This window comes from Streptococcus infantis, from assembly GCF_964243025.1.
In the GTDB taxonomy this organism is placed as follows: Bacteria; Bacillota; Bacilli; order Lactobacillales; family Streptococcaceae; genus Streptococcus; species Streptococcus infantis_N.
The window spans coordinates 173,015-230,685 of the sequence record NZ_CAXTDJ010000001.1 but is presented as its reverse complement, the minus strand read 5'-3'; the positions used below and the strand labels follow the sequence as shown (position 1 = coordinate 230,685).

The 57,671-nt window shown below is 37.6% G+C and carries 58 protein-coding genes, 1 tRNA gene, 1 pseudogene and 1 riboswitch (1 of these 61 cut by a window edge); of the genes and pseudogenes, 10 read left to right on the top strand and 50 right to left on the bottom strand.

All coding sequences use genetic code 11. The annotated features are described in order from the left end of the window. Positions 1–628, bottom strand: partial view of a hypothetical protein gene (locus ACESNQ_RS01115; protein WP_373074350.1) — the 5' portion only. 389 nt of this gene lie to the left of the window's left edge; 628 of the gene's 1,017 nt are visible here — the first part of the coding sequence; it begins with the start codon at positions 626–628; its stop codon lies beyond the left edge, outside the window. 250 nt (positions 629–878) lie between these two features. On the opposite strand from ACESNQ_RS01115, the gene ACESNQ_RS01110 reads away from it, so the two are divergent. Then, complete coding sequence (locus tag ACESNQ_RS01110) at positions 879–1,898, top strand: hypothetical protein (RefSeq protein ID WP_373074348.1); 1,020 nt, start codon at positions 879–881, stop codon at positions 1,896–1,898. Between the two features lie 61 nt (positions 1,899–1,959). Here the strand turns inward: ACESNQ_RS01110 and ACESNQ_RS01105 are convergent, their stop codons facing one another. The 23 genes and pseudogenes from ACESNQ_RS01105 to ACESNQ_RS00995 form a co-directional block, all read right to left on the bottom strand. Next, positions 1,960–2,271, bottom strand: a complete 312-nt coding sequence (locus tag ACESNQ_RS01105; RefSeq protein WP_061455491.1) for a hypothetical protein — start codon at positions 2,269–2,271, stop codon at positions 1,960–1,962. A 4-nt stretch (positions 2,272–2,275) separates the two neighbouring features. Further along, the gene (locus ACESNQ_RS01100; protein WP_314944086.1) at positions 2,276–2,458 is read right to left on the bottom strand and encodes a hypothetical protein; all 183 of its coding nucleotides are present in this window, start codon (positions 2,456–2,458) and stop codon (positions 2,276–2,278) included. Positions 2,459–2,471: 13 nt separating this feature from the next. After that, positions 2,472–3,350: a DUF4300 family protein gene (locus ACESNQ_RS01095; protein ID WP_247912305.1), complete on the bottom strand. Its 879-nt coding sequence runs from the start codon at positions 3,348–3,350 to the stop codon at positions 2,472–2,474. A gap of 55 nt (positions 3,351–3,405) precedes the next feature. After that, positions 3,406–4,287: a diacylglycerol/lipid kinase family protein gene (locus tag ACESNQ_RS01090; protein ID WP_373074345.1), complete on the bottom strand. Its 882-nt coding sequence runs from the start codon at positions 4,285–4,287 to the stop codon at positions 3,406–3,408. A gap of 268 nt (positions 4,288–4,555) precedes the next feature. Continuing rightward, entirely contained in the window at positions 4,556–5,464 is a 909-nt protein-coding gene (locus ACESNQ_RS01085) for a DUF6892 domain-containing protein (RefSeq protein WP_373074343.1), read from the bottom strand. Between the two features lie 77 nt (positions 5,465–5,541). Next, on the bottom strand, positions 5,542–5,928 hold the full coding sequence (locus ACESNQ_RS01080) for a hypothetical protein (RefSeq protein ID WP_247912302.1): 387 nt from the start codon (positions 5,926–5,928) through the stop codon (positions 5,542–5,544). A gap of 258 nt (positions 5,929–6,186) precedes the next feature. After that, positions 6,187–6,429: a phosphohydrolase gene (locus tag ACESNQ_RS01075; protein ID WP_373074341.1), complete on the bottom strand. Its 243-nt coding sequence runs from the start codon at positions 6,427–6,429 to the stop codon at positions 6,187–6,189. 105 nt (positions 6,430–6,534) lie between these two features. Further along, positions 6,535–7,101: a hypothetical protein gene (locus ACESNQ_RS01070; protein WP_247912300.1), complete on the bottom strand. Its 567-nt coding sequence runs from the start codon at positions 7,099–7,101 to the stop codon at positions 6,535–6,537. Between the two features lie 46 nt (positions 7,102–7,147). Beyond that, on the bottom strand, positions 7,148–7,972 hold the full coding sequence (locus tag ACESNQ_RS01065; protein ID WP_373074339.1) for an ADP-ribosylglycohydrolase family protein: 825 nt from the start codon (positions 7,970–7,972) through the stop codon (positions 7,148–7,150). An 11-nt stretch (positions 7,973–7,983) separates the two neighbouring features. Beyond that, complete coding sequence (locus ACESNQ_RS01060) at positions 7,984–8,790, bottom strand: alpha/beta hydrolase (protein WP_373074337.1); 807 nt, start codon at positions 8,788–8,790, stop codon at positions 7,984–7,986. 262 nt (positions 8,791–9,052) lie between these two features. Beyond that, positions 9,053–9,544 (bottom strand): phosphoribosylanthranilate isomerase, encoded by a 492-nt coding sequence (locus tag ACESNQ_RS01055; RefSeq protein ID WP_225750355.1) that lies wholly within the window; start codon positions 9,542–9,544, stop codon positions 9,053–9,055. Between the two features lie 73 nt (positions 9,545–9,617). After that, a pseudogene (locus ACESNQ_RS01050) lies at positions 9,618–10,225 on the bottom strand (Type 1 glutamine amidotransferase-like domain-containing protein). A 47-nt stretch (positions 10,226–10,272) separates the two neighbouring features. Continuing rightward, on the bottom strand, positions 10,273–10,701 hold the full coding sequence (gene aac(6') / locus ACESNQ_RS01045) for an aminoglycoside 6'-N-acetyltransferase (protein WP_373074335.1): 429 nt from the start codon (positions 10,699–10,701) through the stop codon (positions 10,273–10,275). Positions 10,702–10,913: 212 nt separating this feature from the next. Next, a complete protein-coding gene (gene rlmD / locus ACESNQ_RS01040) occupies positions 10,914–12,284 on the bottom strand; it encodes a 23S rRNA (uracil(1939)-C(5))-methyltransferase RlmD (protein WP_373074333.1) in 1,371 nt (456 codons plus the stop codon). A 74-nt stretch (positions 12,285–12,358) separates the two neighbouring features. After that, on the bottom strand, positions 12,359–13,333 hold the full coding sequence (locus ACESNQ_RS01035; protein ID WP_235084109.1) for a DUF1002 domain-containing protein: 975 nt from the start codon (positions 13,331–13,333) through the stop codon (positions 12,359–12,361). 81 nt (positions 13,334–13,414) lie between these two features. Further along, on the bottom strand, positions 13,415–14,017 hold the full coding sequence (locus tag ACESNQ_RS01030; protein WP_250307165.1) for a lysozyme family protein: 603 nt from the start codon (positions 14,015–14,017) through the stop codon (positions 13,415–13,417). After that, complete coding sequence (locus ACESNQ_RS01025; RefSeq protein ID WP_373074331.1) at positions 14,017–14,991, bottom strand: nucleoid-associated protein; 975 nt, start codon at positions 14,989–14,991, stop codon at positions 14,017–14,019. Before ACESNQ_RS01025 ends, ACESNQ_RS01030 begins: the two co-directional genes overlap by 1 nt. Positions 14,992–14,997: 6 nt before the next feature. Then, entirely contained in the window at positions 14,998–16,254 is a 1,257-nt protein-coding gene (gene glyA, locus ACESNQ_RS01020; RefSeq protein ID WP_373074329.1) for a serine hydroxymethyltransferase, read from the bottom strand. Next, positions 16,251–16,697: a GNAT family N-acetyltransferase gene (locus ACESNQ_RS01015; protein WP_004252785.1), complete on the bottom strand. Its 447-nt coding sequence runs from the start codon at positions 16,695–16,697 to the stop codon at positions 16,251–16,253. Before ACESNQ_RS01015 ends, glyA begins: the two co-directional genes overlap by 4 nt. Before the next feature lies 1 nt (position 16,698). Further along, positions 16,699–17,301: an L-threonylcarbamoyladenylate synthase gene (locus tag ACESNQ_RS01010; protein ID WP_373074326.1), complete on the bottom strand. Its 603-nt coding sequence runs from the start codon at positions 17,299–17,301 to the stop codon at positions 16,699–16,701. Next, positions 17,285–18,121 (bottom strand): peptide chain release factor N(5)-glutamine methyltransferase, encoded by an 837-nt coding sequence (gene prmC / locus ACESNQ_RS01005; RefSeq protein WP_373074324.1) that lies wholly within the window; start codon positions 18,119–18,121, stop codon positions 17,285–17,287. Before prmC ends, ACESNQ_RS01010 begins: the two co-directional genes overlap by 17 nt. After that, a complete protein-coding gene (gene prfA / locus ACESNQ_RS01000) occupies positions 18,121–19,200 on the bottom strand; it encodes a peptide chain release factor 1 (protein WP_006148466.1) in 1,080 nt (359 codons plus the stop codon). The genes prmC and prfA overlap by 1 nt, the downstream gene beginning before the upstream one ends. Before the next feature lie 2 nt (positions 19,201–19,202). Beyond that, positions 19,203–19,787 (bottom strand): thymidine kinase, encoded by a 585-nt coding sequence (locus tag ACESNQ_RS00995; RefSeq protein ID WP_004252774.1) that lies wholly within the window; start codon positions 19,785–19,787, stop codon positions 19,203–19,205. Between the two features lie 122 nt (positions 19,788–19,909). On the opposite strand from ACESNQ_RS00995, the gene ACESNQ_RS00990 reads away from it, so the two are divergent. The 3 genes from ACESNQ_RS00990 (at position 19,910) to pepT (ending at position 22,826) form a co-directional block, all read left to right on the top strand. Next, positions 19,910–20,092, top strand: a complete 183-nt coding sequence (locus ACESNQ_RS00990) for a 4-oxalocrotonate tautomerase (RefSeq protein WP_001117401.1) — start codon at positions 19,910–19,912, stop codon at positions 20,090–20,092. Positions 20,093–20,206: 114 nt separating this feature from the next. Continuing rightward, positions 20,207–21,580, top strand: a complete 1,374-nt coding sequence (gene mnmE / locus ACESNQ_RS00985) for a tRNA uridine-5-carboxymethylaminomethyl(34) synthesis GTPase MnmE (RefSeq protein ID WP_373074317.1) — start codon at positions 20,207–20,209, stop codon at positions 21,578–21,580. A gap of 22 nt (positions 21,581–21,602) precedes the next feature. Then, positions 21,603–22,826 carry a peptidase T gene (gene pepT, locus ACESNQ_RS00980; protein ID WP_373074315.1) on the top strand — a complete coding sequence of 408 codons (1,224 nt, stop codon included), beginning with the start codon at positions 21,603–21,605 and terminating at the stop codon, positions 22,824–22,826. Between the two features lie 36 nt (positions 22,827–22,862). Here pepT and ACESNQ_RS00975 read toward each other — a convergent pair whose 3' ends face one another. The 12 genes from ACESNQ_RS00975 to ACESNQ_RS00920 all read right to left on the bottom strand — a co-directional run bounded on the left by ACESNQ_RS00975 (position 22,863) and on the right by ACESNQ_RS00920 (position 38,559). After that, complete coding sequence (locus ACESNQ_RS00975) at positions 22,863–26,378, bottom strand: pneumococcal-type histidine triad protein (protein ID WP_373074313.1); 3,516 nt, start codon at positions 26,376–26,378, stop codon at positions 22,863–22,865. A 7-nt stretch (positions 26,379–26,385) separates the two neighbouring features. After that, positions 26,386–27,315 carry a metal ABC transporter solute-binding protein, Zn/Mn family gene (locus tag ACESNQ_RS00970; RefSeq protein ID WP_373074311.1) on the bottom strand — a complete coding sequence of 310 codons (930 nt, stop codon included), beginning with the start codon at positions 27,313–27,315 and terminating at the stop codon, positions 26,386–26,388. A gap of 155 nt (positions 27,316–27,470) precedes the next feature. Next, positions 27,471–30,032 (bottom strand): pneumococcal-type histidine triad protein, encoded by a 2,562-nt coding sequence (locus tag ACESNQ_RS00965; RefSeq protein WP_373074309.1) that lies wholly within the window; start codon positions 30,030–30,032, stop codon positions 27,471–27,473. Between the two features lie 290 nt (positions 30,033–30,322). Next, on the bottom strand, positions 30,323–31,282 hold the full coding sequence (locus ACESNQ_RS00960; protein WP_223334338.1) for a hypothetical protein: 960 nt from the start codon (positions 31,280–31,282) through the stop codon (positions 30,323–30,325). A gap of 122 nt (positions 31,283–31,404) precedes the next feature. Then, a complete protein-coding gene (locus ACESNQ_RS00955) occupies positions 31,405–32,316 on the bottom strand; it encodes a bifunctional riboflavin kinase/FAD synthetase (protein WP_373074307.1) in 912 nt (303 codons plus the stop codon). A 54-nt stretch (positions 32,317–32,370) separates the two neighbouring features. Further along, positions 32,371–33,354 (bottom strand): dihydroorotate dehydrogenase, encoded by a 984-nt coding sequence (locus ACESNQ_RS00950; RefSeq protein ID WP_373074704.1) that lies wholly within the window; start codon positions 33,352–33,354, stop codon positions 32,371–32,373. Next, positions 33,317–34,117, bottom strand: coding sequence for a dihydroorotate dehydrogenase electron transfer subunit (locus ACESNQ_RS00945; protein ID WP_223334332.1), 801 nt, complete (start codon positions 34,115–34,117; stop codon positions 33,317–33,319). Before ACESNQ_RS00945 ends, ACESNQ_RS00950 begins: the two co-directional genes overlap by 38 nt. A 255-nt stretch (positions 34,118–34,372) precedes the next feature. After that, positions 34,373–35,062 (bottom strand): sugar phosphate nucleotidyltransferase, encoded by a 690-nt coding sequence (locus ACESNQ_RS00940; RefSeq protein WP_004252737.1) that lies wholly within the window; start codon positions 35,060–35,062, stop codon positions 34,373–34,375. A gap of 12 nt (positions 35,063–35,074) precedes the next feature. After that, entirely contained in the window at positions 35,075–35,953 is an 879-nt protein-coding gene (locus tag ACESNQ_RS00935; protein ID WP_223334330.1) for a DMT family transporter, read from the bottom strand. Further along, a complete protein-coding gene (locus ACESNQ_RS00930; protein WP_373074304.1) occupies positions 35,943–36,812 on the bottom strand; it encodes a phosphotransferase in 870 nt (289 codons plus the stop codon). The genes ACESNQ_RS00935 and ACESNQ_RS00930 overlap by 11 nt, the downstream gene beginning before the upstream one ends. A gap of 12 nt (positions 36,813–36,824) precedes the next feature. After that, positions 36,825–37,847: a ribitol-5-phosphate dehydrogenase gene (locus tag ACESNQ_RS00925; protein WP_223334326.1), complete on the bottom strand. Its 1,023-nt coding sequence runs from the start codon at positions 37,845–37,847 to the stop codon at positions 36,825–36,827. 4 nt (positions 37,848–37,851) lie between these two features. Further along, positions 37,852–38,559: an IspD/TarI family cytidylyltransferase gene (locus ACESNQ_RS00920; RefSeq protein WP_373074302.1), complete on the bottom strand. Its 708-nt coding sequence runs from the start codon at positions 38,557–38,559 to the stop codon at positions 37,852–37,854. A 320-nt stretch (positions 38,560–38,879) separates the two neighbouring features. On the opposite strand from ACESNQ_RS00920, the gene ACESNQ_RS00915 reads away from it, so the two are divergent. Then, complete coding sequence (locus tag ACESNQ_RS00915; protein WP_373074300.1) at positions 38,880–39,179, top strand: YbaB/EbfC family nucleoid-associated protein; 300 nt, start codon at positions 38,880–38,882, stop codon at positions 39,177–39,179. A gap of 46 nt (positions 39,180–39,225) precedes the next feature. Here the strand turns inward: ACESNQ_RS00915 and ACESNQ_RS00910 are convergent, their stop codons facing one another. The 8 genes from ACESNQ_RS00910 to ACESNQ_RS00875 all read right to left on the bottom strand — a co-directional run bounded on the left by ACESNQ_RS00910 (position 39,226) and on the right by ACESNQ_RS00875 (position 46,521). Next, positions 39,226–40,989, bottom strand: a complete 1,764-nt coding sequence (locus tag ACESNQ_RS00910; protein WP_373074298.1) for a glycerophosphoryl diester phosphodiesterase membrane domain-containing protein — start codon at positions 40,987–40,989, stop codon at positions 39,226–39,228. 8 nt (positions 40,990–40,997) lie between these two features. Then, positions 40,998–41,588 carry a 3'-5' exonuclease gene (locus ACESNQ_RS00905; protein ID WP_373074296.1) on the bottom strand — a complete coding sequence of 197 codons (591 nt, stop codon included), beginning with the start codon at positions 41,586–41,588 and terminating at the stop codon, positions 40,998–41,000. Positions 41,589–41,657: 69 nt separating this feature from the next. Further along, positions 41,658–42,149: a DUF536 domain-containing protein gene (locus ACESNQ_RS00900; protein WP_004252719.1), complete on the bottom strand. Its 492-nt coding sequence runs from the start codon at positions 42,147–42,149 to the stop codon at positions 41,658–41,660. A gap of 194 nt (positions 42,150–42,343) precedes the next feature. After that, positions 42,344–43,222 carry a tRNA pseudouridine(55) synthase TruB gene (gene truB, locus ACESNQ_RS00895; RefSeq protein ID WP_373074294.1) on the bottom strand — a complete coding sequence of 293 codons (879 nt, stop codon included), beginning with the start codon at positions 43,220–43,222 and terminating at the stop codon, positions 42,344–42,346. Positions 43,223–43,233: 11 nt separating this feature from the next. After that, positions 43,234–44,508 (bottom strand): DUF2130 domain-containing protein, encoded by a 1,275-nt coding sequence (locus tag ACESNQ_RS00890; RefSeq protein ID WP_373074292.1) that lies wholly within the window; start codon positions 44,506–44,508, stop codon positions 43,234–43,236. An 80-nt stretch (positions 44,509–44,588) separates the two neighbouring features. Next, positions 44,589–45,386: a formate/nitrite transporter family protein gene (locus tag ACESNQ_RS00885; RefSeq protein ID WP_195184297.1), complete on the bottom strand. Its 798-nt coding sequence runs from the start codon at positions 45,384–45,386 to the stop codon at positions 44,589–44,591. 90 nt (positions 45,387–45,476) lie between these two features. Further along, entirely contained in the window at positions 45,477–45,896 is a 420-nt protein-coding gene (locus ACESNQ_RS00880; protein ID WP_373074289.1) for a hypothetical protein, read from the bottom strand. 115 nt (positions 45,897–46,011) lie between these two features. Next, positions 46,012–46,521: a QueT transporter family protein gene (locus ACESNQ_RS00875; RefSeq protein ID WP_373074287.1), complete on the bottom strand. Its 510-nt coding sequence runs from the start codon at positions 46,519–46,521 to the stop codon at positions 46,012–46,014. Beyond that, positions 46,519–46,616: riboswitch (PreQ1 riboswitch) on the bottom strand. Its footprint overlaps the gene before it by 3 nt. 28 nt (positions 46,617–46,644) lie before the next feature. Here ACESNQ_RS00875 and ACESNQ_RS00870 point away from each other — a divergent pair. The 3 genes from ACESNQ_RS00870 to ACESNQ_RS00860 all read left to right on the top strand — a co-directional run bounded on the left by ACESNQ_RS00870 (position 46,645) and on the right by ACESNQ_RS00860 (position 47,710). After that, positions 46,645–47,079 (top strand): GtrA family protein, encoded by a 435-nt coding sequence (locus ACESNQ_RS00870; RefSeq protein WP_006148438.1) that lies wholly within the window; start codon positions 46,645–46,647, stop codon positions 47,077–47,079. Positions 47,080–47,149: 70 nt separating this feature from the next. Next, entirely contained in the window at positions 47,150–47,530 is a 381-nt protein-coding gene (mscL, locus tag ACESNQ_RS00865; protein ID WP_373074285.1) for a large conductance mechanosensitive channel protein MscL, read from the top strand. A gap of 108 nt (positions 47,531–47,638) precedes the next feature. Next, positions 47,639–47,710, top strand: a tRNA-Arg gene (locus ACESNQ_RS00860). Between the two features lie 64 nt (positions 47,711–47,774). On the opposite strand, the gene ACESNQ_RS00855 is transcribed toward ACESNQ_RS00860, so the two are convergent. Together ACESNQ_RS00855 and ACESNQ_RS00850 are read right to left on the bottom strand one after the other, a co-directional pair. Beyond that, complete coding sequence (locus ACESNQ_RS00855) at positions 47,775–49,676, bottom strand: ABC-F family ATP-binding cassette domain-containing protein (RefSeq protein ID WP_373074283.1); 1,902 nt, start codon at positions 49,674–49,676, stop codon at positions 47,775–47,777. A gap of 79 nt (positions 49,677–49,755) precedes the next feature. After that, positions 49,756–50,994 carry a DUF4352 domain-containing protein gene (locus ACESNQ_RS00850; protein ID WP_373074281.1) on the bottom strand — a complete coding sequence of 413 codons (1,239 nt, stop codon included), beginning with the start codon at positions 50,992–50,994 and terminating at the stop codon, positions 49,756–49,758. Positions 50,995–51,234: 240 nt separating this feature from the next. Between ACESNQ_RS00850 and ACESNQ_RS00845 the strand changes: the two genes are divergently transcribed. Together ACESNQ_RS00845 and ACESNQ_RS00840 are read left to right on the top strand one after the other, a co-directional pair. Then, entirely contained in the window at positions 51,235–52,953 is a 1,719-nt protein-coding gene (locus ACESNQ_RS00845; protein ID WP_373074279.1) for a phospho-sugar mutase, read from the top strand. 106 nt (positions 52,954–53,059) lie between these two features. Then, entirely contained in the window at positions 53,060–53,407 is a 348-nt protein-coding gene (locus ACESNQ_RS00840) for a DUF6568 family protein (protein ID WP_074324707.1), read from the top strand. A 34-nt stretch (positions 53,408–53,441) separates the two neighbouring features. Here the strand turns inward: ACESNQ_RS00840 and walJ are convergent, their stop codons facing one another. From walJ to mutY, 4 genes are all read right to left on the bottom strand, one after another. After that, the gene (walJ, locus tag ACESNQ_RS00835; protein WP_074324708.1) at positions 53,442–54,251 is read right to left on the bottom strand and encodes an exodeoxyribonuclease WalJ; all 810 of its coding nucleotides are present in this window, start codon (positions 54,249–54,251) and stop codon (positions 53,442–53,444) included. Position 54,252: 1 nt separating this feature from the next. Continuing rightward, positions 54,253–55,602 (bottom strand): cell wall metabolism sensor histidine kinase VicK, encoded by a 1,350-nt coding sequence (gene vicK / locus ACESNQ_RS00830; protein ID WP_373074276.1) that lies wholly within the window; start codon positions 55,600–55,602, stop codon positions 54,253–54,255. Then, a complete protein-coding gene (yycF, locus tag ACESNQ_RS00825; protein ID WP_004252689.1) occupies positions 55,595–56,299 on the bottom strand; it encodes a response regulator YycF in 705 nt (234 codons plus the stop codon). Before yycF ends, vicK begins: the two co-directional genes overlap by 8 nt. Before the next feature lie 70 nt (positions 56,300–56,369). Beyond that, positions 56,370–57,524 (bottom strand): A/G-specific adenine glycosylase, encoded by a 1,155-nt coding sequence (mutY, locus tag ACESNQ_RS00820; protein ID WP_373074274.1) that lies wholly within the window; start codon positions 57,522–57,524, stop codon positions 56,370–56,372. Between the last annotated feature and the right edge of the window lie 147 nt (positions 57,525–57,671).

Genomic DNA, 57,671 nt, shown 5'->3' with positions numbered 1-57,671 from the left:
TTAGATAAGGAGCGTAGGGAACAGCATTGCTATCAAGTCTGAAGCCTTTTTCGATAGTGACTGATTTATCTCCTGAATACTTTTGGAAATTGCCATCTGTCAGGAGGTCTTCATAGTCGCTAGCACCATCACCTTGTCTTACATAGATATCAAATCCAGCTTCCATCAGATCTCTTGCTTTGGTTTCTGCTAACGTGATTTTACTTTCATTTATTTGCAAAATTGGTGCTTGAGGTGGCAAACCAATCGTGAGATTAAACATGACTCCAACTAGAAAGACCATCAAGGTTATAAGGAGGGCAAGCAAAGACTTTCCAGTCCTTTTTCTTGCATTGAAAAGAGCCATTATAGCTGGGAGGAGGATCATTTTTGCTAAAATAGAATTCCCCACACCACCTCTATTTAAGGTCTGAAAAGCAAAGAGCCCTGCAATTGCAATCAGAGACAGGTAGACCAATATCTCTCCTAGACCCAGTTTTTCTGTTCGAGTTTGTTGATTTACAGGAGTTTCGTACAATGACTGTCCATTCTCTTTCCTCTGTTTTAGAAAGAGATAAAAGCCCAGACCGAGTAGCAGATTAAAGATTGCAAAAACTATTAAAGTACCTATAATCACCGTTCTACCCATGGCTCTCTACTCCTTTATGTTCTCTCTCAAATCTTATCTTTTTCTTTATTGTCCAATTCCCAATCAATAAAACCATTAAGAAGAAGGGGCCGCCTTCTATCAGTACAATCGGTAAAGCTTAAATGGCAATGATTCTCATCTTTTTATCTTTAAGGAAACTGCTGATATTTCTAGCTCTATTTCCCTAGAAAGTGCTATAATGGAGCTAACAAAAATGTTCTCTAGCAATTGAAAAACGGGGGAAGTAGTCATGCTCACCACTATTGTTTTAGGATTTTATACTCTTTTCTTTCTATCCTTGTGCTTTACTATCTATCTCTATATTAGACTTGTAGTTGCGGTTAAAAAAGGCAAAGACATTCCCAAATGGATTTATAAACTTGGCCATGCTATTCAAGGAAGAATTCACGTTGACTATGAAGAAATCACTGATGCTAATGCCCTTAAAGAGATTCATTGGTTCTTGCTAATCTATTTAATCGTAAATCTACTCGTATTGGCTGTCTTCTACTATCGTGGTAATAGCTTTCCTCAAGCCATTTATGAATGTTTGAAAAAACATTTTTTTATCGTAATTGTTAGTATAGTTTTAAAAAGTATTGGCAAATTTGTTGTACTGGCTATAAGAAAAAACTTTCAAAACAGTCATGTCTATGCATCAACCAACGCTTTTATCGGGACAGCTTTTTTAACGAGTTATGTTTTTATGTTTTGCATGATGATGAGTGGACTTCCAGCTCAACCTGTTTCAGTAACCATTCAAGATACCACTGTCATTATCGGTGAGACCAAGGCTTCCGAGATTTTGGAACAAGGCTTTAGCTTCGAAGATAAAAATCCAGAGAGTTCCATCACCAATCCCAAAAACGACCACTTCTACTACGGTCAGCTTCTCGAAGTCAAGCGGGATAATCAGTCCTACGGCTTTATGAGCCTTACTCCTACGGGTAGAGATACTGATCAACTCAAAAACTGCGTCATCATCTATTACAGAACACCTAAGGATAACAATCAACTAGAAAAAATTTCCATCAATCATGTCAAGCTAGCAAATCTCAAGCTCCAAGACTTTCAAACACGAAAATTAATCGATATCTTTGAAGTCAATCCTGCTGATTATAATGTCTCTGATAAGGATAACAACTTTATCCTAACCATTCAAACAGCAGATTACGACCTCTGGAAAAGGTACCGGATTGAATCCAAGTTCAATTCAGATGGTTCGATTGATAGCTATGGAGTCAGAGCCCAGCATAGCATGTGGGAATGATGGAGTGTTAGCTTTAGTCATTAGTAAGCATATAATCAAATAGATGAGCGTTTACGCGCTCCTACTTGATTTTATGCTTATTCATTTTTTCTTGGAAAATATCTGTAAGAATTTGTCGTAATTCTTGAGCTTCTTTTTCTGGAAGTTGGCCTTCTTGTTCAGCTACAGCATACAATTCCGGATATTCAAGAGAAATTCTCTTAATCGTACGCGTAATCGCATGTTTTCTAACAAAAAACGGAATACGCTTAATGTATTCTTGAGGGATCAACGCGATAATTTTGTCAGCAGTTTCCTTATCGTTCAGCTTAGAAAAAGTCAGTCCCTTTTTAATCATTTCTTGTTCTTGTTTCGTAAAATCTTGTAATTCCATATGTCTACTCCTCATCTTCTGTCACTTCCCAAACTTCAGCTTGGTAGGGTTCTCCATCTTCATCGTATCGATTGATATAACCAATAAACCTATCATTTTTTCTTGGTCTCTGCTGGTTTCCTTTGATAACCCAAACAGCCCATACCCCTATTAGGAATAAGACTATCAGTCCAAACAATGCATCCATAATGTCTACTCCCTTAAAATTGAACCCACTTATCATTATCCATAATAAATGGTTTAGCTAGACCTTCTCCTGTATAGTTTTCGTATTTTGTATCTAGATATTTGTAACAATCTTCCTTGGTCGCAAATTTGATGGCTTGATAAGGCTCTTCAAAGGTTAACTTTTCAACAAAGAGATAGCCACCCTCGCTTGGTACAAGAATACCGACATGCCCAATAAAGAGGGATTGACCATCCAAGTCATCATGAACGACTACGGAGAGCATTCGAGCATTTTCGTTAAACTTGAATTGAGAAAGGAATTGTTCCATCTTTGCAGCATGAACTTTGACATCTGTCGTTGCTTCGGTCTTGACTCTTGAGAATAAAATATCAAAAGCATCCTTGTCTTCTGCACCAAAGACCTTTCCTTTATCAATGGCATCATTATCGACAAACAAAAGGGAATCATCTTTCTCTAACTTAGGAATTTCAATAGAATTTTTCAATAAACAATAACTGTTAATACGACAGTTGGTACCGACAAAATCACCCTTTTTAGGTGTCCAAAGATTGCTTATCTTTTCAACATCATAGTCTGTTTTGGTAAATGTAGAAAAATCCCCAGTTAAGCCTACTGAGCCGACAGTTGCGTTGTAATCATTGACAAGGTTTAAAAATGCATCGACACTATCTTTATCCAAATGTGCAGCCAAGGCTTTCCGAACTTCTTCTGCACTCGGTTGATTGTTCAAATTGCTATAAGTTGCTCTCCAGGAAACCTGATTCGACTGTGATTGAGTCACTGAAGTTTCAGCAGTACTATCAGAAGTCTTTTGAGTTTGACTACAAGCTACTATGGTCAAAAGAAGTGTTGAGCAAAGACTAACAGTTGCTAATTTTTTAATTTTCATAGGCTTTCCTTTATTAAAAAATATCGTTAAAAAGACTTGTCAAAGTTTAAAAATCTTATTCTTTCGGTTGAGAATATACTTCGATATGCTGCCCTAATACCTTGATTTCTACTGGTAGGTCATCAGATTTGTCACCGTCAACATCCGTTTCTAATTCAGAATCAGATGAAATTTTTATATGACGAGCTTTCATATACTCGATATTATCATTTACGACGACATCCCCTTTTAATAAATCAGGGATAACTGACAATTTAGTAAAGATTGAGGCATCTTTTAGTATCAAAATATTGGCATAACCATCCTTGTCTTCATCAAAGATTTTTTTATCAGCGAAATAATTGGTAAGGAGAACCAAGACATGGCTGGCCGGGCCAATATAATTTCCATTTTCTGTCTCAACAGTAATATTAAACGCTTGATCTGTTACAACAGACTTCATGGTATTAATCGCATAGGCAAGCATACCAAACTTCGTTTTATCCTCTATCCCAACGTTGTGGATAGCTTCTGGCAGTGAACCAATACTAAAAATGTATCCGAAATAGTGCCCATTTGATTTTCCGATATCAATCTTATTCGTAGAATTAAAATCGAGTTCGTCAATAGCACCATCAATATCTTGATTGATTTCTAATAGTTTTGTAATGAGATTTCCAGTTCCTCCTGGAATAATCGCGAGTTTAGGAATGTAGTCTTTTTCAGCGATACCAGAGATTACTTCATTGACAGTCCCATCTCCACCAAAAACAAGAACAGCATCATATCGCTCCTGAGAAGCTTCTGCTGCAAAGTTTGTGGCATCTTGCGCTTTCTCCGTAATTTTAATCTCCACATCTTCAAAGAAATCTCTAGCTTTATTCTCCAGTTTTACCTTATAATCCAAGGCTTTTTCGCCTCCAGATGTTGGATTGATGATTACCATAATTTTTTTCATTTATTATTCTCCTTACAACCTAACTATAAAAAAATAAGTTTCAATATAGCTTTTTAATACTATGTCATTATATAACTAAATTCTTAAAATTAAAAATTGGATGTCCTGAATTTAAATAGATTGTTCTCTCGCCTAATAATTCATTAATATTAAATCTTAAAATTCTTAAGTTTTCAATGTTAAAAATCATGTAGAGTAGAATGCTTGCTACTAGTATCCTTGGCACTCCCTCTTGAGAGAATTTATTAAATCTAGTTAAAAAGGACGTTTATAGCAGTTCTACTTTTATTCCTTGACTCTTAAAAATATCCTCAACTTGTTTAAAATTACTAGTCATAATTGTCGCTTTCTTCAGATTTGGAAACTGTTGCAGTTCTTTAAGACTAATTTCATTTAGATCGAAACTATCATCTTCACCGTCCCACTGAGGTATCAGATTCATATAAATCTCGTTACCTCCATCCATATCGATTTCTTGAACTTGTTCAGCGTATTTCTTAGGTATAGGAAGGTTTTTCATATAATCAAGTGCTGGCTGAATAATCTCCATACTTTCTGTATCGATATTCAACTCACTGACTTCCTCTGCAAAGTCAAAAATATTAAAAACAGGTTTCAAAACCTCTAAATCATACATTAAAACCTGGATAATGGCTAGTTTAAAATTTATATTTTTAAAGGAAAGCACTTCTTCGTCAGTTTCTTTTAACTTGTAGCTTTCCCGTTCACGTTTTATCTCTGGAAAGAAGGAAATAGAAAGTGTGTCTGTGATTGTCTCTGCAATTCCTTTAAAATTAGTTCCATAAGGAGTCCATAAAATAAGGTTAAAATCCCCTACTCTATGCCTATCAGAAAAGAAATAAGGCGATTTTCCATCTGTTAATACCACAGCTTGACATGGTTGCTTTGGCAATTCTTTCTCTCCAGTCATAGATTTTACAACATCGCCATAGTAGAGGAAAACAGTAGAAATCAAATGTTCCTCATCAATGTATGTTTTAGATTTTTTTAAATGATTTTTAATCGTGAAAGAATGTTCAAATACAATACCAATATTGTCATAAATGTATTTAATAAACTTATTATCTCTTTTGACAACCTGGTCAGGCTTTCCCAATACAGCTTCAATATCTTGCAAGGACAAAGGAAAAGATAAGCTGGTTCCGTTAATAATCATTGAATTGTTGTGGAGATTGATTTCAAGTTTTTTGTGTGTTGTTTTCTTAAAAAAATTAAACATATTACTACCTATTCTTAAGTTTCTTCCAGATAAATTTTGACTGCTTGGTATTCTTGCTCTTTAGCATAGGCAAACACCTCTGAAGCTCTAATGTAATCAAAGATATTTTCCTCTAAATCTTCATCCCAGATCGATTCATGAAATATTTTATTCTCTTGACATGCTTCATAGAAAATATCGAGGTGAACTTGATAAAACTCTTCATCTTCATTTGGAGCTTGCCTTACCAACGATAGTTGAAACATTGGCTTATCAGATATAGCTGTAAATGTCCCTGTTTCAAATAAAATCATCTCATCCTCAATAGGCTCACGACACAAGTCTTCAAAGATTGCTACCATTTCCTCTAAGGGCATCTTATCGGTGATTCTTTCTCTTAAAAATTCAAGTGATTGCTTCATGATTCTCCTCTTTCTAGAAGAATTTTCATTCTTGGAAAAATCCTATTAAAAAATAGAATTCTTACACCTTTTATTATACTACATTAACAGAAAAAAAGACTGAACCAGACGGTTTTCACCGTGGTTTCAGTCTAGTTTTTTTATAACGAAAAAGTCTCTATGAAGACTCTATTTCAAATATAAACTCTTAACTTAAATTGATTAATTAGGTCTAAGCTTAATTAAAAGTAGGCATTTTCAATTTGCAACTCACATCCTCTAGAAACTCTCATGAGCGACTTCTTCAAGATAGTCATCCAGATGATGGTAAATTTGTATATCTTCTTCTGAACTATCTTGTAAAACTGCAAATACCTTCACTTTATCATCATTGACAAATACGAAATTATGTTCACCAAAATAAGCCTGATAACCCTTGTCAACTAAGGTCCAAAGTTCATCTTTTTTTAAACCAAAAATATCTTTTTTTACAAGATAGGTTTTCCCTATTTCCATTTTCATGATCGATATTTCTCCTTAAGAAACTAGAAATGTTAAAGGTTTACTATTTGATGGTCAATCAGCTCACACAAGACGTGATAGCAACTCAAAACGGACTTTGGTTGACTATTGCATCTCTTCCATTGCTTCTTTCACATATCCCTCTACATCTTTAATCTCTATAAAAGAAGGATCTAGGTGACATAAGAAGTGCCAATCTTCGGCGTCTTTTTTTCTGTAGACAATCGCTTCGCCGTCTTCGCTTCCAAAAAAGGTTCTATCGACTTCATATCCTTTGCTTTCTAAGAATGCTTTTGCCTTACGGAATTTCGCTTCTCTGGCTTCGACATAGGTTTTCACTTCACCGTTGTTAACGACATAGGCATCTACTTTTGTAGCGCCTTCGATTACTTTATCGTTTTTAACAGATAGATTCGAAATCTCTTTCCAAATAATATCCACATTTTCTTCAGGATTAAATGAAAATCTAGATAAAGGAACAATATTTCCATTGAAGACAATTTCCATATAATCCGGAAGATTTTTTGGATTAAAATACTCCACTTCAAAACTATCTTCTTTTTCTAAAGTATATCCAGGTATTTTGGCTACAAATTCTTTCCCTTCTTCTATTGTCTCAAATACGACTAAATCCTTTGAATAATTGTTTTGGTACAATTCTAATATAACCATCGATAACCCTCCTTCATTCAGTATCGGTCCGCATAACGCCTATCTATTATTTTATTACAAACGTTTCTTCCCATCGTCTGAGTACATCTTTCAAAGGCTCATCGAGATAGCTATAGGCCTTGTCCTTAATCCACTCAGGAATTCCATAAGCTGCTTCGGCGATACTTCCTGTGATAGCAGCAAGAGTGTCGCTGTCCCCACCAAGAGAAATCGCATTTCGAATCGCGTCTTCAAAATCTGTACTTTCTAGAAAGGCAACGATGGCCTGAGGAACGGTATCCTGACACGTTTCATTGAATCGATACGTAGGACGAATTTCATCTAGCGTTTTAGAAAGGTCATATCCATACTCTTTCTCGATGTGTTCCTTGATGCGTTTTTTAAGCTCCTCAGGGTTATCGCTACTATCATCACCAAAGAAATAACGGCACATGTAAATAGCATCCACTGTAGCCATTGCTCCTTTGATTCCTTCTGGATGGTTATGCGTCACCTCTGCAGAAAGTTGCGCCAGACGTTTCACCTCAGACGGCAACTCGTCTGTTGTGGCATCCATCACCAAAGCACACGGAGAAACGCGCATCGCAGAACCATTTCCAAAACTATTGTAAGGTTCACGGTTATCACTATGAATCCACGTATCAAATCTTACACCGTAACCTGCATCGGGATACATCCTACCATATTTTTTCATGGGATCAATAAAGTCATCCTTCTGACCGCCATTCATAACGGCTTCTGCAACAGCACAGGTCATAACCGTATCATCAGTGAAAAAACAATCCTCACGAAATAAAGGGAAGTCTTTCGTTTTAATGTTGTCCCATTCATAAACAGAACCAACAATATCTCCAACTATTGCTCCTAGCATCAGATTCCTCCTTATGATATATCAGATTCATTACACATTTCCAATGAATCACTCTTTAAAAATGGCACCACCAAATTAATCCACTCTTGAGGCAGGTAAGCTGATAAATAGCCATGGTTATAGCCCTTAGCTTCATACAAAATCGTATTTGGATGCAGTTGTTGAAATAATTTCGCTGATGCTTTCACACAGTTCAATTCTTTTTCACCATAAATATAAAGAACCTGCGCCTTATTAACAGAAATCGTATCCTTTAGCTTGTAATGCCCCATATAGGTTTTGTAAATGGTCACCAATGTTTTGATAGGCGTCCTTGGCAGATCCTCCAAATAATAATCTTTTAGTTCCTCTGGATAAGCGAGTTTAGGATAGAGTTTGTTCATCATGCTTAACTGAAGTTTGCAAGAGAATTTACTAATTATTAGTTTGCCAAATAGACGTACCAGAAAAATACTGATTTTAGCCAACCTTGGTTGAGGAATACAGAGGCTTCCATCTATGATGGCTTTCTCAGCTATATCTCTGTCTATTGACAAAAGCTCCATAGTAATTTGACCACCAAGTGAAACACCACCGATTGCAAACAATTTCCCACCACAGTTTGCTTTGATATAGTCCAGAATCTCCAAAGCAGAATCTTCAGTAGAAACATAATCAAGTTGATATTCTTCGCCGTGGCCATTCAAGGTGGGTAGAATGACACGATACTTCTCCGATAAGATCCGTGCTTGACGAAGATAATTCCACCAAGAACTGCCACCGCCATGTATCAGCAAGATAGAAGGCAAATTCTTATCACCAAATTCATGGAATTTCATATTTAAACTCCTTACTGTAAGACATTCCTAGCTACATCTTTGTTTAATCTGTTTGAACAAGCTGTGATACCACTTTAAACAGACAATCTCTAACATCGATTATCTAGATAGAATGTTACCTTTAATAATGGGTATCCTGATCTAAATTTTAAAATCTTTTTTCCTTACTAATTCTATTACTAGCCAATATCGTATAAATCAAATAACCAATAAAAATAACATAGCAGCCAGTCTTACAACTTACTACTTTTCATATGATAATTTACAAATGTTTTTCCAGCCACTCGATCTTTTTAAAATCCTTATTGTTATTTTGTTCATTTCGATAGGAGTCTTGAGAAGAAGCTTTGTAAATACTTAGATACTGCTCCAGACTTGGAAGACGAAAAGTGATGCCTTCAATGTGAATAAGCTCTATATCCGATTCCGAAACTCCTGCAAAATCAAGTAAGGAATCGATACTTCCAAATTCAACATTCTCTCTATCCTTTTGGAATTCATGCTCATGAATATCTATTAAGACGTAGCCTAAGTCTTTCATCACTTTCATTATCTTGTCCCAGTCATAAATTCTGAGATGGTCAGGTGCTTCCCAACCTCTAGGGTCACCAGGTACATGAATGTCAATGTCAGACGGCCCCCAATTTTCTTTCGTTCTAAACTCCAATCCCAAAGAACCCATCAGTGTCGGTGTAATTCCGACTCGATTTAAATGGAAACAAATGGTTTTAAATTCTTCAAATAAGAGACTCATGTTTACTCTATGCCTTTCATATAAATGTTCGTTTACAGTTTAGTTACCTAAATCAAGAATTAGATAATGTAAACTAGTCAATTTTCTCAATAATGTTTCCAAGTTTATCCAATACTAGACAGGAATAATCATTTAGTGGAATTATGGGAACATTAACGAGTTCTTCAGCTCTATCCTTATTAGCTTTATCATTCCAGGAATCATAATGGACACTAATTAAAAACTGACTAAAGACTCCTAATCCATTTTTTATCTTTATCTGATGATCTGAATTATCATTAGGTGAGACATAGACTTTTTCTCCTAATAATAGGGCTCCTGCAGAGAATCCCATAACTTTCGCACCTTTATTCAGCATATGATCGATATAATTCTTAAACTCCTGATTTACATAAGTAGCTATGTATTTTTCCGTATTTCCACCACCGATGATAATTAGATCAGCATCTAGATAGCTATCAAAATTAATCTGCTCAATGTCCAAGAGTAAGTAATCAGTGTTTAGGTTAGAAAAAGGCTTTGGAAAACTTCCGTGTACTTTTTCATATACGGTTCCCAATTTTCTCGATAAACTGTAAAAATGACAATTCTTTCGATTTTCCTTGATGACACAATTTTATTAACAATCGTATGGTTCTTTATCGGCGGATTTCCACCCATCAAAAAAATTTGTTCGTCCAATCTTTCACACTTTCTAAAGATACATAAATTTTGACCACGTTCTGAAATTATAATCTCTTCTTAAAATGAATAATTCTATTTGCCTCCTGAAATCCAATATTGAGATGAAATTTTATAGAATCCGTATTCGTTAAAGTACAGTCACTTGCAAATTCCTTACATCCTTTATTTTTCGCCCATTCCTCACATTTTGTACAGAGGTTTTTAGCAATATCCTTTAAACGATATTCCTCGTCGACAATAATCCCTTCTAAGAATCCCACAGGACTATATTTACAACCTTCAACATAATCAAATCTGAGTGAACATAGTGCTAGACCTACAATTGTGTCACCTTCAACTTCAGTAAAGATTGCAGTATTTTTGCCATTCGTATATTTTTTAACTTCATCAATAGCTTCTTTATCGGTCAATTGGGGCCATAATTGTTTCATTAATTTAGCCGTTTTTATAGAATCTTTTGATATTCCATCCATATTGATGTTCCTCCGCAAATTACAAGCTAGTATTTTCGAATCATGCTGTTACTTTGTTACTCATGATTGATACCAATACCATCCCCTTCTACTTTTCGACTGTCTCAGATCGGAAGAGCAGGGCAACACACTCGGCGGTTCGCTGTTGCCGTATCGTTTCGTCGTAAACTCCTTACTCTACGACAGCTATCCCATGGGCAGAACATCTGCTTCTACTTCGCTGATGCCTCAGCTCGTACAAGCAGTGATACTGCCTCAACATGATGCGTCTGCGGAAATAAATCCACCGGCTGGACTTTCTTCAATTCATAGCCCAATTCTTGGTAGAGTTTGATATCACGCGCCATGGTGGCGACATTACATGAGATATAGGCGATGCGATCAGCTCCTGTTTGAGCGCTCGCTTTGATAAAGCTTTCGGTCAAGCCTTTGCGTGGTGGGTCGACCAGGATGGCAGTTGGTTGGATGCCTTCCTTGAGCCAATTCTTCATGGCATTTTCAGCTGTGTCACAGACATAGTGGGCATTGGTAATACCGTTCAATTCTGCGTTCTTCTGGCTATTTTCTACTGCTTCTGGGATAACTTCCACCCCGTAGACTTCCTTGACATGCTTAGCGACAGATAATCCAATAGTCCCGATTCCTGAGTAGGCATCGATCACCACATCCTCTTCTCTTAACTCCGCAAAATCAATAGCTGTCTGATAAAGCTTCTCTGCCATTTCGGTATTGACCTGATAAAAGGCTGGTCCAGAAATTTGGAAGCTATTCCCCAACATTTGGTCCGTAATGTAATCTTGACCATAGAGAATCCGCCATTCTTTTCCAAAAATGGCATTAGTATTCTGATCATTGATATTCTGCATAACAGACACAATCTCTGGAAATTGCTTGATGGCTTGTTCAATCAACTGTTCAACTCGGAAAATTTTGGGACGAGTTGTCACCAAAATAACCATAATTTGACCTGAATAATGGCCACGACGAACAACAAGGTTGCGAATCAAGCCAGACTGTTCCTTTTCATCATAGGGTTTTAAGTCATAGCGACGAAGCAAATCACGTAAAGCAAGGATAACTTGATCTATCACTGGATCTTGAATATAAAAATCTTCCAACGGCATCAGGTCATGAGAATTCTTACGGAAAAAACCAGTCTCCAGAACACCGTTGACTCGACGAACTGGTACCTGAGCCTTGTTACGATACTTGACAGGATTATCCATGCCAAGAGTATCTGAAACCTCTACATCCGTGATTCCAGCAATCTTATATAGGCTATCTTTTACTTGCTTGGTTTTAAACTTGAGTTGCTCCGGATAAGCTAGGTGTCCCAAGTCGGCAATGCCTGAACGTAGGTAAGCCAAATCTAAGTCTTGGTTACGATGTGGAGATTGCGTAAGGTATTCCTCGACTTTACCAAAGCCAATCTTCTTGTTGACTTTAAGGACACGCATAAGGATTTTTTCAGTCGGTAGAGCATTCTCTACAAAAAAGACCAAGCCATCTACCTTGGCAACACCTGCTCCTTCATGGGTCAAATCGACAATCTCTACTTCTACAATATCATTTTTCTTTAACATAATTTTCACTTTCTATAAGCCTACAAAAAAAGACGGTAACAATCCTGTTACCATCTATTATACCATGAATTGACCTAAGCACCAAAACTCTTGAAGAAATCAAGGATAGCTTGCCAAATTGAGCTAAGGATGTTTCCACCGTCTTGAATAGCTTTATTGGCATCAAAGTTTAGATCGATATTGCTAAAACTATCACCTGCTTGCGCAACAATGCTTTGTTTCAAATCTTTTAGAGTCTTTGTAAAGTCTTCGTTGTTAAGAATATCGCTCTTTGAAAGATTGAATGCAAAGTTGATGATGACATTGACTTGGTTGCCTGTAACAACTTGATCAAGTTTATAGTTCTTTAAAGTATCTTCAACAATCTTACGAACATCATCCTCTGTAAGTTCACCCTTAGACTCTTTAGCCTTAGCGATAGCAGCCTTGATATCAGCAAGAGCTACGTTAAGTTTATTGGCATCAAAGCCTGATTTGTCCTTGTTTTCATCGTTAATATCTGACAAGGCCTTGAGCTCTTCCTGAGCCAAGTCTTTATTTTCCTGAGGTAATTTTACACCATTTGACTCAAGGGAATAGTAAATACCTGCTAGGGCACTTTCACCAGTAACCGGAATTGGTGCCGCAACGGTGATACGCGCGTGCTCCACACCCAAGGTAACAGCCGCATTACGGTACATATCTTGCGTTACTTTAGTGATATTTTCAGGTGTCTCAATCTTGACCTCAAGGGGAGATTTTTCTCCTAATTTTTGAATTTTTGCTGATGAATAAAGTTGAAGACTTGAATCGTTTGCGACATTCATAATTTTTGAGTAGACATCTGGTGTCATAGTCTTCAAATCTTTAGTATCTTTTGAGGCATCATAACCAAGTTTTTTAAGTGTTTGATTTTTTTGATCTTCCGTTAATGAAGAACCCAAGACGTACTCAGGTTGAACATAAGTTTCATCAATTACTTTTTGAACATCAGTAGCTGCCTGGGCGCTTTGCAGTGTTGCAACTGCTAAAAGTACTGCGGCGCTAGTCAGAAAGAATTTCTTTCGCATGAGACGTTCCTCCTTTTCTACTCTAGCATATTAAAGTATCCTTAAAGAAAACTTATAAAAGCACCTAGAAATTCTAGATGCTTAAAATAGATTAAAAATTTTCATAATATAGAGATTTAGCTGAACCTGTCTAGAGTAATAATAGTTTCCACCATCCACATAAAGTTCTCCACCCTGAAAAATAGAAATGGGATTGATGTAGCGATAGGTTTTCCCTGTTGTATTTCCTAATATAGGCGCAACTGTATCTCTGGAGTATTGCTTAGCTAGTACAAGAGTATTCTTTTTCCCATTCTGGGCGATAAAATCGATATAAGCAGGTCCAAAGTTATAAGCTTGAATGGCTGTCCAGACATCCACTCCTTTTTCTTGAGCTAGATAGAGATTTTCTGTCAAGGTTTGAACCCCTTGCCGAATACTACTTGCATTATCGTTTATGGTATCAGTAGAGCCACTAGCAGATTCACTTGACTGCATCACGTCTCCTTCTTTACCCTTAGTTTCTGTATAAATCATGGCGAGCACAAGCTCTTCGTTTGCTGGGGTATCTCCTTCATTCAAGATTTCGCGAACCATGGGTTGGTAGGTCATGACTTGTTTGACATCCTGACGAATCAGATAAGCTTTATATCCAGCGAAAAGGAAGACTGCTAGTACCAGCATTCTTCGTATAAATTTAAACATTATTTATTTTGTATATCCTCGATGTTTTTGATTAAGATTGAATAGGTTCCATTATCGTTTTGAATGAATTCAACTGATTCCGCATCTTGATAGACATTGTTTGGTACGATGAGTTCAATTCCATTTGACAAGGAAAGTTTCTGATTCTCAAATCTCTTTAACTGACGACTGGCATCAATCTCATCAAACTGTACTGGCTCTGGTACTGCTTCTTTAACCTGGTCAATGAAGCTAAGTCGAGCAGTAAGATTATTGTCAAAAAGATCATTGGCTAATTTTTCTGGAGAGAGCTCATTATTCTCTTCAAGATTATTGAAAATTGCTGATTTAACTTTAGATTGGAATTGAAAATCATCTGTGTTAAAGGTTTCGGCAATCTTTTGAGCCGTTTTTTCTAGTTCCTTAATGGATTTCTTAGGTGAAATCTTTGGTTGTGCTTGAATAAGATTCTCAGAAAAATAGTTTAAAAAGGCTCCATTATACTTGATGCGTTTTTCAATCAAGTGATACTTGCGACTTTGAAGATTAACAACTAGTGCTTCATCTGCTCCAGTTCCAAATCCAGGTAGGTTATTCTGAGTCAGTTTGATTGGATTGTCAACCTCGCCACCCAAGTGTGTCAAGGTTTCACGCAATGCAATTCGTAGAAAGGCAAAATGGTCTACTCCCTCTTTTGAAAACTGGACAAAAACCAAGTCATTCGTCTTTTGGTTTTCAGATACAGAGAATTCCTCTTTCCAGAGATTAGCAATTGTAACAGATGTTTCCATTAAGTCTTCTGTGATGTGGTTGAAAAATGGATTATCCTCTTCAAAAATACCAGTTTTGGCATCATCCGAATACACACGGTCCACTTTTTTACGTAAGTATTCCTCAATTTTAGGAGTGATATTGAGAAACTTATCCGCCAAGAACAACTCTGTGTCATCAGGACTGAACTGATGGATAATGGCTTTCTTAATATAAATATCCATAAAATATTAGTCCTCATATAATGGGAAGGCATCTGTCAAGGATTTGACTGCACTTCTCACTTCTTCTAAGACAGCTTCGTTTTCTGCATTCTTAAGGGCTTTAATAATAAGTTCAGCAACTTGACGGCTTTCTTTTTCACCAAAACCACGAGCAGTAATTGCTGCCGCTCCGATACGAATACCACTTGTCTTGAATGGTGACAATGTTTCGTAAGGGATTGAGTTTTTATTAAGGGTAATGTTGACCTCATCCAATAAGTTTTGGGCTACTTTTCCACTTTCTACAACCTTTGTAACATCCACTAAGAAGAGGTGGTTTTCAGTACCGCCAGAGATAATGCGGAAATTAGGATCTTGCAGGAATACTTCAGCCATAGCCTTGCTATTTTTTATAACATTAGCAGCATATTCTTTAAAGGCCGGATCCAATACTTCTTTAAAGGCTACAGCCTTAGCAGCAACTACATGCTCTAATGGTCCACCTTGGATACCTGGGAAAATAGCGGAATTTATTTTCTTAGCAAGGTCTTCGTCGTTTGTCAAAATCAACCCACCACGTGGTCCACGAAGAGTTTTGTGAGTCGTTGTCGTTGTGATATGTGCGTATGGAACTGGATTTGGGTGAAGACCAGCTGCAACCAAGCCAGCAATGTGGGCCATGTCGACCATGAGTTTTGCGCCTACAGCATCCGCAATTTCACGGAATTTTGAGAAATCAATGATGTGAGAATAGGCTGAGGCACCAGCAACGATAAGTTTTGGTTGAACTTCTTGAGCTTGTTTCAAGATGGCGTCAAAGTCCAATAGCTCTGTCTCCGGATCAACGCTATATGAAACAAAGTTATAGGTTTGACCTGAGAAACTTACAGGAGCTCCGTGAGTCAAGTGCCCACCTGCAGCTAAATCCATCCCCATAACAGTATCACCTGGCTCAATCAAAGCCATGTATGCTGCACAGTTAGCTTGACTTCCTGAGTGAGGTTGGACATTGGCAAATTTAGCACCAAAGATTTCTTTCGCACGTTCAATAGCTAGACTTTCGATAACATCCACTACATCAGTACCACCATAGTAACGACGTCCAGGATATCCTTCAGCATATTTATTAGTCAAGATAGAACCTTGCGCTGCCATTACAGCCTTAGATACAACGTTCTCTGAAGCAATCAACTCAATATTGTTTTGTTGACGTTCTTCTTCTTTGGCAATCGCATTCCAAAGATCAGCATCATATGTTTTAAAATCATCTTTGTCAAAAATCATAGTTTTTCTCCTTTAATTAACTTAATAAATCGTTTCTGCACTTTATCGCAAGTATAACCCACTCTTTCATAAAATGCATGAGCACCAAGACGATGGTCTGCAGAGTTTAATCGAATAAACTCATAACCCCGTCTTTTTGCTTCTTGTTCTAATCCATGGAGCAAAATTTTCCCGATGCCCTTACCTTGCATCTGGGGTACCACTGCTAAAGCCAAAATATTAAAACCGGCATTAGAATAAAGGGATTCATAAACCTCAGCATGTACATACCCAAGTAAGTCATGGCTGGTCGGTTCCTCAAACCCCAGTAGGAAATGATGTGAGTCTTGGGATAATTTTGCTAGTTGACTAGCCGTTTCCTCAGGACTAAAATCATAACCTAAAGCATCTTTGTTAATCTCATAAATCGATGCAACATCTGTTGCTTTCAAAGCACGTAGCATGTCATACCTCCTCAAAAGGAATTTCAGGTATCTTGGCAAGAATATCTTCTCGAGTTATCGAACCTTGGCGTAGAATTCTTGCCTTACAAGCAGTCAAATCTAAAATAGTCGAATCGTGACCTGTTAAAAAAGTATCATCTTCTATTCCCAAAACCTCTTGTCCGAAGTCTTTTAAAATCTCTTTAAAGCTAGCACCACTAGCTTGACCCGAGATATTTGCAGACGGGCCGATTAAGGGACCAAACTCACGAATCAATTCTAGAGTTATAGGGTGACTGGGCATCCGAAAACCAACTGTCGGTAATCCTGAATTGACCCAGTAGGGAACCTTGCCATTAGCTTCTAGGATAATGGTCAAAGGCCCAGGAAGAAAACTATCAACAAGTTTTTGTAAATAAGGTGGCTGATTATTTGAAAAGTTCAAGATATCGTCTAGATGAGCGACATTGAGATTAAGTGCCTTGTCTCTTGGACGACGTTTAAGCTGGTAGACATAATCAACAGCTTTTTTATCTAGCGCTTTTGCAAAAAGTCCATAAACTGTTTCGGTCGGCAAAACTACAGCTCCACCCTTTTCCAACTTTTGCTTAATTTTCTCCATCATCAATGACAACCATCCTATCTTGGCCAAATTGGTCTTTGAGAGTTCGAACTCGTTTCTCTGGAAGATTTTCCATAAAGAGAGCAGGCACACTTTGACCTTGTTTGTAGCCAATTTCAAGATAAATCTTACCACCATTATTTAGATAGTCCTTGGAGTCTTCCGCGATTCTACGGTAGATAGCTAGACCATCCTCGTCAGCAAAGAGTGCCAAATGTGGTTCTGAATGCAGAACATTCAAGCCAACTTCTTCTTGATCTTCACGAGAAATGTATGGTGGATTGGATACAATTATATCATATTTTGAAGAAATTTCGGAGAAACAATCAGATTTGATAAAAGAGAGATTTAGATTTTGAGCGTTAGCATTCTCCAACGATAAGTCTAAAGCATCCTGTGAAATATCCGCAGCTGCAACCGACCAATCTGGCCTATTTTTAGCTAAAGCAAGGGCAATTGCTCCGCTTCCTGTTCCGATATCTAGTACTTTAAGATTTTTCTCAGGATTCTCAGTCAAAATGAGTTCCACTAACTCTTCTGTCTCTGGGCGGGGAATCAAAACCCGCTCATCTACTTTTAACTGCATCCCAAAAAAATCAGCATGACCAATAATATACTGGGCAGGTATATGATTTGCCAGTTTCGTGTAAATTTCCTCTACAAACTCTTTTTCTTCCTCTGTTACTTCTTGCTGGAGGGCAAAGACGAAGTCTGTAAAAGATAGATTTTTTAGGCTACGATAGACAAAGGAGAGGCTTTCTGCTTCCTCTCCTTGTGCTATTAACTTTTCCTCAAAATCTTTAAAAATTTGAGCTAATTTCATTATTTGTTTAATTCTTCTAATTTTTGTGTTTGGTCATAAAGAACCAAGGCATCTACAACTTCATCCAATTTACCAGCTAAAATTGTATCAAGTTTTTGTAGAGTCAAACCGATACGGTGGTCTGTGACACGGTTTTGTGGGAAGTTATAAGTACGAATACGCTCTGAACGGTCACCAGTACCGATAGTAGACTTACGCTCAGCATCTTGCTCATCTTGGGCAATCTGAGCAAAGTGGTCTGCCACACGCGCACGAATAATCTTCATAGCCTTCTCACGGTTTTTCTGCTGGGTACGTTCTTCCTGCATCTCCACCTTGATATTGGTTGGCAAGTGTACGATACGAACGGCAGTCGCAACCTTGTTGACGTTCTGTCCACCAGCACCAGATGCATGGTAGATATCCACACGAAGGTCTTTTGGATCAATATCGTATTCTACTTCTTCTACCTCAGGCATGACAAGAACTGTTGCTGTTGAGGTATGAACACGGCCTTGACTTTCTGTCACAGGGACACGTTGCACACGGTGAGCACCAGACTCATACTTGAGTTTAGAATAAACTGACTGACCAGAAACCATGGCAACCACTTCTTTGAAACCACCGACACCGTTCATAGAAGCTTCCATAACTTCAAAGCGCCAGCCTTGGGCTTCAGCATATTTTTGGTACATTGTTAGAAGGTCTCCAGCAAAAAGTGCTGCCTCATCTCCACCAGCAGCTCCACGGATTTCAAGGATGATGTTCTTGTCATCGTTTGGATCTTTTGGAAGAAGCAAGATTTTCAATTTTTCTTCGTACTCTTCTTTTTCTGCCTTAGCATCCTTGAGTTCTTGCTTGGCCATTTCTTCCAAGTCGGCATCTCCGCCAGACTCTTTAATCATTTCTTCAGCATCAACGATGTTTTGGAGGACTTGTTTGTATTCACGGTAGGCGGTTACGGTATCACGAGTTGAAGCTTCCTCTTTTGAAAGCTCCATGAAACGCTTGGTATCAGAGACCACATCAGGGTCGCTCAGCAATTCTCCTAATTCTTCATAACGGTCTTCTACAGCTTGTAGTTGATCATAGATATTCATTCTTATTGATTCTCCTTATTGATTTCAGGGGCAAAATAATGTTTACGGCAAACCGAGATATAGGTTTCATTCCCACCTATCTGGATTTGTTCACCATCATAAACAGGCAGTCCGTCCTGCGTACGCAACACCATGGTCGCTTTTTTCTTACAATACTGACAAATGGTTTTGATCTCATCAATTTTATCTGCTAATAATAATAGATGTTTAGATCCTTCGAACAGCTCATTGCGAAAGTCATTCTTCAAACCAAAGGCCATAACAGGTATGTCTAACTCATCGACAACACGCGCTAGGTCGTAAACATGATGACGTTTCAAAAACTGGGCTTCATCGACCAAAACACAGTAGGGCTTTTCAGGTAAATCTCGAATAAACCCAAAAATATCCGTAGTATCATCGATAGCAACTGCTGGTCGCTTCATGCCAATCCGACTCGACACATAGCCTATACCGTCTCTTGTATCCAGAGCCGAAGTCATGATAACAACTCCCTTTCCTTGCTCCTCATAGTTATAGGCTACCTTGAGAATCTCGATGGTCTTTCCTGAATTCATGGTCCCATAACGATAATACAACTGTGCCATGTTTCTATTTCACGTCCATTTCTAATTTTCTGCTACATTCTAGTATATCATATTTTCCAAAAGCTTTAAACGGCAAAATGTGGTAAAATAGAAGAAATCAAAAACTAGTGGAGGAAGCTATTATGCCATTTGTACGCATCGATTTATTTGAAGGACGCACGCTCGAGCAAAAGAAAGCCTTAGCTAAGGAAGTAACTGAAGCTGTGGTTCGTAACACTGGTGCACCTCAATCTGCTGTTCATGTCATCATCAACGATATGCCTGAAGGAACTTACTTCCCGCAAGGGGAAATGCGCACTAAGTAAAGCTTAAGCAATCTGCTTAGGCTTTTCTTTATAAGTGGCATTCGTTGAATAAAAAACTTTATTTTGTTACAATTTTAAGAGATATTTGTATATAAATTGTTAAAAGGAAATGAAATGATTACACGTGAATTTGATACCATTGCAGCAATCTCGACACCGCTTGGTGAAGGGGCGATTGGGATTGTTCGCCTAAGCGGAACGGATAGCTTTGCCATTGCACAAAAAATTTTTAAAGGCAAAGACTTGAGCAAAGTTGCTAGCCACACACTGAACTACGGCCACATTATTGACCCTTTGACTGGTAAGGTTATGGACGAGGTCATGGTTGGGGCTATGAAGTCTCCGAAGACCTTTACTCGCGAGGATATTATCGAGATCAACACCCACGGAGGGATTGCCGTGACCAATGAAATCCTGCAATTGGCTATCCGTGAAGGGGCTCGCATGGCAGAACCTGGTGAGTTTACCAAACGTGCCTTCCTAAACGGTCGTGTAGACTTGACTCAGGCTGAAGCTGTAATGGATATCATCCGTGCTAAGACTGACAAGGCTATGAATATAGCAGTCAAACAACTTGATGGATCCCTATCTGACCTCATTAACAATACTCGTCAGGAAATTCTCAATACCTTGGCTCAGGTTGAGGTTAATATCGATTACCCTGAGTATGACGATGTGGAAGAAGCCACTACTGCTGTTGTCCGCGAAAAAACTATGGAGTTTGAACAACTATTGACCAATCTCCTAAAAACTGCACGTCGTGGTAAAATTCTCCGCGAAGGAATTGCAACGGCCATCATTGGTCGTCCTAACGTTGGGAAATCAAGTCTCCTCAACAACCTCCTACGTGAAGATAAAGCTATTGTAACGGATATTGCAGGGACTACTAGAGATGTCATCGAAGAATACGTCAATATCAACGGTGTTCCTCTGAAGTTGATTGATACTGCAGGTATTCGTGACACGGATGATATCGTGGAACAAATCGGTGTTGAGCGTTCGAAAAAAGCCCTCAAGGAAGCTGACTTGGTTCTACTGGTGCTAAATGCTAGTGAACCACTAACAGCACAAGACAGACAACTTCTAGAAATCAGTCAGGACACTAATCGTATCATTCTTCTCAACAAAACTGACCTCCCAGAAGCGATTGAAACTGCTGAACTTCCAGATGATGTCATTCCTATTTCAGTCCTTAAAAATCAAAACATTGATAAGATTGAAGAACGCATCAATAACCTCTTCTTTGAAAATGCTGGCTTGGTTGAACAAGATGCTACCTATCTATCCAATGCACGTCATATTTCATTAATTGAAAAGGCAGTCGAAAGCTTACAAGCAGTTAACGAAGGTCTTGAATTGGGCATGCCAGTTGATCTGCTTCAAGTTGATTTAACTCGAACCTGGGAAATCCTCGGAGAAATCACTGGTGATGCTGCTCCAGATGAACTTATTACTAAATTGTTTAGCCAATTCTGTTTAGGTAAATAAAAAATTATAAAAAGGAGTTATAATGAAATATCCAACATTACTAGAGCGTTTTTTGACTTATGTTAAAGTTAACACACGTTCAGACGAAAATTCTACTACTACACCAAGCACTCAGAGTCAAGTAGACTTTGCTACTAATGTCCTCATCCCAGAAATGAAACGTGTCGGTTTGCAAAATGTCTATTATTTGCCAAACGGTTTTGCTATCGGTACACTTCCAGCTAACGATCCAAGTTTAACTCGCAAGATTGGTTTTATCTCCCACATGGATACGGCTGATTTTAATGCTGAAGGTGTTAACCCGCAAGTTATCGAAAACTACGACGGTGGCCTTATCGATCTTGGAGAATCTGGTTTCAAGCTTGATCCTGCAGATTTCAAGAGCTTAGAGAAATATCATGGACAAACATTGATTACTACTGATGGAACTACCCTTCTCGGTGCCGATGATAAATCAGGTATTGCCGAAATCATGACAGCCATCGAATACTTGACTGCTCATCCTGAAATTAAGCACTGCGAAATTCGTGTCGGCTTTGGACCTGATGAAGAAATCGGTGTTGGTGCCAATAAATTTGATGCAGAAGATTTCGATGTCGACTTTGCTTATACAGTTGACGGTGGACCTCTTGGTGAACTTCAGTATGAAACCTTCTCCGCGGCAGGTGCCGAACTTCACTTCCAAGGTCGTAATGTACACCCTGGAACTGCTAAGGGACAAATGGTTAACGCTCTTCAGTTGGCAATTGACTTCCACAACCAACTCCCAGCAGGTGACCGCCCAGAATTGACTGAGGGCTATCAAGGTTTCTACCATCTCATGGATGTATCCGGTAGTGTTGAGGAAGCGCGTGCTAGCTATATCATTCGTGACTTCGAAAAAGAAACCTTTGAAGCGCGTAAAGCTGCTATGCAAGCTATCACTGATAAGATGAACCAAGAACTTGCTAGCAATCGTGTAACCTTGACTTTGACAGACCAGTATTACAACATGAAGGAAGTCATTGAAAAGGATATGACTCCAATCACCATCGCTAAATCAGTAATGGAATGTCTAGATATCACACCTATTATCGAACCAATCCGTGGAGGAACAGATGGTTCTAAGATTTCCTTTATGGGAATTCCAACGCCGAATATCTTCGCTGGCGGTGAAAACATGCATGGCCGTTTTGAATACGTTAGCCTTCAAACCATGGAACGTGCAGTTGACACTATTATTGGAATTGTAGCTTATAAAGACTAAAAAAAGACGAGGTAGCTTAGCTACTTCGTCTTTTTTTTATTCTGCGACTTTTTCTGTAGATTCAGGATTCAGTTCAGTTGTTGTTTCAGAAGTTTTCTCTGTTGTTGTCTGCACTGAGCTAGCTTCTACTTGCTTATCAGTGCCTGCTTGACCTGGTGTTTCTTGTTTTGCTTCAACAGGTGTTTCTTGACTTGGCGTTGCTTTAGATCTAAGCTCTTGATTTAACAAGACTATTTCTTGGGCAACTGCTAGAAGAGCCTGCTTATCCTTACTTGCTGCTGCTAGTTTATCAAATAGAGCATCTACTTTTTCAAAGTCAGCATCTGAACCATTATTCATCTCCAAATAGCTATGGAGAGCAATAACACCGTTATAGATTTTTTGGTAAAGAACTAAAACCTCTGGGTCTTGTTTCGAATTATCACGTTCATTTTGGATTGTTAGTGAAATACGTTTCAAGAGATCTTGAACCTGTGTATTTAATTCATCAAGGTCTGCGTCTTCTTTCTCCAAAGCAGCCTTCAGATTTTTCACTTCGTCAGAGAGTGAAGCTTTAACCCCTTCCTCATTGACTTGATTCACTAATTCTTCAGCTTTTGTTAGTAACTCTTCTACTTGCCCTTTTAAGACATGGTTACTTTGTTCCTCAGGTTTGAGATCATCATACAAACCTTTCAAGAACTCATAGACTGCAGTTTTAGCACTATGGCCATCCACTTTTTCTGTATCTAAGATTGTTTCAGAAGTCTTGCTTGCAACTGGCTCATTTTTCAGTGCTTCCTCTACTTCCAGTTTTGTTTGATAGATTTCTGGGAAGAGTTTGTTCAAGTCAGTTGCCTTAAGGAAGGATTGTGACTGATAAAGTGTCCACGTTAGGTTGGCAACTTTATTTCTAAGAGTGTCATTTAAGCGACCGTCAGATAGATGTTGGTAGAAATACTTGATGTATTCTACTGTTGTAACTCCAGTACGGTCATTAAAATCTTGCAAAGCTTGTAACTTAGCTTCAACTGCATCTAAACCTGCTTCATCTTGGGCTAGTTTATTTTCTTGAAGCTGAGTCAATAAATCCTTCTTAGGAAGTCCATAAGCATCTGTGTCTAAGGTATTAATCTTATCTACTAAAGCTTGATATTTCTTGTCTAAAGGACTGATTTCTGTTGGTTTGACACTTGAGTCAATGTGAATATACTGCTTATCAAACAAATCCAAAGCTGCCAAATAACCTGCAGTAGAGTTGGTTGATAGCTTCTTCATATTCTCAGAAAATTGCCCCAAAGCAAGTTCAATTTGTCTTTGAAGAATTGGTTTATCTTTATAAACTTCGCGACTTTCTGCCAAGAGTTGATCAATCTTATACTGGACTGCTTTTTCATCAAAAGCACCAGGTTGGTAAGTTGACTGTAATGCAGGAATTTTGTTTTTCAAAGCGACTTCATAACCTTTGGTTTGAACCTTGATATAGTGGTTATGGTCACCATGAGGAATGACGAAACTACCATTTTCAACCTGCAAGCTATAAGGAGAAACACCATCACGTAGAGCAGTTGTATAGAGTTCGTTTAGGAAATCAAGCTCTGCATCTCCAGTTTGAATCGGAATACGAACGTGTTCCTTACGAACGGCGTAAGGGTGAATGTGAGTTGGATCATAAGCCTGGTCTGGATTACCAAATACAAAGAATCCATTTGAAATTCTGATAGCCTCAAGAGGAACGCCATATGTTTTAGAAATATAAGCTATTTTTTCTTCATCGCTGGCATCTCGAGAGAAACTTTCAACCGTCTTGGCAAGAGGTTTAACAGGTTCTGTTTGCTGTTGGCCATGAAGATGGTCTTGTGCTGCCTTAATCTGCTCTGCTGATAAATCTTTCTTAAAGAAATAATGGGCATGGTCTCCATGCGAAACTACAAAACCTTGCTCATCTTCACTTATCACTCGGTCAGCATCGAATCCGTGATCGTGGTCTTCACCATGGTGGTGATCATGCCCGTCTTCATCATGGTGATCATCTGATGGATTAGGTTTAACTTCGGTTTTACCTTTCAAGTGTTCCTGAGCTTCTTTAATCTGTTGAGCCGTCAAATCTTTCTTGTAAAAATAATGATTGTGGTCTCCATGTGAAACTACAAAACCTTGCTCATCTTCACTTATCACTCGGTCAGCATCGAATCCGTGATCGTGGTCTTCACCATGGTGGTGATCATGCCCGTCTTCATCATGGTGATCATCTGATGGATTAGGTTTAACTTCGGTTTTGCCTTTCAAGTGTTCCTGAGCTTCTTTAATCTGTTGAGCCGTCAAATCTTTCTTGTAAAAATAATGATTGTGGTCTCCATGTGAAACTACGAAACCTTGGTCGTCCTCACTAATCACTCGATCAATAGCAAAGCCATGATCGTGGCCTTCTCCGTGTCGATGATTAGCATGATCGTGGTCATGGTCTTCTTCGTGTTGATGATCAACATCTTCGTGGCCATGGTCGTGATCATGGTCTACGTTTGGTTTACTTGGAGTTTCTACAGGATTTGATGGTGTTACTAGACCTGAAAGTGGCATCAAGCGTGCAATCTTTTGCTCCAAAGCAGATAAACTACTATAAGGGATGAAATGGTAATGATTTCCATGAGGGATAGCAACTCCATTAGGCGTACGACTGGTAATCTTAGCCGGGTCAAATACCAAACCATCAGATTCTTTATAGCGTTGACTAACTGGTAAAGCGTAAAGCTGTTCTAGAAGTTTTTGAAGATTATTTTCTTCTTGTACTGGATTGCTTGTAGCTGGTTTCTCTACTTGATGACTTGGTTCAACACTTGGAATCGGTTTGTAGTCTGTTAGACTTTGTTGACTTCCTCTTCCAGCAAGGTAAGCTTGAGCGGCAGCCAATTCACTTGAAGATAGAGCACTCTTAGGAACGTAATGATAATGGCCACCATGAGGAACGATATAAGCGTCACCTGTGTCCTCAATAATATCTGCAGCATTAAAGACGTAACCGTCATCAGTTGTATATCGACCTTGTGCTCTGGCAACAATAACTTCCTTACTTGTACTGCTACTATCTGATGTGTGTTCTTGTTTTTGTTTCTCGATTTGGTCTTTGGTACGAATATTATCTGCGTGACTAGCATCCTTCAGATAGACATAATATTTGCCATCCACCTTGATGATATAGCCACCTTTAATCTCATTGACAATATCTCCATCACTTAGTCGATAGTTTGGATCTTTCATGACCAATTCTTCGCTAAAGATGGCATCAAAAGGCACCTTACCATTGTAGAAATGGAAATGGTCACCGTGGGAAGTCACATAGCCTTGATCTGTAATCTTAGTAACAATCTGTTCAGCTTCTATTCCTTCTTTTTGGTTAACTTGATCAGGTGTCAGATTTTCATTCTTTTTAGCATCAGACTCTTTCCCATCAACATAAGATACACGGTTATTTTCTTTGTTCTCAGGCGCTTGATGTTGATTTAAAGCGTAAGCGCAGACACTTAATGCAAGGACCACTGCAGATCCTGCTAGATATTTTTTATTAATTTTCATAAACTCCTCATTTCAATTCTTCAGCTAAAATAGCTATATTGTCTTCTAAATTTTCCAAGTAGGACTTATCATTTTGTGGGTCGGCCTCTAAAGGATTGAGTGTTTTAAGAGTCACACCTGTTGATTTGACAAGTGTATCAGCAACTTTAGACGAAGCATTGCTCTCTGTAAAGATAGTTTTGACCTTATAATTTTTTACAAATTCTTGAATTTCGGTTAACTGTCTCGGGCTTGGTTCTTGGTCTGGCGAAATACCAGCTATTCCAAGTTGATTTAATCCAAAGCGTTTAGCTAAATATGAAAAAGCTGTGTGTTGAGTTACAAAATTTCTTTGATTGACTTTTTCAAAAATGGGTTGGTATTTCTTGGTCAAATCATGAGCTTTGGCACTAAAACTTTGTGCGTTTTTCTGGTAAGTATCCTTGTTAGCGCTGTCTAGTTCGGATAACTTATCAGCGATAATCTGTGCTTCTTCAGCAACCTTTTCAGGATCAAGCCAAGTATGAGGATCATACAAGGTCTTCTCATCAATCCCGTCTCCAGCTTTCATATCTTCTAATCCAGGCACGCGCTCCAAGGTCATACCTTCTGATGCTTCTAAGACCTTTACCTTAGACTTTTGCAGGCTTGGATCTAAACTTCCCGCCCATGACTCCAAAGTATGAGAATGATAAACGAAAACATCGGCATCATAGATGGCTGCAATGTCATTTGCAGAAGGTTCAAATGAATGAATACCTGAACTCGACTGAATCATCCGAACATCATTTAGATCACCTGAAACCTCTTTGACCATAGCATAGACAGGGTAAAAACTAGTCACAATCTTCATTCCCTTAGTTTCATTCCGATTGTCTTGACTTGCCTTTTGTCCACATGCTCCTAAAACGAGAACAAAGAAGGTAATCATGACCCATAGAATGCTTCTTTTTTTCATAACAACTCCTTAACTAGTATTTAACCATTTAATTAACTAGTAAATAGTTTACTCCTAAAAACTTAAAATGTCAATATTTTTTATGGATTTTCATGAAAAAAGTGAGAACTAGATTTCATGATCAGTTCTCACTAGTCATCTTTATCATTTGACTTTTAATTCTTTTCGTTTGTTATAGGCTTACTATTTTTTAGCAAGACTAAAAGATTTTCAGCCTGAGCCATAATACCATTGTTATCCATAGTACCTAGTGTTAGATTATTTCGTAAACCAGCTAAAGTTTCACTAGCATTGGATTTCACTCCTGCATCTGTCACATTCTTTAATAACTCCTCAGCTTCTTGTAGTTTAGCTTCTATCTTTTCAGTCTCAACCTGTGGTTCTTCCTCTGGAGATTCTTCTGGTTCATCAGCTGGATTAGTATCCTCTGGCTTTTCCATTTGCGGTTTCTCCTCAAGAGTTTTTTCATCTTCAGTTTTATCTGTCTGAGGTTTCTCCCCATTTGGTTTTTCATTATTCGAATGGTCATGTTGTCCATTTTGGTTTCTTAGAACATGGTCACTTGCATTTCCCCAACCACTATCCGAATGCGGACGCTCGCTTGGATGCTCGACATAGTACTTCACAGTCGCAAAAAGATCTTCGAGCGCATATCCCTTAGGAGCTTCGTAAAGCCCTTCATCAAACCATTCAAACTTGATATTATGGTAATGATCAAAGTGAGGGATAATCAAGTTACCATTTTTGACATCAACTGCATACTGTAGATTGTAAGGCATGCGATCTAGCGGTACCTTCTTCTCAGCTTTTACCCGATTGAAGATAGCTTCTGCCCCTTTTGCTTCCGATTTTGTTGAGTTCTGATTATCAGTCTTAGGAGGCGTCAACCTCTTCTCTTTGGCATAAGCCTGAGCAGTTGCCCTCTCAGCTTCGGACAAACTATCCTTACCTATCCAATGACTATGCCCCATATGTGGTGTTACATAGGCATCCCCCTCATCACTGATAATATCATGGGCATCAAAGATATAACCATCCGATGTTGTGTACTTATCCGCTAGCTGGGCTACACGAACTTCATCTTCAGTATACTCAATTTGAGCGTTCGGCTTGCCAAGACGTTCTGGATGACTAATCGGTGCAATAAATTTAAGCAAATCATCTACAAAAGCTATCTTATTAACATGCTCATCATTTAATCTTTCTAACAACTGATCCAAAGTCTTGAAGTCAGACATCCGTCCCTTGTTCTCAAGTAGATTCTTATGTGTTTGTTCCAACAAACTATAAGCCTTATCATAAAACTCCTGATCTCTAGGAGCTACTGTACTTTTCTTCTCCCCTAAGGTGTGAGAAATCTTATCTACTTTGGCTATTTTTTTATCAAAGGATGAAAGAGTTTCATTAGACAAATCCTTACTCAAGACATAACGTGATACTCCTTTATCTTCAAGGACATAACCCTGACCAATTTTTCTGACTACTTGCTTGGTAAGTTCCTCATTAGAATGATTTTCAGGAATAGGAACTGGAGTTGGTTGCGGATTTGGAACTGGTTGAGGAAGAGGTTTTATCGTAAGATTCGGCTGTAAACTAGTAGCCCCAGGAACGGAAACAATTTTTTGATTTCCAACTGGAATTATCCGTGAAATCTTTTCTTCCAAAGCTGACATTTGACTATAAGGGATAAAATGATAGTGATCCCCATGAGGTACTGCTACCCCATTTGCTGTTTTTTTCGTGATTTGGGCAGGGTCAAAGAGCAAACCATCGGATTCCACATGACGTTGGCTGAGTGGCAAGGCATAAAGTTGTTTCAAAAGACTAGATACATCTTCACTTGGACTTGCTTGATAACTATTATCCACTTGTGGGCTAACACTTGGGGTCCATCTTCTAGTATTTGCCTCAACATTGCTTTGATTCGTTTGTCTATATGTACTACTATTCGAAGCATCTGATGAGCTGCTAGAAGAATTTGTTGACTGTCGATACCCAACTGAGCTTGTTTGACCACCTTTAGCGGATAAGAAGGCTTGAGCAGCAGCTAATTCACTGGCAGACAAGTCACTCTTAGGAATATAGTGGAAATGATTGCCATGTGGAACGATGTAAGCATCACCCGTGTCCTCAATAATATCACTAGCATTAAAAATATAACCATCATCCGTCGTATAACGTCCCTGAGTTCTTGCAACAGCGACTTCATTACTAACCTTTACTCCTCCACCATGTCCATGTTCCTGCTTCTGACGATTGATCTCATCCTTACTACGAATATTTTCGGAATGAGAAGCATCTTTGAGGTATACATAATAGCGACCATCAACCTTAATGACATAGCCACCCTTGACTTCGTTGACAATATCCTCATTTCGAAGTTGATAATTCGAATCTTTCATCAAGAGTTCTTCACTAATAATAGCGTCATAAGGAACCTTACCATTAAAGTAATGATAATGGTCTCTATGTGAAGTTACGTAGCCTTGATCGGTAATCTTAACGACTATCTGTTCTGCATTGATTCCTTCTCGCTGACTAACTTCATCTGGCGTCAAATTTTCTCTCTTAGTACTAGCCTGATTTCCATCTATATAAGCCACACGATTAGACTCTTTGCCAGTCTGTACTGCTTGATAACGCCCTAATTCATAACTTGAAAGGCTTAAGGCTAAAAGAGCTACAGAACCAAGAACATATTTTTTATTGATTTTCATCTAAACACACTTTCTATTTTTACTACTAAATATAAGATTTAGGCAACACTATAAGTTTTGTGTCATTAACCAGTTAAGTTTATGACTAGAAATATTTATAAAAACAATTAAAATGTTCTAATCCTTTTTATAGATTTCTAGTATTGTTTAGCCAAATATATTGGATATATAAACTTAACCATTTAATTAACCAGTAAATATTCTACTCCTTAACATTTAAGATGTCAAGTTATAAATTCACTTTTTCCAAAATTTTACCCAAAAGGAAAAGCACCCTAAAAGATGCTTTCTTATAAACTACCAATGTTGATCTCAGGAAATTTTTTTGGAAGAAGATTCCAGAATTCTTCTAATTGTTCTTCTACTCTATTAGTATTTCGAATAGTTAGGCTATAATTCTTAGAACTATCTTTTCGAGTGTATACAAACTGATAAACTTTTGTAAAACGGCTATAACTTGTACGTACTAAATAGATCCTCCACACATCTCTAAGATCTAGAGCTTGGGTTCCTTTGTAATAAGTAATGAGATGATTCTTATACAAAATAACTTTCAAGTCCTGGTCGTAAAATTCAGCTTGAGTATCAAGCAGCTCAAGATTTCCGTCTAATTCAGGGTACAGACGATACAGCTCTTTGAATGAATCAACTGTTTTCTTTCGTATGATAAATGCTGCGATTAAAGTCATTAGCCCCATGCCGGAAAAAATCACAATACCAAAAATATAGCTCAGACTGTCTCGTAAGTATTCACTGAGACTGAGATAAATTCTTGTATTCATATTACGAGCGACAACCGATTTAGCAGGAAGAATAGAGCTAATAAATTCATCAAGATTGATAATCTTAGTGTTCTTCGAAGTATTGACAAAATTGGTATCAGTGAGGGGTTCTAACTGTATACCTGTGAGAGTTTCAGGATTATCAGCAAGACTGTCTGCGTTCTCAAGAAGTTTATTAATTGACTCATCTTTCACTTTAGATTCAACTACAGCAAACTTTCCTTCACCTTCCTTGCTATATTGCACAATATAAACAACAGTTCCACCATCAACTTCACCAACAGGTTCAGGATAGATACCGTAGACTGACATAGTAACTTCTTTTCCAGTATCAGTTGTATCTGCAAACCTCTCTGTAGGCTTCTTGTGCATTTGACCTAAGAATCCTGAAATAGAAGCAATCGCAAAGAATACCAGCGAAAGCATCAGTACAGAAATAAAACCCTTATTTCTTTTTTCTTTAAACATCATAATCTCCCTTAATCTCTTATTAGAATTATACCAGACTTAAGTTTATATCTCATCTCTTATTCTAATTTTTATTAGATTTTAACAAAATAAAAAGCTCGAATTTTCATTCGAACTTGATTTTATTTTCTTGCAGCTTTTTCATCTTCTTCGAGTTGTTTGACCAGTTGTTCAATGCCGTCAAATTTCACCATATCTCGGATACGATCTAACCAATAGACGGTCACTGTTTCACCATAAATATCTTCATCAAAATCAAAGATATTCACTTCAAAACGCTCTTCCTCTCCATCAAAAGTAACGTTCTTCCCGACACTGGCCATTCCTCGATAGAGTTTTCTCTTGATTTCGATATCAACGGTATAGACACCATCTGCCGGCATATAAGTACGATCCAAGAGCACGAGATTGGCAGTTGGATAGCCGATTGTTCGACCACGAGCATTGCCGTGTACGACTATTCCTCTTGTAGGAAGTGGACTTCCAAGCAGCTGACCTGCTTCTTTCACATTCCCTTCAAGGATAGCTTGTCGAATACGTGTAGAGCTAATCTTTCCTTTTTCATCTTCTACAGGAGGTACTACGACTACTTCTCCATCAAAGATTTCTTTTAAATCTTCAGCTGATTTTCTATCTGAACCAAGACTATAGTCAAATCCAACTACAATGGTATCTGCTTTAACTTCTTTGACAAAAGTATCTACAAACTCTTGAGCTGACATATTAGCGATACGACTTGAGAAGTCCATTAAATAAAGATTTTCAACACCAGCTCGTTTAAACTTGCGTTCACGTTCTTCTGCATTCAGAATATGAAGTAAATTTTCTGGTGAATAGGGTTTTAAGGTTAATTTTGGTGATTCATGAAATGTAATTAAAGCAACGCTTAATCTCTTCTTAGCAGCAATTTCACCAGCAATACTAAATAATTTTTGATGTCCTAGATGAATTCCATCAAAATATCCTAAAACGAGGACTGTTGGACCTGGTGTTGCAATGTCTTTTTCAGTTTTTATAGGTATTGTTACAATCATAGTCATATTATACCAAAAAGAAGAAGGCATTCAAAATATTACGAATTTAAAAAACTATAAGCTACTTTTTACTTCTTTCCTCAATTGCTCCAGAGTTTCGATATTATATTTATCCATGACTTTTGGTAGGCTATCAATAATATCAGGGCAGGCATATGGATTGGTAAAGTTTGCTGTACCGACTCCTATTGCTGAGGCACCAGCTAAGTACATTTCTATAGCGGATTCAGCTGAATCAACCCCTCCCATACCAATGATTGGAAGATTAGTTGTTTGAGCTACTTGACGAATAAGTTTTAGAGCTACCGGAAAGACTGCAGGACCAGACATTCCACCAGTACCATTGGCAATGATTGGTTTTCTAGTTTTGAGATCAAAGCGCATACCAACAAGGGTATTGATCATAGTGAGACCACTAGCACCTGCATCCTCTACTGCTTTTGCGATAGTCACGATATCAGTTACACTTGGTGTCAATTTAACGTAAACTGGCACATCTGATGCCCCTACGGCTGCTTTTACCACATCATAAGCTAAATCTGGGTCTTGCCCAATCAAAAGTCTGTGATTGCCATGATCGACGTTTGGACAAGAAATATTGAGCTCAATGGCTTTCACGTTAGGTGCCTTGGAAATACCACTAGAAACGGCTGCGTATTCTTGCTTTGAGAATCCAGCAACATTGGCAATGATTGGAAGATTCGGGTATTCCCTTTGAAGCCAAGGTAACTTTTCAGAGAGAACGACATCTAGTCCTGGATTTTGTAGACCAATGGCATTCAGCATACCAGCAGGTGTTTCTGCCACTCGTGGAGTAGGATTACCAAAGCGTGCTTCAAGGGTTGTAGCCTTTATCATGATAGACCCCAAGAGGTCCAAATCATAGTATTTGGCATATTCTTGACCGAAACCAAAACAGCCTGAAGCAGGAATGATAGGATTCTTTAGTTCTAAGCCTGGTAGAGAGACTTGTAATCGATTTGTAGTCATGACACTCTCCTTATAAAACAACAGTTCCTGTTTTAAATACAGGCCCATCTTCACACACACGTTGACTAACTGTTTCACTATCTGGTACTTTCAATACGCAAGCGTAGCAAGCCCCCATGCCACAGGCCATACGAGATTCTAGAGATAGATAAGCTCTTGGATGGTCATGGAAGGTTTGATTGATATATTTCATCATACCAGGCGCACCGCATGAGTAGATTGCATCAAATTTTGTGTCAAATTCATTAATCACTACCGATACATTTCCTTTAATACCATAAGATCCATCATCAGTCGTTACAAAGACCTGACTAAATTTGGATAATTCATCTTCCAAAATAACAGCATCTTTGGTAGCGAATCCTAAAACAGTTGTTATTTCAACACCACGCTCATTCAGTTGTTTAGCTACTTCGAGTAAGGGCGGAACTCCGATTCCACCACCAACTATAAGAACACGGTTCTGCTTGTCTAAATCAGATAAATCGAAACCATTTCCTTGAGGACCCATAACATCTAAAAAATCTTCAGCTTTTAATTTTGAAAAGATTGCTGTGCCTTCTCCTTCAACTCGATAGATAAGTCTGCATTGCTTAGTCGTCTTATCAATTGATGAAATCGAAATTGGACGACGCAAAAGATGAGCATCATCAGGTACACGCAAATGAAGAAATTGGCCCACTTTCATAGCTTCGACCATTTCTCCTTCGAGAACTAGTTCAAAGATTGCTGGCGCGATTTCCTCTTGAAATACTACTCTCATAACTTCCAAACGAATTGCACCCATTCGTTTTTTACAATTTGGATTCATAACTTTTCCTCCTTAAATTTTAAGGGGATCAGATAAAGAAAAACCTTGCAATTGCAAGGTTTCAGTTAAGATATTTACACAAAAGTAGCAAATAAGCACTTGCTTACTTGTTTCCATTGTAGCTTCTTTTCTCTGACACCTTGTGAGTCTCTCTGGACTGCCCTTAAAGGTTGAATTTTCACTAGTATACTGTATCAAACCTAAAAAGTCAAGTAAAAATAGGTAAGGTATCAGTTCATAAAAGTCGAAAGTCGCTTATTTTTGTGAAGAAAGAATCTTTTCTAATTTTTGATAATCTTTAACACTGTCGATTTCATAGATAGAGTTTTCTTCCAACTCTTCTACATATACATCTAGTTCTTTAATATTATCTTTGACCATATTGTCCCAATAGAGGTCAACAAATTCGCCACTTGCATATGCCTTGTCAATAAATCCAACAATTTTCTCAGCTGTTGGAGCATCCCAGAATGATACACCACTCAAGATGCGTCCATTTTTGCTATCGACAATAATATCTTGAACTTTGTAATCATCTCCGTAAACTAGGAACCACTCATTATCACAATCTTCACGATAAACACTGAAATAGGTTGAACGTTCGATATCATTACGGAACATATTCTTGAAAAGATAGTTATCCGCATCAATAACGTAGCTGTTAGCCAATTCTTCTTTTACCAAGTAAAGAGAGTAAAAGTTATTGTAATCAGCATACTTATCGTTGAAGACCAAACGAACCCCGTACTTTTCTTTAAGATAGTCAAATTGTTCTTTTAAATAACCGACAACGATGATAATGTCATCAATTCCACGTTCTTTCAAAAATTCGATTTGATATTCAACCAATGGTTTTTGATTGACTTTAACCAATGCTTTGGGAGTATTTTCTGTCATGGGTCTCAAACGAGTTCCCAATCCAGCTGCTAAAATAATCGCTTTCACGCGTTTTCTCCTTTATTCTTTAATAATAATATAAACACCAGCCATTACGATAAGGGAAGTAATAATGGTCAGTAAATTAAGGGGAGAGCCCAAGAAAATTGCTGCAAATAAAACAGTCCATACTACATAACTCACATTTAATCCAGTAGCTTTTGCTGGCTGCAATCGATTAATAGCTATATAATAGGCTAGATAAGAAATCATATTTGATGCTGCAAAGATAATCAAAAGACCTAATAATTGGCCATTTGCCACTTCCGCAAATGAATGATGTGAGAAGAGAACAATGACAAGATAGGACAAGAAAGATGTGACTTGTCGTATCAAAAGTGCTTCGAGTTCACTGAGTTCACTTTCCATAGCAAATGAGCTCAGAACACTTTCACTTCCCCAAGCAAGCGCGCAAATCAAAGCACAGAGTATTCCGATATAGAAGGAATTAACTTGTTCAACCTTGTAAGTCTGAGCAATAATGCCTACAATGATTAATAAAATTCCAAATACTGTATTTTTTGAAATTTTGTGCTTTAAAAAGAAAAAGGCAAGCAAGACTGAAATAGCAGGATAAATAGCTGAAACTGAGGATGCTAAAGAACTACCGATATATTTGACCGCATAGAGATTGGCCTGCATGCCTATTGGCCCAGCCAATAGTGCTCCGATAATAACACTAACATTTCGAATGTTCAAGAAGATTGAAAAACGTACTTTCCCTTCTTTGACTAGAAGATATCCTAGCAAGATAAAAATACTCAGAAAGTCGTGTGCTGCTGCTACTACAAAAGGCGAAAGCTCTGTAAAGATTGAAAAGATATAGGCGCTAATCGTTAATCCTAATCCCCAGAAGACACCTGAAAGTAGACCAAAAGAAACTCCATTTTTAGTTTTCATCTAAATCTCCTTCAGACTCTAATTCTTTTACAGCTCTATTGTAGCGAGAAATTCCATAATCTCCAAAATCTGCACCATTTTCTTCTTTGTAAATAGTCCAAAGACTCCAAATAATGTCTTGCAATATTTTATAAATACGAATCTTCTCACGAGAAACTGGTGTCTGTTCGCTTTCATAATATGACAAGAAGGAATTTTCTTGGTCTGTAGTAAATTCAGACTCTAGAAAGAGTGCTGCAAGATCCCACATAGGATCATTCATGGAAGAATATTCCCAATCAATCAGATAAAGATGTCCGTCTGGTCCTTCAATAAAGTTTTCAGGAACCAAGTCAATGTGACAAGATTTCTTCTCAATTCCGATTTGTTCAAGCTTTTCTTTCAGAGAAAATACTGATTTTCTGACAGCTTCATAGTTTGGATAGTAAATCTCTCCTTGAATCAATGATTCATACTTTTTGATTTCCTCAAAAGGAGCAAAGTCTCCTTTTAATTCTTTACCAGAAGCATGGATGGTTTGTAGAATTGGAGCAATTTTTTCAAATTTAGTTTTAATAGTATTTGAATCAAATGTTTCTGCATTTTCAATGTATTGATTGACTTTGATACCAGCTTCAATATCAAAGAGATAATTCTCAACATCTAATTTCAGATCTTTCAACAATTCAATATTGAACTTTTCATTCTGGCGATCGATTAATTTTTCTGTACCTTTACCGAAAAACTTAACGATATATCGATTTGAGGATGTTTGAACCAAGTAGTTTTGATTGGTCATTCCACCCAACTGTTCAACGCTCTGAATTTCTTCGTCACCAGATAATAGAGAAGCAATCTTTTCTTTAACGATTTCCTTCACAATCATCCTCCATTAGACTTCCCACTTAAATACTGTCTTGAAGGCAGTATTAAGGTCTGTTGCAAAAACTCGATGAATATCCTTAATCTCTCTTACTGGTTCTTCTAGATAAATGATATTCTTCAAACGATTGGCAAACTTCTTAATCTCCATCATTTGGATGGCATTTTGAAAGTCAACTCTTCCAGAACGAGAAGATCCAACTAATAACAAGCCTTTTTCCAATGAATCACGAGTATTGATATTAACTTTATACTCACTAACTCCCATCATCAAAATGGTACCTTGTGGTTTAATGTAGCGAATCAAGTCATTAATAGCAGGTCCACATCCATCACCACCACAGCATTCGAAACCATGGTCAAAACTAAGATCCTCTGGAATGCTATCAGTAATGTAGAGCTCTTTTGCAAATGAGAATAATTCTAATTTCTCCCAGTGACGTCCGATAACAATAATCTCAGCTTCAGGCAAAGTGTAGTTGATAATATTGGCCATGACAAAAGCTAAACTTCCATCACCAATGACAGCGATGCGTTGACGTCTGCTGTGAGATACCGTCATGAAACGATTCATAGCATGCATACCCACACTGACAAACTCTGTAATGGCAGCAACTGTGTCTTCGATTTCTTCGTAAGCTACCACACGATCCTTAGGCAGAGAAACGAATTCTCGCATGAACCCATCGTAACCACTTGAAAGGAAATATGTTCCAGTCATGTAATTTTCGTAGAATTCCTCATCACTTTGCATAGGTGGTTGATTTGGAATCATAACAACCTTCTGACCAACTTTGTAGGTACCGGTTGGATCAGAAATGACTGTACCACAAGACTCGTGAATCATAGCCATTGGCAGTTTTTTCGCTAAAATTTTTGGATCACGTTTACCTTGGTAATAACGTTGATCCGCGTGACAAACCGCCATGTAATTTGGTCGGATGAGGATATGATTCTCTTGATCAATTTCTTCTTCCTGATATTTAATATTAATAAACTTTGGTTTTGTCAGTTGATAAATTTGATTAATCATGTCTTTAGTCTTTCTCAATCATGCTTTTAGCAATCTTCAAGTCTGTAACTGTTGTAATTTTAAGGTTTGAATATTCACCTTTTGCTAAGGCTACATCTTTACCCTTAATGACAAAGATTTTACATGCATCTGTTAAAATTTCTTTTTCTTCTGCTGATAAAGAACCATACAAATCAATGAAGTCTTTACAACGGAAGGTTTGAGGAGTTTGCCCTTGATAGAGATGAGCACGATTTGGAATATCTGTGATAAACTGTCCGTTTGTACTTTCAACAATGGTATCTACTGCTTCAACTACTGTATCAACAGCATCATGATTTTGTGCAAGAGCAATGTTATCTTGAATCATTCGAAGTGTGATAAAAGGACGAACTGAGTCATGTGTGACCACGATATCATCTTCAGTGATTGGACGATAAGCATCGATAGTTTCAATAATCTTTTCAATACTAGAATTACGATCCGCCCCACCTTTTGTGATGATGATACGGTCCTTGTGGAGTGGAAGGAATTTTTCAACTAAGTCTTCTGCGTGTGTCACCCAGTCTCCGTGAACTCCAACCACAATCTTTTCGATACTTGGCTCTAAGACAAATTTTTCAATTGTATGAATCAAGATTGGGCGATCTCCCAACTCAAGAAATTGTTTGGGTAGGTTACTAATACCCATGCGCGTGCCGGTTCCACCTGCTAAAATTCCAGCGTAAATCATATCGATTCTCCTTTAGTTTGTTCTAAAAACTCATTCTTTACTATTATATCATAATCTAGCACTATCTTGAAATAAATACTAGTTCTCTCCAGTTAGAAACTGATGGCGAGAGCACTTCAGGCTTTGAACATTAAAAAATCTAATCCTTGCATTTTTATTTCTCGATTAAAATAGAGTTCTTCAGAATAGTATAGAAAGCTTAAAAAAACCTTAAATCATTGGTTGATATGTATAGAGATCCTGAAATTTTAATTAGACTTTTCCAATTAAAATTGTTAAAATAAAATGGAAAATAAAAGAAAAGGAAGCTAACTACCGCCATGATGAATATGCAAAACATGATGCGTCAAGCTCAAAAACTTCAAAAACAAATGGAGCAAAGCCAAGCTGAATTGGCTGCCACAGAATTTATTGGGACTTCTGCTCAAAACCTTGTAACTGCTACCTTAACAGGTGATAAAAAAGTCGTAAAAATTGATTTTGAACCTGCAGTTGTGGATGCTGAAGATATTGAAACACTTTCAGATATGACTGTTCAAGCGCTCAATGCTGCTCTTGAACAAATTGATGAAACTACTAAAAAGAAACTTGGAGCATTTGCTGGTAAGTTACCATTTTAATTATATTCTCAAAAAGAGGCTGGTTTACAGCCTCTTTTAATTTATGTTAATAAGCAAAGAACTCAGTTGCTTTATTTAGCAATAAGTCACTATATTCAGGGTCTTCCTCAGCCGTTTTTAGTTCTTCCTTTATTCTTTCCAAGTCGTCCGTAATCATTCCGTCAACACCTAGGTGAAAAGACTTATTAAATGATTCCGAACTGTTGATTGTCCATACATAGAGTTTTTGCTCAGTATTCCATAGTTTCGTCACAAAGTATTCATCTAAAGTAGAATACTCCATTGTGTAGCCTGTAGCAACCGTTCTAGGAAAAACAGAATTATAGGGAAGAATAAAGTAGACAGGAATATCTGTGCCATACTCTCTCACTTTTTCAACAACCTTATAATCTAAGGATTGCATTTGATGACCATAAACCTTAATTTTTGCACCGTATTTTTCTAGAAAATGTTCCATCATCTGCGGACTATCTTTATGGCTGGTCTTAATCTCAATGAGAAGTTTCTGATGCAGTTCATTTGCACGATTCAGATAATCATCAAAACTTGAAATTTTTGTCTCATAACCGTTCTCATGAATGTCAATCTGCTTTAACTCTTCTAAGGTCAAATCATGTGGTGTTTTATTAATACCAGCTAAGCCTTTAAGATTAGCATCGTGCATCATAACAAATTGACCATCTTTAGTCTCCTGGATATCCATCTCGATTAAATCTGGTTTTAACTGCGCAGTCTTTTCTAAGGATTCTACTGTATTTTGGACGCCATTTCCATTCGATACACCACGGTGTGAAATCACAAGCGGTGGATTGACTACTGGAGCTTCCAGATAATTATAGCCTTCAATCGCAAAGAAAATACTTGCACACACCATGACCCCCCATCTCATGATATGGTCCTTCTCTCGCCTTGGCATAATATCAAGTTCTTCTCCCGTTAAGAAGGACGTAAATTTCACAAGGAAATAGGTCAGTGCCATATAGTGGAAATTCTTGATAAGAACGAAGTTGCAAATAGCAAGGAGTAGAGATTCTCTCTGAGTAAGGCTATCCACTATATACTGGATTGATAGTAAAGGGATGAGAGGAAGATAGAAGAATAGATTGGTTTTTACAATAATTAAGAATAAATGCCAGGCATAAAACCAAAAGAAATTCTTAGTTTTATCCAAACTATAAATAACCGCTTCCTTGACAGTCATCTTATCATAAAAGATTTTTGGTAAAGTGAATACCAAGCGAACAGAAACATAGAAGAATAAGAGTGATAAGATAATAATGGCTACCCACCACATCCAGTACTTATCTTCCATGTAGGTTTGAATAAACTCTGGAATAACGATTTTATTGAAATAATAAATCTTAAATATCTTCCTGATAAAAGGAAATAGCATTGCTACAAATAAAAAGATAAACAAAGCTTTTGAAATAGTCATCTTCTTCATAAAAGCAAGGCTTTCACGAAATACTTTTCGACTATATTCTATAAGAGTCCTTTTTTCGTGATATAGGAGGTGGCGAGCTCCAATAAAGAGAATACTAAGTTGAAAATAGGCTACAAGTAGATTGAGGGCTATTAAGATTACGAAGCCAAGACTGACTATGGGTGCGTTTTTTATAATCTCAAAAATATTGTTGTAGGAAATAAACAAATATCCAGTCTGACTTAGTAAAAATCCAGCTATCACTGAGTTTAATGGCAACCAGATATAGTCGACCAACATAAAGATTAGAAAGAATAGAAAGAGGATTTTATCTAGATTAAGGTAAATCTTTTTAAAACCCAATTTTTTTGGTTTTTCAGGTTTCATAAAAACTCCTAATCAAAAAGTTGTGATAAATCCAAAGCACCGAATGGATTCGAATTGAGACTAGTTTGAGAATTGAGTAACAGTCTACTCTCATCTGAGTCCAGAAAAGCTTCATACACTCGAGCAGTCATACGAGCATCCTCTAGACTATTATGAGATTGCCCTTTAAAACCCAGAAAATTAGCCACAGTTTGTAATTTTAGATTAGCAATTCCATGAAGATCAGAACTACGTCGCTCCAGTGCTTCATTATAGACATCAACTTGATATTGATGACTATAGTCAAATCCATGCTCTAGTAGAATTGGTAAATCACTTTTTTCTGCATTATAACCAATAAGAGGCAAGTTACCAACAAAAACTTGAAATTTTTGCAGGACTTCTTCTACCTTTGGTGCGCCTTTCAATGTCTCTGAAGTAATCCCCGTCAAACCATTAATAAAACTCTTCAAAGGAACATCAGTGTAGACATAAGAGTCAAATGTCCCTACTTCTTCACCTTCTTTAAAATGCACTGCTGATACTTGAATCAAATGAGTCTTATCCTGGTGTTTATTGAATTCTAAGTCAAAGGAGATATATTCTCGTAATGTTTCCATTTTATCAATCCTTATTGATTTGTAAAAAGAAACCACCTGGTCTAGTCCTAGAAACCAAGCAGTTTTTTCTTATTTGCCAAATAAGCGAGCAAAGAAGCCTTTCTTCGATGCTTGAACTTCTTGCTTAGCTTGATCCAACTCCAACTGAAGTGTTTCTTGATCCTTCATAGCTTGAAGAGTTAACTGTTGTTGTTGGTCCAATTGCTTATCTTTTTCAGCGATTTGGCGGTCTTTGACACGCATCTGTTCATCTTTTTCAGCCAGTTGCTTATCTTTAGCTTTCAATTGCTCATAAAGACGAATAATTTCAGCGTTCTTTTCATCAACAAGAATTTCCATGAGTTCTCGTTGCTTAACTTCATCACTAACCGGTTCATCTTCAAAGATAGTCTTTTTGTAGATTTCTTCAAGTTTGATCAATCCACTGCGAGTAACAACAGTAACACCCTTGTCGTTTTTTGTAATATCTTCTTCTGGTAATTCTTTGACACGATTATTGATTGCTTGTCGGGATAGTCCCAAGACCTCAGCAATCTCACTGACAGTCATTTCAATACTCATAATATCCTCTATTTTTCTCTAGCTTTTCTTAAATTAAATCTTATCATAAGTAAGCAAAACTGTCAAATAACACTGTATTTTCAATGGTTTTTTAAGACATAAAATATAAAAACTATTTATTGGCTAATATTTTAAAAAGATGAGAGCATCTCATCTTTAAACTAGTAAATAAAAATCATTGCTTTTCCAAATACTTAAGAGAAAACCTTTCTTGGTTTGTAGAGATGATCACGTTTCTCCATAATAGCAAGTAGCTTCTCACCTTCGAAAGCGGCAACTTCTTTCTCGATTTGCTCTAACTCAATAAAGCGACCAAAACGAACTTCCTCTGCCTGCTCCGGAGTCAAGTTTACTTTTACTAAATCCCCTGTCCCAATCTCAAGCGGATGGAGAAAATCTAGTTTTCCAGCCTCTACTTTTTGGGCAATTTCTTCTATAGTTAGGGCATCTTTCAGTTGCAAGCCAGCTGCACTAGTCCGTGTAAGATGAGACATGTGAGCTGCATAACCAAGCTTCTCGCCCAAGTCAACCGATAAGGTACGAATATAGGTTCCCTTGCTACATTTTACTCGGAAGGTAAAACGCGCAAGTTTATCCTCGTAAGAAATGGGACTGGTTCTTTCAAAACTATAAATGGTCACCTGACGTTCTGGACGTTCGACTTCCTGACCAGCACGCGCATACTCATAGAGCTTGCGGCCATTTACCTTGACAGCTGAGTACATTGGTGGGATTTGAGTGATAGACCCTGTCAGACTGGCAATTGCTTCATCGACAAGCTTTTCATCCAGTGGCGACAAAACAGGAGTCTCTGCGAAAACTTCTCCACTAGCATCCTCGGTCGTTGTAGAATATCCCAGAGTGATTTCCCCCTCGTAGACCTTACCCTCATCCTGCATAAACTCTACCATGCGCGTAGCTTTACCAACTGCAATAGGTAAAACGCCAACCACATCAGGATCCAAGGTCCCACCATGACCAATCTTCTTAGTCCCTAAAATCTTACGCAATTTAAAAACCGCATCATGCGAGGTCATGCCTGCTTCTTTCTTTAAGTTGATAATACCGTTCATGTGTTTTTTTCTCACTCCCTCTTCAAAGCATCAAACTTTGCTTTCATAGTCGGATTCTTACGAGTCAATTTTTTAACGGAAACATCGTCCAGCTTATTATTAGCGAGGCGGAGTTGGTTTTCTGATGTGGTCAAGAATTTCTTGACCTCTTCCATGCGTTTGATGGCCTTATCGATTTCGTCAATAGCCTTACCGAAGTTGACAGATGCTGAATTGTAGTTCTTTGCAAAGGCAATCTTAAAAGCATCCAAGTCTTCTTCAAAATGAGTAATATCAATATTTTGTTCTCGGATAAGCGCTAACTCCTGCTTGTATTTTAGAGAGTTAAGAGCCGCATTACGCAAGAGTCCAATCAGTTGGATAAAGAACTGAGGACGAACGACATACATCTTCTCATACTCGTGGCTGACATCCACAATCCCTGTATTAAAGTAATCGTTATCTGCTTCAAGCATACTTACCAAAACAGCATACTCACAGTTCTTATCCCGACGATCCTTGTCCAACTCCTTGTAGAAATCGGCATTCTTATGCTTCTTGTCCGTACCATCAGCTTCATTTTTCATCTCAAACATGATGGAAATGAATTCTAGGCCATTTTCATCAAAATCACGGAAGATAAAATCGCCCTTAGAGCCACGAGCTGAGACTTTATTGTCCTTTTCAAAGTAAGCATTTGGAAAGGCAAAACTACGAACCTTGTTGAACTCACTCTCCGCATACTGCTCCAAACTTTCTCCAATTGCCTTGGTTGATTGTTGGGCCTTGAAATTCTTGTAAAATTCAACCTGCTCATTGGCCGCCTTAAGTTGGGCTTCATAGTTTTGCTTAACTGAAGTCAGAGAAAGCTCGTTTTCTTTTTCTTGTAAAAGGAGCTGATTTTTGACCTGGTCTCTTTCTTTCTCTAGATCAGACAGTGTCTTTTGCAGTTGATTCTCATGCTCCAAACGTAAGGTAGCCAGCTGATTCTCCAGTGCTTGAACTTCTTTTTCTTTCTCTAGCAGACTTTGACTAGCACTTTGCTCTACTTCTTTTTTGGCCAATTCTTTTTCGGTATCAAAGTTCTGAATTTGACTTTGAAGTTGGGCAATTTCTTGGTCTTTTTGCGCAAGTTTTGTCTGCTGTTCATTCATGGCTTTTTGCTCAGCCAAGGCCAGCTCTTGCTTCATACGTTCATGCAATTCTTTATCAAACTCTACAGTTCGAACTTGAGAAATCAGCTCTGCATATTGGCTTTCATTAACTGTAAAAACTTCCCCACAATTTGGACATTTAATTTCGTTCATGATTTTCCTCTGTATTTAACATTACTACATTCATTATAGCATGGAAAAACAAAAAGAAAAAGTTGGAATCAATCCAACTTTTAATCTACGTATGTATCTTCGTTCTTGTTTAAGAAGGCATAAGGCAATCCCATCAGTAGACCACCTCCTATAAAGTTACCAATAAAGGTTACACCCCAGTGACGAAGAATATTTCCAATACCGAAGTTTGCGATTGAATCAGCAGCAACACTGAACTTCACAATTGCAAATGAAGCAAAGTTTGCGGCGATGTGCTCATTTGTTAAAAATACAAACATATAAATAGCTGAAAGAACCAACCAAAGTTTAGCTCCACCATCCTTAACTAAAACAAATGAAAGAATGGCGATATTTACAAAGATATTCGCTAGAATACCTTCAAGTAAAACTAGTTCATTAGAGCGTCCCAACTTCATTTCTACAACTCCAGAAATAAAGCTATCATGTGTTAGATTAGCGTAAGCTGCTGAATGAGCAAATCCCCAACCAGCGATAAGCGCACCAATTAAGTTAAAGAAAGTACAATATAGAAGAATTTCAGCTGTTTTTCTCCAGCTAATTTTTTTCAAAAAACTACCCGCTGTCAAGAACATCATGTTTGAAGTTACCAACTCAGCATTCAAGAAGACAATATAAGCTAGTCCCCAAGCGAAAACAAACGGGAAAAGGAAGCGTCCACTACCTGGTGCAATCTTATTAATCAAATCTGCACCAACGGCTCCTGCTGCTGTACTGAAAGTTAAGAAAGCACCCGCAAACATTGAGCGAATTGCATATTTGAATTTACTTTGACTGTAAAGACTTTCCTTTTTCTTACAAGCAAATTCGATTTTTGAAATAAATTCTGATGAGACCATATAAACTCCTAAAACTTTTATTTGTGAATATTATAACATAAAATCAACTTTATGGAAAGGCTTTCTGAAATTTTAAAAAAAAATTAAAATCTATGATTCTAAAATACGGATCTTGATATTGTACTTTCTTGTTTCATTCTTTAAGTTATTGACTAGTTGATCATTCTCTTTTGATTTGCCAAAGAAAAAGGCTAGAGAATTTCCGCTCTTTTGTTCGATAGTCAAAAAATATCTAGCTCCATTCAATTTAACACTTGGGATAAAATGGACCTCAATCTTTTTAATATTATTCAGTGGTATAATGCGCTTTCTAAAAACATAAGCATTATGGATATAAAATCTTCCCTTAGCAATATGAAACGGGGCGAAAAAGTTTCCACCACTTTGACGCACAATGACATAACGACGCCAAAGAACCAATAAAAGAAGGAAGGATACAAAGGAAATAGCAAAAGTCAAAACCGAGCTTTTCAGCATCGCTTTTATCCCAGTCATTAAATAATCTAGCATAATCGAACTTCCTTTTTTACCCTATTATACCACTTTTAATGAGCATCTATTGTATAGATAAAGAAAAAGGCTGAACAAAGTTCAGCCCTTTTTACGAATGGTTGATAAGATATCTTTATCTAGTCAAATCAATACGTTGACCAATTTTACCAATGATAATCGCACCGACAATTAGTGAAGCGAATTCTCCGATACCAGTAGTGAACCATGTAAAGAAGAATGGTGCTTCTGCTACAATGTTCAATTCAGCAGCAATGGTGATCATTGAAATTGAAAATAGAATTGAAAAGAAGAAATGATCTTTTCGAATCAATCTATTAAAAAGATAGTCTTTACTATATTTACTGAACAAGCAAACTCCTAAGCTTAGGAAGACAAGAGTTGATCCTCCACCTACAGCGACATCAATGAGTCCAAAACTGAAGAAATTAGCAATCATACATCCAATAGTAACACCGATAATGTACTTAGGATTGTAAAAGGCTAGGAAGTTCATCATTTCAGAAATACGGAACTGATAGGCACCATAACTGATGGCATTGAGTGGTGGAGTGATTGTCAACACCACATAAATAGCTGCGACAATGGCAATATCTGCCAAATCACGGACAGTAAGTTTTTTCATATTTTCTCCTTTAGCGGCTATCCCGCGTGTAATATGCTTGGTGAAAGAAGCTAAGCACCAAGGGTTGAGCAAGTCAACTTTACAAGTATAGCACATTTATCAGCTTTATGCTATACTAATCTTATGAAAACATATATAAAAAAATTCTTTGATAACGAGATTTTATCCTATCTATTTTTTGGAGTTGCGACTACCGTAGTATCAATATTTGTCCGCATCGTCATCTTTTATCTTACTCAGCAAGAGTTAGTTGCGACTGCCTTGGGAAATATTGCTGGAATCCTATTTGCTTTCTTTACAAATGACACATTTGTATTTAAGCAAGAAAGAAAAAACTGGTTTAATCGATTAATTAAATTTACCTCTGCAAGACTTATCACCTTTTTATTGGATCTTCTACTAACTTTTATTTTTGTGACAAGCTTCCCACAAATTATTGGTTACTTTGTTGGAAATGATATTAATACAATTAATACAGTTGAAATCTTTATTGCACAGGTTACGATGGTTGTTCTCAACTACGTTTTTAGTAAGCTTTTTGTATTTAAAAAAAAATAAGCACTTTTCTTGCATTTAATATAAATATACGATATAATCTAGTCTGAAAAATTTCGAAAGGAAAAAGAAAATGTTAAAAGATCTTAAAGCATTTTTGCTCCGCGGTAATGTCGTAGACCTTGCTGTCGGTGTGATCATCGCCACTGCATTTGGTGCTATCGTAACTTCATTTGTTAATGATATCATCACTCCACTTCTATTGAACCCAGCCTTGGAAGCTGCGAATGTACAAAACATCGCTGAGCTTGCATGGAATGGTGTTACATATGGTAAATTCTTGAGCGCTGTTATCAACTTCGTTGTAATTGGTACTGTTCTCTTCTTCATGATTAAAGCTATTGAAAAAGCTCAAAACCTTCGTAAGAAAGAAGAAGTTGCTGAAGAAGCTCCAGCAGGTCCAACTGAATTGGAAGTTCTTCAAGAAATCAAAGCACTTCTTGAAAAAAAATAAACATTCAAAAGGATTTAGATCTTGTCTAAATCCTTTTTTATTGTTATATTTCATCTTTTAGATGACTCTTGAGTTACACCATATTTTTTGATATAATGAGGGAAGTTTCCACCCTTAGTGTAATGGATATCACGTAAGATTCCGGTTCTTGAGATGGGGGTTCGATTCCCTCAGGGTGGATTATAGATAAAATATTATTAATAATTGAAAAAGCAGTGTATTATCACTGCTTTTTTATTGATATCTATACCTGCTCCGATAGTTCTTCCCACTCCAGCATAGCTTCTTCCTGACGTTGACTAATCTTATCAAGTTCTGCTTGTAATTGCATGAGTTCATCGGCATCATTGCTAGTTAGCATTTGCTCTGAGATATCTTGAGCTTGAATTTCAAGTTCTTCAATTTCTGTCTCAAGACTTACAATTTGTTTCATTAGCTTACGAAGCTCTTTTTGTGTCTCCTTCTGAACTTGGTAATCATTAAGAGAAGAACTTTCCTTCTCTTGATTGATAGCCTCTAATTCCACTTCTTTAGAAGTTGCTAGCTCTGTTTTTTTCTCCACATAATAGTCATAATCTCCCAGATAGAGGGTTGACCCGTTCTCAGATAATTCTAGAACATGTGTAGCGACACGATTGATAAAATAACGGTCATGGCTGACAAATAGAAGAGTCCCATCAAAGTTAATCAGTGCATTTTCCAGAACTTCCTTACTATCAATATCCAAATGGTTGGTCGGCTCGTCAAGTATCAAGAAGTTATTATTTTCCATTGATAGTTTAGCCAGTAACAAGCGAGCTTTCTCTCCACCTGATAGCATACCAACTGATTTCTTAACATCATCACCTGAAAAAAGGAAGGCGCCTAAACGATTTCGAATTTCCACTTCTGGTGTCAATCTAAAATCATTCCAAAGTTCATCTAAAACTGTATTGCTTGGTGTCAACTTACTTTGAGTTTGGTCATAGTAGCCAACTTCAACATTTGCACCGAAACGCTTCTCACCCTTTATAAAAGGAATCTGATCAACAATAGACTTGATAAAGGTTGTCTTTCCAATCCCATTCGGACCTACAACTGCTACGGCATTCATCTTACGAAGGTCGAGGTTGATAGGCTCTGATAATATTTCTCCATCATATCCAATAGCAGCATTCTCAACTGTCAGCACAATATTACCAGATGTTTTATCAGAGTGAAAGGTCATATTGGCTGATTTATTCCCAGCTTCAGGCTTCTCTAAACGCTCCATCTTTTCCAGTTGTTTACGTCTAGATTGAGCACGCTTGGTTGTCGATGCTCGAACGAGATTTCGGTTAACAAAGTCTTCTAAAGCAGCAATTTCCTTCTGTTGCTTTTCGTAGTTCTTAGCTTCAGTCAGTAACTTCTGCTCTTTCTGCTCCACAAAGCTTGAGTAGTTCCCTACGTATCTATCTAAAGAATGTTTGGTTAAGTCGAGCGTTATGGTTGCTACCTTATCGAGAAAATAACGGTCGTGACTAACAATTATCAAGGCACCACTGTAATTAACCAGATAGTTTTCTAACCAGGCAATGGTTTCAATATCCAGGTGGTTGGTCGGCTCATCCAAAACCAAGAGATTTGGCTTTTCAAGGAGCATTTTGGCTAGGGCTAATCTTGTATTTTGACCTCCAGAAAGCTCGGCTATTTTCATCTGCCACATAGACTCATCAAACTTAAAACCATTTAAAATGGCGCGAATATCAGCTTCATAGGTAAATCCTCCAGCCTGACGGAATTCTTCAGATAGACGATCGTAGTCTGACATGAGCTTATCGAGATCTGCTCCTGTCTTTTCCCCCATCTCTAGCTCCATTTGGCGAAGTTGTCTTTCAGTAGTACGTAAGTCGTCAAAGACGTGAAGCATCTCGTCATAGATAGTATTTTCGGATTCAAATCGACTATCCTGTGCTAAGTAAGAAAGAGAAATGTCTTTTTTCTTATTAATCTCACCTGATGTTGGTTCTTCTTCCCCGACTAATATCTTTAATAGTGTCGACTTACCTGCTCCATTTTTCCCAACGAGAGCAATACGATCTCTTTCATCTACTTGTAGATTAATATTTTCAAATAGAACATCGCCTGCAAAAGAACGTTCGATTTTATTAGCTTGTAAAATAATCATGTAACTATTTTACTATCTTTTTCTGTTTTTAACAATTCAAATAAAAAAAGTTCGAGCTTTAAACTCGAACTTTTAGATATTAATAACCAATACCACCACGGAATGTACGTGCCATATCTTTTAAGTTATAGTTCTTAGAAGATGTGTCGATTGTCCATTTACCGTCTTTCTTAGTCATCTTGATTTCGTACCCTTCTTTTTGCATATTATCGCTAGTATCAAGAGGAGTTGAATCAAATTGACTTGGTGCATTTTCTAAAATGTACTTCTCACCAGCTTTCATAGCTTCTGAGTAGCTGCTGTATTTACCTTTGTTTTCGTCGTAGAATTTACGGCTCAATTCATAAACATTTAAGTTATCCAAGTCGATTGTTTCTGGTCTTACATAGACAACTGCATAGTCTGGTAAATAAGTTTTTACTTTGTAATCAACTTTTGCTCGTTTTGCATTTGCTTTGATATATGCTTCTGCAAATGTACGAAGTTCAGAATCAGAAGGTTTGTAGTTGTAGAATCCTTTACCGAATGACTCGATGAATTTCTTGATAAATTCTTCTCTATCAGCCTTCACGTCATTTGTGATCACATCAGAATCGTTTGAAGATTTTTTGTCATCTGATTTTTTGTCATCTGATTTTTTATCATCTTTCTTTTCATCAGATTTCTTATCATCTGATTTCTTGTTGTCTGATTTTTTATCTTCAAGTGCGACGATTTGAGTTTTATCATTAGTAAAGCTTACGTTTGATGCACCACCAGTATTTTCACCATCTAGGTAAACAGCATCAACATATTTTTTCATAGCTTCTTTGGCTTCATCAATATTGTCTTCGTATTGACTTGGATCAACCTTGATAGCTACGTCATTTTTACCTTTTTGATTTTCTTTTACATCATCGTAAAAGCTTGGGGCAAAGTGAAGTTCATATTTTGCATCTTTATCAACTTCATAAACTACATAACCAGCAACACTCTTGCCTTTAGAGATGCTATCTCCGTATGACATAAATTTAGTTTTACTGTCTGACTCATAAATATTAATTGGTTCAACTTTTTCGTCTTTTTCGTTATAAAGCGTGATATCATGGCTAGTAAAGCTAAACTGTTTATCACGATTATTTTTAATTTCTACTTGAAGAGCAAGGTAGTGTGAATTTGAATCTTCATCTTTAGGAAGAACATACATACCGTCTTTAACAGAAACTTCAAAGTTTGAATTAGATGCAGTACCATTGTCACTTGCTTTTTTACTATTTCCACAAGCTACCAATGCTAAAGCAGTTAAAACTAAAGCTGAGTACTTAAGAACTTTTTTCATAATAGAAAATCTCCTTTTATTATTTACTATATTGTAACATATAGTAAATAATTTTCAAACTAAAAAAAGGAAATCGCTTTAAAAATATTGTAAATTTTTAAATATAATAAATTTCTACTCATTCTATGATTAAAATGAAACTTATTTTCAAAGAACTGAGTCACGCTAACGTTTTACTAAAACTTTAAAAAATGCTATAATGTAAACGGTTAATACTAATAACAAATAAGGAGAATTTCAATGACTTATCAAGAAAACTTCCAAAAATGGGCTGATTTTGCTGATCTACCAGATTACCTTCGTCGTGATTTGGAAAGCATGGATGAAAAAACAAAAGAAGATGCCTTTTACACAAACCTTGAATTCGGTACTGCTGGTATGCGTGGATTGATTGGTGCAGGTACCAATCGCATTAACATTTATGTGGTTCGCCAAGCAACTGAAGGTTTGGCTCGTTTGATTGAATCTAAAGGTGGAAATGAAAAAGAACGTGGTGTAGCCATCGCCTACGATAGCCGTCACTTCTCTCCAGAATTCGCCTTTGAATCAGCAGCCGTTCTTGCAAAACACGGTATTAAATCCTATGTCTTTGAAAGTCTCCGTCCAACTCCAGAACTTTCATTTGCTGTTCGTCACCTCAACTGTTTTGCAGGGATCATGATTACAGCTAGCCACAACCCTGCTCCGTTTAACGGATACAAGGTTTACGGTGAAGATGGTGGACAAATGCCTCCACACGATGCGGATGCTTTGACAACCTACATCCGTGCTATCGACAATCCATTTGCAGTTGAAGTTGCTGATGTTGAAGCTGAAAAAGCATCTGGTTTGATTAAAGTTATCGGTGAAGCTATTGATGCTGAATACCTCAAAGAAGTAAAAGATGTCAACATCAACCCTGCCTTAATTGAAGAATTTGGTAAGGACATGAAAATTGTCTACACTCCACTCCATGGTACTGGTGAAATGTTGGCTCGTCGCGCTCTTGCTCAAGCAGGATTTGACTCTGTTCAGGTCGTTGAAGCTCAAGCAACTCCAGACCCAGACTTCTCAACTGTAAAATCTCCAAACCCAGAGAGCCAAGCAGCCTTTGCACTTGCAGAAGAACTTGGTCGCCAAGTAGGGGCTGATGTGCTTGTTGCAACTGACCCAGACGCTGACCGTGTTGGTGTTGAAGTTCTTCAAAAAGATAGTAGCTACCTCAACCTTTCAGGTAACCAAATCGGTGCTATCATGGCTAAATACATCTTGGAAGCTCACAAAAACGCTGGAACTCTTCCTGAAAATGCAGCCCTATGTAAATCTATCGTTTCAACTGACTTGGTAACGAAGATTGCTGAAAGCTACGGCGCAACTATGTTCAACGTTTTGACTGGTTTCAAATTTATCGCTGAAAAAATTCAAGAATTCGAAGAAAAACACAATCACACTTACATGATGGGATTTGAAGAAAGCTTCGGTTACTTGATTAAGCCATTCGTACGTGATAAAGATGCCATCCAAGCAGTTCTTGTCGTTGCTGAACTTGCTGCTTACTACCGTTCACGCGGTTTGACACTTGCTGACGGTATCGAAGAAATTTACAAAGAATACGGCTACTACGCAGAAAAAACCATCTCTGTAACTCTCTCAGGTGTCGATGGTGCTGAGCAAATCAAAGCGATTATGGCTAAATTCCGCAACAATGCTCCGAAAGAATGGAACTCAACAGAAATCACTGTCGTAGAAGACTTCAAAGCACAAACTTCTACTGCCGCTGATGGCACTGTAACAGCCTTGACTACTCCCCCAAGTGATGTATTGAAATACACTCTTGCAGATGGTTCATGGATTGCAGTTCGTCCTTCAGGTACTGAACCAAAAATCAAGTTCTACATTGCCGTTGTTAGTGAAAGCAACGAAGATTCACAAGCTAAGATTGCTAATATCGAAGATGAAATCAATGCTTTTGTAAAATAAACAATTAAAAGATGAGATCAACTAATCTCATCTTTTTTCGTATCAAAATACAGCAATTTTTCGTCCTTTATGGCATACTAGATTTATAAGAAAGCGAGGTAATCTCATGGAACAATTTTTAGAAGATATTAAAGATCTTGAAGTTACAACTGTTGAGCGTGCACAAGAAGCCATCGACAAAAAAGAAACAGCGACTTTCTTTGTTGGACGCAAGACTTGCCCTTACTGCCGTAAATTTGCTGGCACTTTGGCTGGTGTGGTAGCTGAAACAAAAGCACACATCTATTTCATCAATAGTGAAGAACCAAGTCAACTAGATGCATTGCAAGACTTCCGATCACGTTACGAAATCCCAACTGTACCAGGTTTTGTTCATGTTGAAGATGGTGAGATTAAGGTCCGTTGTGATTCTTCAATGTCAGCTCAAGAAATCAAAGAATTTGCTGGATTGTAAAAATATATAAAAAAGAAGGCGTCTGCCTTCTTTTTTATATGTCTGTTAGTGGTGTTGCAGTGTCTGGAGACGTATCGTAAACTTGAAAATCCACCCCTACTCCTAGATCTGCTTGAGCTAGCTGATTGACCATGGTCATGTGGGCTAGCTCCTTGATATTATTTTCCTTGGATAGATGGCCTAGGTAAATCTTCTTGGTACGATTTCCTAGTGTGCGAATCATAGCGTCTGCTCCATCTTCATTTGAGAGGTGACCAAGGTCAGACAGGATTCGTTGTTTGAGTCGCCATGCGTAAGATCCTGCTCGCAGGATTTCAACATCATGATTAGACTCAATCAAGTAGCCATCGGCATTCTCGACAATGCCAGCCATACGGTCACTAACATAACCTGTATCCGTCAGCATAACAAAGCTCTTGTCATCCTTCATAAAACGGTAGAATTGGGGAGCAACTGCATCATGGCTAACTCCAAAACTCTCAATGTCGATATCTCCAAATGTTTTGGTTTTCCCCATTTCAAAGATATGCTTTTGTGAAGAGTCAACTTTACCTAGATACTTACTATTTTCCATAGCTTGCCAGGTCTTTTCATTGGCGTAAAGATCCATGCCATACTTACGAGCTAAAACTCCAACACCATGTATATGGTCAACATGCTCATGCGTAATCAAAATAGCATCCAAATCTTCTGGTTTACGATTGATTTCACCCAATAAGCTTGTAATTTTTTTACCAGATAAACCGGCATCCACTAAAATCTTTTTCTTAGGGGTTTCTAGATAGAAGGAATTTCCACTAGAACCCGATGCTAAAATACTATATTTAAAGCCTGTTTCACTCATTCTAGTCTTCTACTTCATCCTCCCATACTTCTTCTTTTACAGCATCATTATCATAAGGAAGAACAATGGTAAAGGTTGAACCCTTACCGTATTCACTCTTGGCCCAGATAAATCCATTGTGTTGCTTGATGATTTCTTTTGCTATAGCAAGACCTAAACCAGTCCCACCTTGGGCACGACTTCTAGCCTTATCAACCCTGTAGAAACGGTCAAAAATCTTCGGTAAATCTTCTTTAGGAATTCCAAGTCCTTGATCCGAAATCGATAAAATCATCTGGTCATCAGTGGTTTTCATGCTAACCGTAATTTTTCCACCATCAGGCGAATACTTGATGGCATTATTAAGAATATTATCGATTACCTGGGTCATCTTGTCTGTATCAATTTCAATCCAGACAGATGTAATTGGATAATCTCGAACCAACTCGTATTTCTTTTCTTGATCCTGAGATCGCATCTTATCGAAACGGTTTAGGATAAACGTAATGAAAGCTGTAAAGTTAATCAATTCAACATCTAAATGGCTAGTTGCATTATCAATACGCGAAAGATGCAAGAGGTCCGTTACCATTCGCATCATACGGTTGGTCTCATTTAGAGATACTTTGATAAAATCAGGAGCAACAGGTTCATATAATGCACCCTCATCCAAGGCCTCTAGGTAAGATTTGACACTGGTCAATGGAGTTCGCAATTCATGACTAACGTTTGAAACGAATAGTCTTCTCTCGCGTTCTTCCTTCTCTTGTTCAGTCGTATCATGTAGAACTGCTACCAAACCAGAGATAAAGCCAGACTCTCTACGAATCAAGGCAAAACGCACACGCAAACTAATATACTCCCCATTTACATTTTGGGAATAAATCATCATTTCAGGACTTTGCGTAATTAAGTCTCTAAGCTCGTACTCATCTTCAATCTTGAGTAACTCTAAAATGTTTTGATTGAGCGCGTCATCACTTTCAACTCCGAGTTGTCTTTTAGCCATATCGTTAATCATAGTGATTTGACCACGACGATTGGTTGCTAGAACCCCATCAGTCATGTATGATAGGATACTATGCAATCTTTTACTTTCCTGCTCAAGGTTTTCTTGAGTTAGACGAATAACTTCAGACAAATCATTTAAGTTATTCGTAATGTTAGTGATTTCAGTATTCCCCTGCATATCTAATACCTGAGAATAATCACCAGCAATTAAATCTTTAATCTTTTGATTTAACTGTTTGAGTCGAATATTATCTCTACGGCCTTCAAGCAAGAGAAAGCTAACAAGCATAATAAAACCAATTAATATGAGTACAAAGACGAAATCTCTGGTTAAAATTGTTTGTTTAATTATATCAATCATTATTTCTCATATAATAACCCACACCACGACGAGTTAAGATATATTCAGGTCTACTTGGTGTGTCTTCAATCTTCTCACGTAGACGTCTAATGGTAACATCGACAGTACGAACATCACCAAAATAATCATAACCCCAAACAGTCTCAAGGAGATGTTCACGGGTAATAACTTGACCAAGATGAGAAGCTAAGTGATGCAACAACTCAAACTCTCTGTGAGTTAAGTCCAATTCTTCTCCATATTTTTTGGCTACATAAGCATCTGGAAGAATCTCTAAATCCCTGATTTGAAGACTTTGCAATTTAGTATCTTCCTCTTGGTTATCTACTGCAACTAACTCCGTACGACGAAGAAGAGCCTTCACACGCGCTTGTAGCTCACGGTTTGAAAATGGCTTGGTCACATAATCATCCGCACCAAGTTCAAGACCAATAACCTTGTCAAACTCACTATCTTTTGCTGAAAGCATGATAATTGGAACACTACTTGTCTTGCGAATTGTTTTAGCCACTTCTAGACCATCAATTTCTGGAAGCATCAAATCCAAAATAATAATATCTGGTTTCTCAGCTTCAAACAATTCGATGGCTTCGCGTCCATTAAAGGCTGTAACAACCTCATAACCTTCCTTGGTCATATTAAACTTAATAATATCTGAGATTGGTTTTTCATCATCTACAATCAATATTTTTTTCATATAGTCACCTTTTTCCTTATATCAATTATACCAAAAAAATGCAAAGAAGACACGAAAGACTGGTATCATTCTATTTTTTTAAATATGCTTGCCAAATTTTTTGTTGAGGTTTTGCTAGTGGATATAGTTCAAACTCTTCAGGAGTTAACCAAACTACCTCTTTATCACAATATTCTTTGCTATCAACTACTTGCCCGGATAGGATTCGTACATGCCACTTTCGATGGCTAAAGATATGTTTCACTTCTTCGAAATGACTATCCTGCCACTCAACTTCTAAATCATAATCCTGCTCAAAACTTTCTTGCGGTGATGGCCCAAGTTGAACAGATGGTTCAGCTACCTGATTAAAGAGATTTAGTTCTTCAATCTTAGAAAATTCATCAACCTCAATCAAGGGAAAATGCCAAAAGCCAGCAAGTAACTTTTCACTTTCATTCTTTTCTAGTAAAAACTGTCCTTTAGCATTTTGAACAACTAAAGCATTAAGATAGACGGGAACTGGCTTTTTCTTTGGCGCTTTAATGGGATAGCGATCCATTGTTCCATTTTGATAGGCAGCACTAAAATCTTTAACTGGACTATCTTCTGGCCTCGGATTAACGGGTGCCTCAATATCTGAACCCAAATCCATCAAGGCTTGATTGAAATCACCTGGACGTTCTGGATCAATCAAAATTTCCATCATGGCTTGAAATATCTTGCGATTACTTGGATTACCAATGTCGTGATTGACTTCAAATAAACGAGCCAAAACACGCATGACATTCCCATCAACTGCAGGCTGTGCTAGATTAAAGGCAATACTTGAAATAGCTCCAGCAGTATAGGGACCTATCCCTTTCAAGCTTGAAATACCTTCGTAAGTTGAAGGAAATTTTCCATTAAAATCATTCATAATCTGTTGAGCCGCAGTTTGCATATTTCGAACACGCGAATAATATCCAAGACCTTCCCATGCCTTTAATAAGCGTTCTTCAGATGCATTTGCTAAAGTCTCTACAGTCGGAAAGCTTTCTAAAAAACGTTCATAATAGGGAATAACTGTATCAACTCTGGTCTGCTGCAACATGATTTCAGATACCCAGATATGGTATGGATTTTTACTTCTTCTCCAAGGTAAGTCCCGCTTATTTTTATCATACCAGGCTAAAAGTTTTTGACGGAAAGAGAGAATTTTCTCCTCTTCCCACATGGACACGCCATATTTCTCCAAATCTAACATATATCTAGTATAGCATATCCTTATAGGATACTCAAAAAATGAAAATTGTCCTTGTTTTAGTATCGACTCTCTTATCATGCCTGACTATCAGACATACTCTACTCTTTCTGTTATTTTCTATGATTTTTTGATATAATGACTTTTGAA

What these genes read in the sequence shown, in the direction of transcription:
- ACESNQ_RS01065 (WP_373074339.1), bottom strand. Translation starts at nt 7,972, where the DNA reads ATGCTAGGAGCAATAGTTGGAGATATTGTTGGTTCTGTTTATGAATGG.
- ACESNQ_RS00995 (WP_004252774.1), bottom strand. Translation starts at nt 19,787, where the DNA reads ATGGCACAGTTGTATTATCGTTATGGGACCATGAATTCAGGAAAGACC.
- ACESNQ_RS01055 (WP_225750355.1), bottom strand. Translation starts at nt 9,544, where the DNA reads ATGAGTCTCTTATTTGAAGAATTTAAAACCATTTGTTTCCATTTAAAT.
- ACESNQ_RS00920 (WP_373074302.1), bottom strand. Translation starts at nt 38,559, where the DNA reads ATGATTTACGCTGGAATTTTAGCAGGTGGAACCGGCACGCGCATGGGT.
- ACESNQ_RS00965 (WP_373074309.1), bottom strand. Translation starts at nt 30,032, where the DNA reads ATGAAAATCAATAAAAAATATGTTCTTGGTTCTGTAGCTCTTTTAGCC.
- ACESNQ_RS01090 (WP_373074345.1), bottom strand. Translation starts at nt 4,287, where the DNA reads ATGAAAAAAATTATGGTAATCATCAATCCAACATCTGGAGGCGAAAAA.
- vicK (WP_373074276.1), bottom strand. Translation starts at nt 55,602, where the DNA reads ATGATTGATATAATTAAACAAACAATTTTAACCAGAGATTTCGTCTTT.
- ACESNQ_RS01100 (WP_314944086.1), bottom strand. Translation starts at nt 2,458, where the DNA reads ATGGATGCATTGTTTGGACTGATAGTCTTATTCCTAATAGGGGTATGG.
- ACESNQ_RS01095 (WP_247912305.1), bottom strand. Translation starts at nt 3,350, where the DNA reads ATGAAAATTAAAAAATTAGCAACTGTTAGTCTTTGCTCAACACTTCTT.
- ACESNQ_RS01030 (WP_250307165.1), bottom strand. Translation starts at nt 14,017, where the DNA reads ATGTTTAAATTTATACGAAGAATGCTGGTACTAGCAGTCTTCCTTTTC.
- ACESNQ_RS00935 (WP_223334330.1), bottom strand. Translation starts at nt 35,953, where the DNA reads ATGAAAACTAAAAATGGAGTTTCTTTTGGTCTACTTTCAGGTGTCTTC.
- ACESNQ_RS01035 (WP_235084109.1), bottom strand. Translation starts at nt 13,333, where the DNA reads ATGCGAAAGAAATTCTTTCTGACTAGCGCCGCAGTACTTTTAGCAGTT.
- ACESNQ_RS01085 (WP_373074343.1), bottom strand. Translation starts at nt 5,464, where the DNA reads ATGATTATTAACGGAACCAGCTTATCTTTTCCTTTGTCCTTGCAAGAT.
- ACESNQ_RS00990 (WP_001117401.1), top strand. Translation starts at nt 19,910, where the DNA reads ATGCCATTTGTACGCATCGATTTATTTGAAGGACGCACGCTCGAGCAA.
- ACESNQ_RS00955 (WP_373074307.1), bottom strand. Translation starts at nt 32,316, where the DNA reads ATGATTGTAACAATACCTATAAAAACTGAAAAAGACATTGCAACACCA.
- prfA (WP_006148466.1), bottom strand. Translation starts at nt 19,200, where the DNA reads ATGAATATCTATGATCAACTACAAGCTGTAGAAGACCGTTATGAAGAA.
- prmC (WP_373074324.1), bottom strand. Translation starts at nt 18,121, where the DNA reads ATGAAATTAGCTCAAATTTTTAAAGATTTTGAGGAAAAGTTAATAGCA.
- ACESNQ_RS00850 (WP_373074281.1), bottom strand. Translation starts at nt 50,994, where the DNA reads ATGAAAAAAGTTCTTAAGTACTCAGCTTTAGTTTTAACTGCTTTAGCA.
- ACESNQ_RS00870 (WP_006148438.1), top strand. Translation starts at nt 46,645, where the DNA reads ATGAAAACATATATAAAAAAATTCTTTGATAACGAGATTTTATCCTAT.
- mutY (WP_373074274.1), bottom strand. Translation starts at nt 57,524, where the DNA reads ATGTTAGATTTGGAGAAATATGGCGTGTCCATGTGGGAAGAGGAGAAA.
- truB (WP_373074294.1), bottom strand. Translation starts at nt 43,222, where the DNA reads ATGAACGGTATTATCAACTTAAAGAAAGAAGCAGGCATGACCTCGCAT.
- yycF (WP_004252689.1), bottom strand. Translation starts at nt 56,299, where the DNA reads ATGAAAAAAATATTGATTGTAGATGATGAAAAACCAATCTCAGATATT.
- ACESNQ_RS00970 (WP_373074311.1), bottom strand. Translation starts at nt 27,315, where the DNA reads ATGAAAAAAAGAAGCATTCTATGGGTCATGATTACCTTCTTTGTTCTC.
- ACESNQ_RS00925 (WP_223334326.1), bottom strand. Translation starts at nt 37,847, where the DNA reads ATGATTAATCAAATTTATCAACTGACAAAACCAAAGTTTATTAATATT.
- ACESNQ_RS01010 (WP_373074326.1), bottom strand. Translation starts at nt 17,301, where the DNA reads ATGATGGAGAAAATTAAGCAAAAGTTGGAAAAGGGTGGAGCTGTAGTT.
- glyA (WP_373074329.1), bottom strand. Translation starts at nt 16,254, where the DNA reads ATGATTTTTGACAAAGATGATTTTAAAACATATGATGCTGATCTTTGG.
- ACESNQ_RS01070 (WP_247912300.1), bottom strand. Translation starts at nt 7,101, where the DNA reads ATGGTTATATTAGAATTGTACCAAAACAATTATTCAAAGGATTTAGTC.
- ACESNQ_RS00840 (WP_074324707.1), top strand. Translation starts at nt 53,060, where the DNA reads ATGGAACAATTTTTAGAAGATATTAAAGATCTTGAAGTTACAACTGTT.
- ACESNQ_RS00960 (WP_223334338.1), bottom strand. Translation starts at nt 31,282, where the DNA reads ATGTTTAAAGAAAAAAGAAATAAGGGTTTTATTTCTGTACTGATGCTT.
- ACESNQ_RS00945 (WP_223334332.1), bottom strand. Translation starts at nt 34,117, where the DNA reads ATGAATCCAAATTGTAAAAAACGAATGGGTGCAATTCGTTTGGAAGTT.
- ACESNQ_RS00915 (WP_373074300.1), top strand. Translation starts at nt 38,880, where the DNA reads ATGATGAATATGCAAAACATGATGCGTCAAGCTCAAAAACTTCAAAAA.
- ACESNQ_RS00855 (WP_373074283.1), bottom strand. Translation starts at nt 49,676, where the DNA reads ATGATTATTTTACAAGCTAATAAAATCGAACGTTCTTTTGCAGGCGAT.
- mscL (WP_373074285.1), top strand. Translation starts at nt 47,150, where the DNA reads ATGTTAAAAGATCTTAAAGCATTTTTGCTCCGCGGTAATGTCGTAGAC.
- ACESNQ_RS00950 (WP_373074704.1), bottom strand. Translation starts at nt 33,354, where the DNA reads ATGGGCCTGTATTTAAAACAGGAACTGTTGTTTTATAAGGAGAGTGTC.
- ACESNQ_RS00890 (WP_373074292.1), bottom strand. Translation starts at nt 44,508, where the DNA reads ATGAACGAAATTAAATGTCCAAATTGTGGGGAAGTTTTTACAGTTAAT.
- ACESNQ_RS01080 (WP_247912302.1), bottom strand. Translation starts at nt 5,928, where the DNA reads ATGAAGCAATCACTTGAATTTTTAAGAGAAAGAATCACCGATAAGATG.
- ACESNQ_RS01075 (WP_373074341.1), bottom strand. Translation starts at nt 6,429, where the DNA reads ATGAAAATGGAAATAGGGAAAACCTATCTTGTAAAAAAAGATATTTTT.
- ACESNQ_RS00845 (WP_373074279.1), top strand. Translation starts at nt 51,235, where the DNA reads ATGACTTATCAAGAAAACTTCCAAAAATGGGCTGATTTTGCTGATCTA.
- ACESNQ_RS00885 (WP_195184297.1), bottom strand. Translation starts at nt 45,386, where the DNA reads ATGGTCTCATCAGAATTTATTTCAAAAATCGAATTTGCTTGTAAGAAA.
- ACESNQ_RS00905 (WP_373074296.1), bottom strand. Translation starts at nt 41,588, where the DNA reads ATGGAAACATTACGAGAATATATCTCCTTTGACTTAGAATTCAATAAA.
- ACESNQ_RS01105 (WP_061455491.1), bottom strand. Translation starts at nt 2,271, where the DNA reads ATGGAATTACAAGATTTTACGAAACAAGAACAAGAAATGATTAAAAAG.
- walJ (WP_074324708.1), bottom strand. Translation starts at nt 54,251, where the DNA reads ATGAGTGAAACAGGCTTTAAATATAGTATTTTAGCATCGGGTTCTAGT.
- ACESNQ_RS00880 (WP_373074289.1), bottom strand. Translation starts at nt 45,896, where the DNA reads ATGCTAGATTATTTAATGACTGGGATAAAAGCGATGCTGAAAAGCTCG.
- ACESNQ_RS00900 (WP_004252719.1), bottom strand. Translation starts at nt 42,149, where the DNA reads ATGAGTATTGAAATGACTGTCAGTGAGATTGCTGAGGTCTTGGGACTA.
- ACESNQ_RS01060 (WP_373074337.1), bottom strand. Translation starts at nt 8,790, where the DNA reads ATGAAATTCCATGAATTTGGTGATAAGAATTTGCCTTCTATCTTGCTG.
- ACESNQ_RS00910 (WP_373074298.1), bottom strand. Translation starts at nt 40,989, where the DNA reads ATGAAACCTGAAAAACCAAAAAAATTGGGTTTTAAAAAGATTTACCTT.
- mnmE (WP_373074317.1), top strand. Translation starts at nt 20,207, where the DNA reads ATGATTACACGTGAATTTGATACCATTGCAGCAATCTCGACACCGCTT.
- ACESNQ_RS01025 (WP_373074331.1), bottom strand. Translation starts at nt 14,991, where the DNA reads ATGGATATTTATATTAAGAAAGCCATTATCCATCAGTTCAGTCCTGAT.
- ACESNQ_RS01015 (WP_004252785.1), bottom strand. Translation starts at nt 16,697, where the DNA reads ATGCTACGTGCTTTGAAAGCAACAGATGTTGCATCGATTTATGAGATT.
- ACESNQ_RS00975 (WP_373074313.1), bottom strand. Translation starts at nt 26,378, where the DNA reads ATGAAAATTAATAAAAAATATCTAGCAGGATCTGCAGTGGTCCTTGCA.
- pepT (WP_373074315.1), top strand. Translation starts at nt 21,603, where the DNA reads ATGAAATATCCAACATTACTAGAGCGTTTTTTGACTTATGTTAAAGTT.
- ACESNQ_RS00875 (WP_373074287.1), bottom strand. Translation starts at nt 46,521, where the DNA reads ATGAAAAAACTTACTGTCCGTGATTTGGCAGATATTGCCATTGTCGCA.
- rlmD (WP_373074333.1), bottom strand. Translation starts at nt 12,284, where the DNA reads ATGTTAAAGAAAAATGATATTGTAGAAGTAGAGATTGTCGATTTGACC.
- ACESNQ_RS01110 (WP_373074348.1), top strand. Translation starts at nt 879, where the DNA reads ATGCTCACCACTATTGTTTTAGGATTTTATACTCTTTTCTTTCTATCC.